Here is a 46,171-nt window from a genome sequence, read left to right on the forward strand (position 1 = left end):
TGTGTCGCTCCTTGATTCAATGGAGCCGCCACAATTCGCTACCAAACGGATGGTGACGGCTGTACGTAGGTTGGTAGACCGGGAATCAAGGAAACCGGCGCGCACGAGTGCGCCCTACGCACAGCCGCCATGACACGAGACAGCCAGGCACTAAAAAGCGCCAGCTGAAACGCAGAGCGGGCGCTTGTGCGCCTTGATTGATCGCGGGCTACCAAACCCGGCTGCTGGATTGACAGCAGCGCGCACAGGTTACCGGCCCAGGGCAGGCGATTCAAGGCGCGATTCCGGCAGGGGGCCGCTGCGCGGCCCATCGCAGGCCTCCAACGCAGTCTTGAGCACGGCGCTCAGGTGCCGCCGCTGGCTCTTCTCATGCTCGAGCAACACCACCCGGCGTACCAGCTGCGGCTCGCCGAACGGCAGGCGGATGGCCGGGGGCAGGCGTTCGAGGTCATCGTCGGCCATGGGGATGATCGCTACCCCAAGCCCCATGGCCGCCATGCGCGCGAGCGCCTCCTGGCTGTCCAGCTCCATCTGTTCGTGCACTTGCAAGTGCTGGCGGCGCAGCTCCTGTTCGATCTGCCGCCCGGCCCAGGCGCGCTTGTCAAAACGCAAGAACGGCTGGCTGGCGAGCAGCTCGGGCAGGCTTTGGCCAGCAAGCTCGGGGCTGGCGATGGCCCAGAAGCGGTCTTCGAACAGCGGGGTGTGGTTCAGGCTCTGGGGGTAGGGTGGCACTGGCTCGGTGGTGATCGCCGCATCCAGTTCGCCGTCTTCCACGCGCCGGGCCAGCTCAGCTGACATGCCGGAAAAAACGCTGATGTGCAGCTGCGGGTGATGGGCCTTGATCCACACCAGCGCCTTGGGCAGGCGCCGGGCCAGGACTGTGTGGATCGCCCCGAGGCGAAGGCGCCCCCGCAGGCTCGGGCCGCTGGCCAGGGTATCGGCCAGTTCGTCATAGGCGGCCAGGATGCTTTCGGCGCGGGCCACCGCCAACTGCCCGGCCTCGGTCAGTACCACCTGACGCCGGCTGCGGTCGAACAGCGGGACCTGCAGTTCGTCCTCGAGGGTCTTGATGTGCAGGCTCACCGCCGAGGGCGTCAGGCTGAGCAGATCGGCGGCGCGGGCGAAGGTACCGTGGCGGGCGATGGTCACCAGGGTGCGCAGGGCTTTGAGGGACACGCAGGCGGCTCCGGGCTGGAATGAGCGCACGTTACAAGTTCGCAGCCGCGCACGGCAAGGGCCGGCTCAGCCTTGGCGCAACGCGGCCACCACCTGCTCGACACTGGCCTTGAGGCCACCGACGGTGTCGTCCGGGTCGCTGTCGAGCACCAGCAACCGGGCGCCTGCGGCCTTGATCGCCTCGGCCACGGGAGGGGCGGGCTGGCGGTGGTGCAGCACCAGGGCCACGTCCTGGGCCTCGAGGGTGTCGCCCAGGGCCTTGAGGTCGGCCTCGTGCCAGGTGTCCTCGCCCGGCAACGGCAGGTCCACCACGTCCAGGTTCAGGCCGCTGGCCAGGTAACCCAGGCGGTCGGACAAACTCACTACGCTCAGGTTATCGGCCTCGGCCAACTGCGTCTGGGCCTCGGCGGCCAGGCTCAGCAACTGACGCTTGAGACTGGCGAGGTTGGCCTGGATCTTGGCTTTGTCCGCCGGTGACAGGCGCTCCAGGTCATTGGCCATCACGTCGGCCATGCGCCCGAGGTTGGTCGGGTTGAGCCATGGGTAGGCGGTGAAGGCGTCTTCACCTGTGACCGCGATGCCCGGCAGCGCACCATCGACCGGCCGCGCCGCATCGATCTCGACGATACGGATGTTGCTGCGCCGGGCCATGGGGTAGAGCGGGTCGTCGCGCCAGATCGAGCGCACGCCGATCACCGCGTCGGCCTGTTGCGCCGCCTCGTGCAGGCTGGCGCCGCCCCGGCCGCTGAAGTACGACGGCTGGCGAGTGGCAGGCAAGTTAGCCGGTGCTGCGCGCTTGAGCTGCACCGATGTGCCGTCGAGCAGAGCCTGCGCCAGGCTGTGGGTGACCGGTAATGTGGTGAGTACTTCGGTGCTGTAGGAGAGCGTGGGCACGCCGGCCAGGGCGAGGGCCAGCGTCAGGTGCTTGAGGGAGAGGGTCATGCCGGGTTTCCTTGCAGGCGGGGGACGAGGGCGCGGGCTAGGGCCGCGAGGGCGAAGCACGCGCCGGCCACCAGGATGATCGCCGCGCCCGAGGGCACAGGCAGGTCGAAGACGATCGGCAGCAGGATGCCGAGCAGGGTGCTCAGGGTGGCGATGATCACCGACAGGAAGAAAAACCCCTTGAGCGACTGGCTGACCAGCCGGGCCGCCGCCGCTGGAATCACCAACAGGGCGCCCACCAGGATCGCCCCGATCACCTTCACCGAGGCCACGGTGACCAGCGTCACCAGCACCACGAACAGGTAGTCCAGGGTCTTGACCGCCACCCCACGCACCGCCGCCAGTTGCGGGTTGAAGCTGGCCAGCATGATGCGGTTGTACAGTGGCAGGGCTAGGGCCAGCACCAGGAGCGCGACGATGCCCAGCACCACCAGGTCCTGGGCGCTGACGGTGAGCACCGAGCCGAACAGTACGTTCTCCAGAATGTGTACGTTGATCTTGCCGGCCAGCATCAGCAGCAAGCTCGCGCCCAGCGCCAGGGACACCGAGAGAAACACGCCGATCAACGTGTCCGGCGAGAGCCCGGTGCGGTTGCGCAAGAAATTGAGCAGCAGGCCAAACAGCAGGCAGTAGCCGAACAGGCTGCCGTAGGGCCCGGTGTAGGGCTCGCCCAGCAGGATGCCGATGGCCACGCCAGTGAGCGCCGCGTGGCCGACCGCCTCGGAAAAGAAGGCAAAGCGCTTGACCACCACCAGGGTGCCCAGCCCGCCCAGCACCGGGCCGATCATCAGGCCTGCGAGCAGGGCGTTGATCACGAACCCGTAGGCCAGGGCCTCGGGCAGGTAGCCAGCGGTGGCCCAGGCCTGGACCAGCTGGCGGAAGGCGTCATAGCTCATCAGGCAAGGCTCCCGCTGCGAGGGTGAACGCTGAACAGGCCAAGCAGGCGCTCGGGTGTGAGGGCCTGGGCGGGTGGGGCGTCGAACAGCACCTGGCGGTTCAGACCGGTGACCCGGTCGGCCAGGCGCAACACGGCTTCAAGGTCGTGCTCGATCCACAGCACCGTGGTGCCAGCTTGGCGCCAGGTCGTGAGCAATTGCTCGAACACTTGGATCCCGGCTTCGTCCAGGGCCGACATGGGTTCGTCGAGCACCAGCAGCTGAGGTTCGGGGATCAGCCCTTGGGCCAGCAGCACGCGCTGGCGTTCGCCCCCGGAGAGGGCGCCCATGCGCCGTTTGCGTTTATCGAGCATGCCGACCCGCGCCAGGGCCGCGTCGATGGCTGGCCGCACGCGACCGGCCAGGCCCAGGAAGGCCGGGCGACGCTGGCACAGGGCGGCCATGAAATCGTCGACGGTCATCGGCAGGCCCCGGTCGAACTCCAGGGCCTGGGGCACATAGCCGATCACTTCGCGCTCGGTCGGCCAGTGCAGGGTCAGCTGGCCCTGGTGCGGCATCTGCCCAAGCAATGTCTTGATCAACGAACTCTTGCCGCCGCCATTGGGGCCGACGATGGCATGCACGCTGCCGGCGGCGACGCTGAAGGCCACGTTTTCGAGAATGCGCGTACGCCCCAGGGTCAGGTCGATGCCGGCGAACTCGATGCGCGGCCCGCAGGCGGTGCCGAGGTGGGCGGCTGCGGTCATGTGCGGGTCTCCTGGATGGCGCGTACCACGGTGTCCAGGTTGCGCTTCATCTCCACCTCGTACTTGTCCTGGGTGTACTCGCCGTAGGAGATGTGGGTCAGCGGGTAGATGCGCACGCCCGCTTCGCGCTGGATGGTGTCGACATAGGCTGACGGGAAGTCCATCTCCGAGAAGATCACCTGCACATCCAGGGCCTTGAGCTGGTCGATGGTCTTCTTGAGCTGCGCAGGGCTCGGCTCGATGCCATGGGCCGGCTCGACCACGGCGGTGACTTCCAGACCGAAGTCGCGCACCAGGTAGTCGTAGGCGGCGTGGATGGTGGCCACGCGCAAGGTGGCGTCCGGTGCCTGGGTGACCTGGGCCAGGGCCTCGGCACGCATCGTGCGCAGGCGCTTGGCGTAGGCGCGGGCGTTCTGGGTGTAGGCCTTGGCGTTGTCCGGGTCGAGCTTGCCCAGCTCGCGGGCGATGTTGTTGACCTGGGCGATGGTCGCGCTGATCGACAGGAAGGTGTGCGGGTTGACCACCTTGCCCGCGCCCCGGGCGGCGATGCCGGTGGCGGCCAGCAGCGGCACGTTGGCGTTGGACTCGATGGTCTTGATGTCGGGCTTTTCGCTGGCGGCGATCATGCGGTCGGCAAAGTCATCGTGGCCCACACCGTTGAGCACGATCACATCCAGCGTGCCGATGCGCTTGATGTCTTCGGCCCGCGGCTCGTAGGCATGGGGGTTGAAGCCTGCCGGAATCAGCGGCACCACCTCGGCCTTGTCGCCGACGATATTGGTCACATAGCTGTAGTAGGGGTGCAGGGTGATGCCGATGCGCAGGGGCTTGCCGTTGTCGGCCTGGGCCAGGGCCGGCAAGGCGCAAGCCAACAGCAGGGTGAGGACGAAGCGGAGCATGGGGGAATCCTTCGGTTCAGTGGCGGTGTTGGCGGGTGACCCCGGCGTCGTAGTGGCTGACCACCTGTTGCCAGCCGGCGGCGATCAGCGCGGTCTGGCCCAGGTCGTCCGGGGCCAGGCCGCTGCGGTCGCGGCGTAGCCAGACTTCCGGCTGTTCGCTGTCGTTTGCAGGCAGGATCAGCAGCAAGCTGCCTGCCACCTGGGCGTCCTCGCTGCGGCCCAGATAGGCCCCGCTGGGCAGCCGCTGCCAGTGGTGAGCACCGCGGCGCTGGCTGCTGGCGTCGGTCACGAAGGGCGGCAGGCCTTCCTCGGCGAGAGCTGCCACGTCCGGGGGCTGGCCGCTTTCCTCGCGCAGCAGCGCGATCTCCTCGACCGCTACCCACAGGTCGGTGTACAGGCCTTGCTCGGCGGCGGTGAGGTCGCGGCGGGCATCGATCTGGTGGGCAGCGATGGCCACTTCGTCTTCGCGCTCACCGCGCAGCACCACCACCGTGGTGGCGAGGGCGATGGTCAGCAGGGCGGTGAGCAGCACGTACAAGGTCTCGTGCCCGGCGCCGGCCGGGCGTACCACCTGGGCCCGGCTCATGGCGCGCCTATGTCGGCATGGTCGACTTCCACCACATGGCCAGGGCCTGCGTCGAACAGCACATAGAACTCACCCTCGGGGCGCTTGAAGGTCAGGGTGGAGTCTTCGCCGAGCTTGCTGGCCAGCAGCACCTGTTCGTCATAGCCGATCACGTCCAGGGTCACCCCCGGTGCGCCGCTACCGTCGGAGAACCCGCCTTTGCAGGTGATCTGGTCGGCGGATTCGGTGCATTCGCACATGGGGTTATGGGCCTGCGCAGGCAGCGCGATACCCAGCAGCAGGGGCAGGGCGAGGGCGCCCATCCAGTGTTTCATTGCTTGCCTCCTTGTTTCTGAAGCCACGCCACGGTGGCCGGCGATGCCTTGGCCAGGGGAATCGAGGCCTGGTGCATCTGCCCGTCCCAGCCTTCGAAGGTGAGCCACAGCTCGGCGTCGGGCCGGGTCTTTTGCGGAATGTTGACCTCGCCGGTCATGCGATAAGGCGTGCCGACGAACAGCGCGCCGGCTGCCCGCAGGCTGCGCGGTTTGCCCACGCGCAGGTACACCGCCTTGATGTCGCTGCACTGCTCGCACAGGGCGATCTTGAACTGCTTGAAGTAGCCCGCCGGGCCGTCGGAGCGCGGCGCCTCGTCGAAGCGCTCGGCCAGGCGCACGCTCCACGGGCCGGCGTTCAGTTCGCCCAATTCACGTTCGCCCAGGCCGATTTCGCCACGGTCCATCGAGGCTTCATGCAAGTACTTGGGCATCAGCCCGAGGGGAATCAGCACCAGCAGGATGTTCAGGTGAAATCGCCACTTCAGCCAGAAACGTTTGACCGGCGACTGGGGTGGGGTGTGCTTGCTCATAGGCTGGCCTCCGACGCGGTCGCCGCGCGTGCCCGGGGCTGGCGCTTGAGTGCGGCGGCGGTGGCCTGGGCGGTGCGCTTGGTCCAGATCAACAGGCCGCTGAGCACCATCAAGGTCAGCATCAGGCCGAAGAAGGCCCAGATCAGCTTGACCCAGATCCCGCCGAAATCACCGGTGTGAAGCGGGCGCATGGACTCGGTGACGAACTCCAGGGCCGAGCGGTCCGAAACCATGAACGAGGCCTCGACCTTGCTGTTGTAGGGGTTGACGTTGACTGTCTCGAACATCAGCGGATACCAGCCGCGCCCGCCCATGTAGTAATGGCTGTAGGCGTTGCCCGGCAGGGTAATGAAGGTCACCTCGAAGCCTGGGAAGCGCTCGGTGGCGGCGCGCTCGGCCTCGTCCAGGCTGATCGGCGTGGGCGCCTGGCCGTCGGCGGTGCGCGGCACGTCTTCGCGGGCGATGGCCGGCACGATCGGCTCGCTGGAAATCGTCACGTGGTTATCGGCCAGCGTCGCCTGGATCAGGAACCAGGTGCCGGTGATGGAGATGGTGGCGATGAACCAGATCGACCAGACCCCGCTCAGGCGGTGCAGGTCGCCCCAGAAGATCCGCGAGCCATGGCCCAGGCGTGGCAGCTTGAAAAAGCCTTTCCAGAAGCGCTTGTACACCACCAGCCCGGTGACCAGCGAGGCGAGCAGCGGCAGCCCCAGCAAGGACACCAGGTACCAGCCCCAGCTGTAGCCGTTGGTGAACGGCACCAGCCACCAGCCGTGCAGTGCCCGGGTGAAGGCTTCGAAATCGAAGGTCGGGCTCTTGCCCTGGATCGCTCCGGTGTAGGGGTTGACGTACAGGATCGGTGACGTGCCGTCGGGGTAGGTGACGCTGGCGGTGAGGGCGAAGTGCGCCTCGCCCGGCTTGCTGATGTAGTTCACCGCGATGGCCGGGTCGGCGCGGTGGATCGCGTCGAGCACCTGCTGGTAGCTGAGCGGCTGGGCGTCATCGTGGGGCTTGCTGGCGCGCACGTCTGGGTTGGCTAGCCAGACGATTTCTTGGCTAAGCACGGCCAGGGTGCCGGTCACGCAGACGATCAACACGAAGAACCAGATGGGCAACGCCAGCCAGCTGTGCACCAGGAACCAGGTTTTGGAGCGGGACTTTTTCGACATGAGTACCGGTCTTGTTGGGCAAATGAGCCACGACATCGCGCAACGGCCCAGAGGCGGGCTTTTCGCGACTGAATCGCATTCGTTTCTATATGTGACGAATGAGCGCCAAAAACCTGCGGGGCAAAATGCAAAAAAATATTTCAAAGCCTCTGGGCCGCGGCGTTGCGCCGAGCCTAAATCCGCCGAATTGAGTTTCGTTCCTAACTGCATGCGAGTGCCCCGGCACTACGAATGAACTTTTAGGAAGACGCCCAGCATGAAACCTGAAGACGCCGAGAAGCTTGCCCGTCGCTTTATCGCCCTGCCGTTGGACAAGCGGCGCCTGTTTCTTCAGGCCTTGGCGCGAGAAGGGGTGGAGTTCTCGCTGTTGCCCATTCCTGCGCAGGTCGAGGGCATCGCCTGCGCGCAGCCGTCCTACGCCCAGCAGCGCATGGGGCTGTTGTGGCTGCTCGACCCAGAGGGCGCAGCCTACAACCTGCCCGGAGCGGTGCGCCTGCAGGGCGTGCTGGACCTGGACGCACTGAGCGCGGCCTTCGAGGCGCTGGTGGCGCGGCATGAGCCGCTGCGCACGCTGTTCCGCCTGGAGGAGGGCATCTGGTATCCCCGCGTGCAGGCGCCTGGGCCACTGGCGCTGGAGCGCCACGATCTTGCAGGTTGTGCCGAGCGCGAGCAGCGCTTGCAGGACATCGCCCAGCAGCAGGCGGGCCAGCCGTTCGACCTGCAGGAAGGGCCGTTGCTGCGGGTATGCCTGGTGCGCCTGGCCGAGGACGAGCACGTGCTGTTGCTCACCTTGCACCACATCGTCGCCGATGGCTGGTCGATGAATGTGCTGATCGACGAATTCAGCCGCCTGTACGCCCAGTGCGTGGCGGGCCAGGCACCCCAGTTGCCGCCGCTGCCGATCCAGTACGCCGACTACGCCCTGTGGCAGCGAAGCTGGCTGGAGGCGGGCGAGTTGCAGCGCCAGCTCGACTATTGGACGGCCCAGCTGGGCGATGAACAGCCGGTGTTGGAATTGCCGACCGATTTTCCCCGGCCAGCCGCACCGAGTTATCGCGGCGTGCGCCTGGAGTTCGCCATCGACCCTGCGTTGGCCACGGGCCTGCGCACACTGGCCCAGCAGCAAGGCGTGACCTTGTTCATGGTGCTGCTGGCCTCGTTCCAGGCCCTGTTGCACCGCTACACCGGCCAGCAGGACATCCGTGTTGGCGTGCCGGTCGCCGGGCGCGGCAAGGCCGAGACCGAAGGGTTGATCGGCTTGTTCGTCAACACCCAGGTGCTGCGTGCCCAGCCGCGTGGGGATCAGCCGTTCAGCGCGCTGCTGGCTGAAGTCCGTACGGCAGTGTTGGGCGCCCAGGCGCACCAGGAGCTGCCGTTCGAGCGTCTGGTCAACGCTCTTGAGCCTTCGCGCGATGCCGCCCATTCGCCGCTGTTCCAGGTGCTCTACAACCATCAGCCCGTGGTCGCCGACCTCAAGCAGTTGCACATCGCCGACGGGCTCAAGGCCTCGCGCCTGGAGCTGGGTGGGCGTACCACCCAGTTCGACCTGGCCCTGGACACGCTGGAAAAGTCTGGCGCCCTGCACGCAGCCTTGACCTACGCCTGCGACCTGTTCGAGCAGGCCAGCATCGAGCGCTTGCGCGAGCACTGGCTGAACCTGCTGCAGGGCATCGTCGAGGCGCCGGATGCACGCCTGGGCGACCTGCCGCTGCTGGGGCATGCCGAACGCGAGCGTCTGCTGCACGGCTGGAACGCCACCGCCGAGCACTACGAAGGCGGCCCCTGTGTGCAGCGCCTGATCGAGGCGCAGGCCCTGCGCACGCCGGATGCCCCGGCCTTGGTGTTCGGCAGTACGCAGTTGAGCTATGCCGAACTGAACGCCCGAGCCAACCGCCTGGCCCATCGCCTGATCGAGGCAGGCGTCGGCCCTGAGGTGCTGGTGGGCATTGCCCTTGAGCGTTCGCTGGAGATGGTGGTCGGCCTGCTGGCAATCCTCAAGGCCGGCGGTGCCTACGTGCCGCTGGACCCGGATTACCCCGCCGAACGCCTGGCCTACATGCTCGAAGACAGCGGTGTGAACCTGCTGTTGACCCAGACCGCGCTGCGGACACGCCTGCCGCTGAACGCCGATCTGCGCATCCTGTGCCTGGACGGTGCCGTCGCCGACTGCGCCGGGTATCCGCACAGCGATCCCGCCTGCCAGGTCAGTGGCCACAACCTGGCCTATGTGATCTACACCTCCGGCTCCACCGGCCGCCCCAAAGGCGCTGGCAATAGCCATCAGGCGTTGTTCAACCGCCTGGCCTGGATGCAACAAGCCTATGGGCTGCAGGCGTGCGACAGCGTGTTGCAGAAAACGCCGTTCAGCTTCGATGTGTCGGTGTGGGAGTTCTTCTGGCCGCTGATGGTCGGTGCGCGCCTGGTGGTGGCCCAGCCCGGTGCCCATCGCGACCCGGCACAACTGATCCAGATCATCACCGAGCAGGGCATCACCACCTTGCACTTCGTGCCCTCGATGCTCCAGGCCTTCATCCATGAGCCGGGCGTCCAGGCCTGCACCAGCCTGCGACGCATTGTCTGCAGCGGCGAGGCCCTGCCGGCCGAAGCCCAGACCCAGGTGTTCGCCCGTTTGCCTGGGGCGGGCCTGTACAACCTCTACGGCCCGACCGAAGCCGCCATCGACGTGACCCACTGGGCCTGCATCGAGGATGGCCGCCACAGTGTGCCGATCGGCCGGCCCATCGCCAACCTGCGCACCCACATCCTCGATGCCGAACTCAACCCGGTGCCGGTTGGCGCTGCCGGTGAGCTGTACCTGGGCGGCGTGGGCCTTGCGCGTGGTTACCACCGCCGCCCGGCGCTGACCGCCGAGCGCTTCGTGGCCGACCCATTCGGCGCCGGTGAGCGTCTGTACCGCACCGGCGATCTGGCGCGTTACCGCGAAGATGGCGTGATCGACTACCTGGGGCGCCTGGATCATCAGGTGAAGATCCGTGGCCTGCGCATCGAACTGGGCGAGATCGAGGCCGGCCTGATGGCTCACCCGGCGGTCAAGGAAGCGGTGGTGCTGGCCCAGGACAACAAGCTTTTGGTCGCCTACCTAGTGCCGTCGGCGCCGGTGGCCGACAGCGGCGCGCTCCAGGTGCAACTGCGAGCCCATCTGCAACTGAGCCTGCCGGTGTTCATGGTGCCGGAGTGCTTCATGCTCCTGGAGCGTCTGCCGGTCACTGCCAACGGCAAGCTCGACCGCAAGGCCTTGCCACGCGCCGGAGCCGCGCGCCAGCAGCACGAGGCGCCGCACAGCGATCGCCAGCGCGCCTTGGCGCAGATCTGGCAGCCGTTGCTGGGCGTCGAGGCGGTCGGGCTGGACGATAACTTCTTCGCCCTGGGCGGCGATTCGATCATCGCCATCCAGGTGGTCAGCCGCGCCCGTCAGGCCGGCCTGCGCCTGAGCCCCGCCGATGTGTTCAAGCACCAGACCCTGCGCGAGCTGGCCGAAGCCGTGGAGCGGGCGCCGCTGGTGCAGATCGAGCAAGGGCCGCTGCAGGGCGAGGTGGCGTTGACGCCCATCCAGCATTGGTTCTTCGAGCAGACGATTCCGACGCGCGAGCATTGGAACCAAGGCCTGCTGCTGACCCCGCGCGAGCCGCTGCAGCCCGAGCGTCTGGAGGCGGCCCTGGAGCGCCTGGTCCAGCAACACGACGCCTTGCGCCTGCGCTATCGCCACACATTGACCGGCTGGCAGCAAACCCACGCCGAGGCGGCGCCTGTGCAGCTGTGGCATCGTCAGGCTGCGTCGGCCCAGGCCTTGCGCGCCCTGTGCGACCAGGCCCAGGCCAGCCTGGACCTCGCCGACGGCCCACTGCTGCGTGCGCTCTTGGTGCAGATGGCCGACGGCAGCCAACGTTTGTTGCTGGTGGCCCATCACCTGGTGGTGGATGGGGTGTCCTGGCGCGTGCTGCTGGAGGACCTGCAACAGGCCTACCGTCAGCAGGCCTTGCCGGCCAAGACCAGCGGCTACCAGCACTGGGCTGCACGTTTGGGCGATTACCTGCCACGAGCTCGTCAGCAATTGCCGTTCTGGCTGGCGCAGCGCGCCAGCGCGCCACTGCCGCACGACAACCCGAATGGGCGCAGGGTCAATGCCAGCGCGGCCGTGCTGACCTGGCGCCTGAGCGCCGAGCGCACCCGCCAATTGCTGCAGCGCGCAGGCCAGGCCTACCGCACCCAGGTCAACGACCTGCTGTTGACCGCCCTGGCCCAGGCCGTGGCTGACTGGAGCGCTCAGGCGGACTGCCAGGTACTGCTCGAAGGTCACGGTCGCGAGGCGCTGTTCGACGACATCGATCTGAGCCGCACCGTGGGCTGGTTCACCAGCCTGTTCCCAGTGCGCCTGAAGGCTGCGCCGACGCCGGGCGAGGCGATCAAGGCGATCAAGGAGCAGTTGCGCGCGGTGCCGGACAAGGGCGTCGGCTATGGCGTGCTGCGCTACCTGGATGCCGAGGCCGGCGCACAGCTGGCCGCCCAGGCGCAGGCGGGCATCCTGTTCAACTACTTGGGCCAGTTCGACCAGCAGTTCGGTGACGACGCCTTGTTCGCCCCGGCCATCGAAGGCAGCGGCCAGGCCCAGGATCCTATGGCGCCGCTGGCCAGCGCCTTGAGCTTGGAAGGGCAGGTGTACCAGGGCCAGCTGGTGCTGGAGTGGCGCTACTGCCGCGAAAGCTTCGCCACCGCCACCCTCGAGCGTCTGGCCGAGGGCTTCGGCCAGGCCCTCGAAGCGTTGCTTGACCATTGCCTGGCCCCCGGCACCCTCGGCGTGACACCTTCGGACTTCCCTTTGGCGCGGCTGAACCAGGCACAACTCGATGGCCTGGCCTTGGACTGGGCTCACGTCGAGGATGTGCTGCCGCTTTCGCCCTTGCAGCAGGGCATGCTGTTCCACAGCCTCTACGCGCCCGAGACCGGCGCCTACATCAATCAGTTGCAGGTGTGCATCGACGGCCTGGACGTGGCGCGCTTCGCCGCCAGTTGGCAGGCCGTGCTCGCACGCCACGACGTGCTGCGCAGCCAGTATCACTGGGAGGCCCTCGCGCAGCCGGTGCAGTCGATCGCCCGCGAGGTGGCACTGCCACTACAGGTGCTGCCGGGCGAAGGCGCGGATATCCAGCGCATTGCCGATCAGGAGCGCACCCGCGCCTTCGCCCTGGACCGCGCTCCCTTGCTGCGCCTGGTGCTGGTGCACCTGGGCGGCGAGCGCTACCAGTTGATCTACACCAGCCACCACATCCTCATGGACGGCTGGAGCAACGCCCAACTGCTGGGCGAGGTGTTGCAACGCTATGCAGGCGGCCAACCGCCCGCCAGTGCGGGCAAGTACGCCGATTACCTGGCCTGGCTGCAACGGCGCGACCCGGCCTTGGACGAGGTCTTCTGGCGCGGCCAGCTCCAGGGGCTCGAAGCACCGACCCTGCTGGGCGAAGCGCTGCCCCGCGAGGCGGGCGAGGAGGGTTTCGGCGAGTTGGTCCACGGCTTGGACGCAGCCTTCAGCCAATGCCTGGCGGCGTTTGCCCGGGCCCAACAGGTGACCGTCAGCGTGGTGTTCCAGGCGGCCTGGGCGTTGCTGCTGCAGCGCTACTGCAACCAGCCATCGGTGGCCTTCGGCGCCACCGTGGCCGGGCGCCCGGCGCAGTTGCCGGGCATCGAGCAGCAGGTCGGGCTGTTCATCAACACCTTGCCGGTGATCTGCGCGCCGCGTGCGACCCAGCGCGTGGCTGCCTGGCTAGGCGAGGTGCAGGCGCTTAACCTGCAACTGCGCGAGCACGAGCACACTTCGCAGGTGGACATCCAGCGCTGGGCCGGCCAGCAGGGGGCCTTGTTCGACAGCCTGCTGGTGTTCGAGAACTTCCCAGTGGCCGAGGCGCTGCGCCAAGGGGCACCGGGCGGCTTGCGGCTCTCGCAGGTCAGCAACGTCGAGCAGACCAGCTATCCGCTGACCCTGGGCATCGAGCAGCACCAGGGCCTGGTACTGACCTTCAGCCACGACCGCACCCGGATCGGCAGTGCACAGGTGGCGCAGCTGCGCGATACCCTGGTGCACCTGCTTGCGCAGTTCGTGGCCGCGCCTGAACAGCCGCTGGCGAGCCTGGGCCTGCTCGATGCCGCGCGCCACGCCGAGCGCCTGGCCCAAGGCGGGCAGCCGCTGCTGACGCTGGACAGCCCGCTGTTGGCGCACCAGCGCTTCGAATGCCAGGCAGCGCTCACGCCACAGGCGCTGGCCCTGATCGCCGGCGAGCAGCGCTGGACCTACGCCCAACTCAATGCCCAGGCCAACCGCCTGGCCCATCGCCTGCGCGCATGCGGCGTGGGCCCTGGCCAGCGCGTGGGGCTGTCGGTGCGACGCGGGCCGATGATGATCGCCAGCCTCTTGGCGGTGCTCAAGGCGGGCGCCGCCTATGTGCCGCTGGACCCCGACTACCCGGCCGAACGCCTGACCTACATGATCGAGGACAGCGCCTTGAGCCTGCTGCTCATGCAACCTGGCCTGCTCCAGGCGCCGGCCGGGCTGCCTTGCCTGCTGCTGGAGGCGGGCGAAGGCTGGCTGGACGACTACAGCCCTGAAAACCCGGTCAACCTGGCCGGCGCCCAGGATCTGGCCTACCTGATCTACACCTCCGGCTCCACCGGTCAGCCCAAGGGGGTGTCGATTGCCCATGCGGCGCTGCGTGAGTTCTGTGTGATCGCCGCCGACTATTCGCAACTGATCCCCGAAGACCGGGTGCTGCAGTTCGCCACCTTCAGCTTCGACGGCTTCGTCGAGCAGTGCTACCCGCCGCTGTGTGTGGGCGCCTGCTTGGTGCTGCGCGGCGATGAGCTGTGGGACACCACGACCCTGTACGAGCAGATCATCGCCCAAGGCATCACCCTGGCCGACCTGCCGGCGGCGTACTGGTTCCTGCTGGCCCAGGAGTGGGCCGCCAGCGCGCCGCGCGATGCCGGGCGCCTGCGCCAGGTGCATGTGGGGGGCGAGGCGATGTCCGCCGAGGGGCTCAAGCTGTGGCACGCGGCCGGGCTGGGGCATGTGCGACTGGTCAACACCTACGGCCCCACCGAGGCTACGGTGGTGTCGAGTACGCACCGCTGCACCTTGGCCGACAGCGCGGGCGCCATTCCGATCGGCCGCGCGTTGCCGGGGCGGGCGCTGCACATCCTGGACGGCCACGGCAACCTAGCCCCGGCAGGTCTGGCGGGCGAGCTGTGCATCGGCGCAGGCGCGGGCCTTGCCCGTGACTACCATGGCCGTGCGGCGCTGACCGCCGAGCGCTTCGTGCCCGACCCGTTCGCCGGCACCCCGGGCCAGCGCTTGTACCGCAGCGGCGATCTGGCGCGGGTGCGCGCCGATGGCGTGGTCGAGTACATCGGCCGGGCCGACCATCAGGTGAAGATCCGTGGTTTCCGGGTCGAGCTGGGCGAGCTGGAAGCGCACCTGCAAGCGTTGCCGATGATCCGCGAAGCAGCGGTGCTGGTGCACGAGGGCGCCACCGGCAAGCAATTGATCGGCTACGCCGTGCCCACCGAGCCTGCGCATTCCAGCGCCGAACTGACCCGCGCCGTGCGCCAGGCGCTCAAGGCCCGCCTGCCGGACTACCTGTTGCCGGCCCAGGTGGTGGCGCTGGCAGCGCTGCCGCTCAACCGCAACGGCAAGCTCGACCGCACGGCCTTGCCCGCGCCCGAGGCCCTGGCGCTCGAGGGTGGCGAGCCGCTGCGCGAAGGCCTGGAGCAGCAGCTCGGGCAGATCTGGCAGCAGGTGCTGGGCCTCGATGGCCTGGGCCGCGAGGACAACTTCTTCGACCTGGGCGGCCACTCCCTGCTGGCCACCCAGATCGTCTCCCAAGTGCGCCGGCAACTGGGGCGCGCAGTGAGCCTGCGGGCGCTGTTCGAGCATCCGCGGCTGTGCGATTTTGCCGAGCAGGTGCGCGCCAGTGCCGATCAGGCCTTGCTCGCCCGCCCGGCCATGGCGCGAGACCCAGGGCCGGGCGAGCAGCCACTGTCGTTCGCCCAGCAGCGCCTGTGGTTCCTCTGGAGCCTGGAGCCGCACAGCTCGATGTACAACATGCCCGGCGCCTTGCGCCTGCGCGGCCCACTGGATCCGGACGCCCTGCGCCGTACCTTCGAAGCCTTGCTGGCGCGCCATGAAGTGCTGCGCAGCACCTACCACGAGGCGCGCGGAAGTACCTGGCAACAGGTGCGTGACGACCTGCCGCTGGCGCTGCGTTACCGCGACTTGCGTGGCCTGGCCGATGCCGAGGCCAGTGCCCAGGCGCTGGCCCGCGAGGAAGTCGCGCAGCCGTTCGATCTGGCCAATGGCCCACTGCTGCGTGTGCAGGTGCTGCAACTGGCCGATCAGGACCATGTGCTGCTCATGACCTTGCACCACATCGTCGCCGACGACGGCTCGTTCCGTGTGCTGATCGACGAGTTCGTCAGCCTCTACAGCGCATTCGCGGCAGGCGAGCAGCCGACCCTGCCAGGGCTGAACCTGCAATACGCCGACTTCGCCCGCTGGCAGCGCCAGTGGCTGGAGCAGGGCGGCGAACTGCAACGCCAACTCGCCTGGTGGCAGGCCCATCTGGGCGAGCATCACCCGGTGCTGGAGCTGCCGCCGGACCCGACTGCCGAACCCGGCGAAGTTGGGCAGGGCGCGACCTGCCACTTCACCTTCGACCGCGCCCAGAGCGCGGCCTTGCGCCGGTTCGCACGGCAACGCCAGCAGTCGCTGTTCAGCGTGCTGCTGGCCGCGTTCAACGTGGTGCTGCAACAGCGCACTGGGCAGGCCCGCCTGCGCATCGGCACCGACATCGCCAACCGCAACCATGCCGAGCTCGAGCGCATGGTTGGCTTCTTCGTCAACCAGTTGGTGTTGCAGGTGGAGCTTGTGCCGGTGATGACTGCCGATCAGCTGCTGACCCTGTGCAGCCGAACGCTGATCGAGGCATCCGAGCACCAAGACCTGCCGTTCGAGCGCCTGGTCGAGGCCCTGCGCCTGCCCCGGCGCAACGGCCGCTCGCCGCTGTTCTCGATCAAGCTGATCCACCAGGAAGGCGTGGGGCGCCTGCCGTCGATGGGGGCGCTGCAGGTCAGTGATTTCCCGTCCGGGCGCCAGGCGGCCGAGCTGGACCTGGTGGCGGCGTTCTACAACGACGACGAGCACCTACACCTGAGCTTCGAGTATCCGGCCGGGCGTTTCGCTCCGGCCACGCTGGAGGCGATGTTCGAGCAGGTCCGGGCGGTGCTCGCGGCGCTGGTCGAGGGCGCTGCCACCCTGGGCGAGCTGTCGGCCCGGGCCGAGCAGGTCTGGCGTGAACACCAGCAGCGCCAGAGCAGCGAACGCGCCGCCCGCCTCAAAGGGCTGCACCCGATCCGCCGGCGTCGCTCCAGTGCCGTCGAATGACCTGATTGTTCAACGACTTTTGCGGCGGCTCGCGACGAGCCGCCATGGTCCAGTTCCAGGAGGCGTCATGTCTGTCACTTCATTGTCCTCTCGCCCCATGCGCGGTGCGCGCAAGCGCATTTCCAGCGACACGTCGAGCCTGGTCAGCTTCCGCCCGTTGTTCGAGGCGGGCTTTCCGCTGCTGTGTACGCCCACCGTGCCAGGGGTCGATCTGGTCGCCTGGGCGGCGCAGAACCGCGCGCTGATCCAGCAGCAATTGCACCAGGGGGCGGCGATCCTGTTCCGCGGCTTCGACGTGGCAGGTATCGATCAATTCAACCAATGTATCGACGCGATTTCCGGCGGCGCCCTGCAGTACCTGTTCCGCGCCTCGCCACGCACCCAGATCACGGGCCAGTTCAACATTTACAGCTCCACCGACTACCCGGCCGGTGAGCGGATCTTCCCGCACAACGAGCACTCCTATTCGCCGGTGTTCCCGCTGCACTTGTACTTCTACTGCGACACCCCCTCCGAGACCGGAGGCCAGACGCCGCTGGGCGATACCCGGCTGATCCTCGACCGCGTCGATCCGCAGGTGCGCGAAGCCTTCGCCCGCAAGGGCATTCTCTATGTGCGCAACTATGGCGACGGCATGGGCTTGCCGTGGCAGACCGTGTTCCAGAGCGAGGTGCGCAGCGAAGTGGAAGCCTACTGCGCGCAAATCGGGGTAGAGGCCGAGTGGAAACCAGGCAACCGCCTGCGCACCCGTCAGCGCGGCCCGGCCATCGTCCGCCACCCGCAGACCGGCGAGCGCATCTGGTTCAACCACGCCACCTTCTTCAATGCCCTGACCCTGCCTGACAGCATCCGCGACAACCTGCTGCGCGAGTTCGGCCCGCTGGACTTGCCGCAGAACACGTTCTTTGGCGATGGCACGCCGATCGGCGATGACGTGGTGCGCCACCTGCAACAGATCTACCGCGACGTGATGGTCGAGTTCGACTGGCAGAAGGGCGACGTGGTGCTGCTGGACAACATCCTCACCGTGCATGCGCGCAACGCCTTCACGGGCCGTCGAAAAATTCTCACCGCCATGGCGATCGCGCAGAAAAGCGCCGATCTGGCCCACGATTAAGGAGCTCCACACATGACCCTCTCCCTCCAGCCAGGCCATGACGACGTAGGCGGTGAACTGTTCCAGGCCTCTGCCCAGCAGGCGCTGGCTTTGGCCAACCAGGGCGAGCACCCAGGGCACGCCTGGGTGGTGCTCAGCGCCGCACGCCTGCCCGATGCCGGCACGCTGTCCGCGCACCTGGCTACCCTGGGTGCGCGCCACGAAATACTGCGCACCCTTTACCGCCGCCTGCCGGGCATGGCCTGGCCGCTGCAGGCCGTGCAGACGCAAGTGCCTGGCGCCGTACATGCCGAGGCCGACCGCGACCTGGACCAGGCGCTGGCCTGGGCCAGGGCCCAGGTGGGCGCAGCCGGTGCCTGCAGCGTGGCGGTGAGCGCCCTGGCCGGTGCCCAGCCACGCCTGTTGCTGCTGGGCAGCGCGGCCAGCTTCGACCGCGCGAGCCTGCTGATGGTGGCGGGCGAGTTGGCCGCCTTGTGTGAGGGCCGGGTGCTCGCCGACAACGACGAGGCGTTGCAGTACGTCGATTTCGCCGCCTGGCAGCAGGAACTGCGCGAAGATGAGCTGGGCCGCCAGGGCGCGGCGTTCTGGCAGGCGCTGGTGCGCAGCCATCAGGTCAACCACCGCCTGGCCTTCGAAACCCCAGGCCACGCCAACGCTCGCCACCAGGCCAGCCGTGCCGATCGGGCGCTCGAGGCGCTGCTGTCGAGCGACGGCGGCGAGGCGCGGGTGCTGGCGCTGTGGGGCGCTTTCCTGGCCCGTATCAGCCAGCAAGAGCGTCTGCTGATCGGCCTGCACGTGGAGGGTCGTAACGAGGACCTGGCCGATGCCTGCGGCGTGTTCGCCCGGGCCCTGCCGGTGGCCTTCGACCAACGCCAGGGCGCCAGCCTCGATGGGTTGACCGACGAGATGACGACCCGCCTCGAACAGTCGCGCTCCTGGCTGGACTGCCTGAACGAGTTCGAGTTGGGGCTGTGCCGCTACGGCTTCGTCCATCGCCCGAGCGCCGCTGAACAAAGCGTTTTGGCGCTGGACGCCGAAGGGCCGGCCGAGCGCCTGCGCCTGGCGCTAGGCGAAGGCCAGGTGTGCCTGGATGCCGATGCCGGCGCCTTCAGCGTCGAAGCCTTGCAGACGCTGCTGGGGCAGTTCCTGCATTTTGCCGGGCAGGCCCTGGCCGCGCCGGCGCAGGACCTGGCAGCGGCCAGCCTGCTCGATGAGGCCGGCCGTCAGCAGGTGCTGCTGGGCTTCAATCCCCAAGCCGCGTCCCTGCGTCAAGCGCGGCAGCTGCAATCGTTGTTCGCCGAGCAGGCCGAGCGCCAACCTCAGGCCATCGCCTTGAGCGTGGGCGGTGAGCGGCTCACCTATGGCGAACTGGAGCGCCTGTCGAACCAGGTGGCCAATACCCTGCGCGCCCAAGGCACAGGCCCGGACCAGGTGGTGGCGGTCTATGGTCAGCGCAGCCGCGAGCTGGTGGTGGCGCTGCTGGGCATCCTCAAGGCCGGTGGCGCCTACCTGCCGCTGGACCCGAACTACCCGGCCGAGCGCCTTGCCTTCATGCTCGCCGATGCCGGTGCCGAGCAAGTGCTGGCCTGCCTGCCGCTGCCTGCGGCCTGGCAGCAGGACCCGCGTTTGACGGTCACCTCCCTGGCCGCCGATGCGCCCCTGTGGTCGGCCAGCGAGCAGGCCCCGGCGCCACTGGGCGATGCCGACAACCTGGCCTACGTGATCTACACCTCCGGCTCCACCGGCAAGCCCAAGGGGGTCATGGTCAGCCACGCCAACGCCGTGGCCTCGACCTTGGCCCGTGGGCACTTCTACCGCGAAGCGCTGGGCAATTTCCTGATGTTGTCGTCGTTCTCCTTCGACAGCTCCGTGGCCGGTGTCTTCTGGGCGTTGAGCCAGGGCGCGACACTGACCCTGCCGGACGAGCACAGCTACAAGGATCCGCAACAGCTGGCCGCGCTGATCGCCCGGGAGGGCGTGACCCATTACCTGACGCTGCCCTCGTTCCACGGGCAGATCCTCGAATACCTCGATGCACCCAGCCTGCGCTGCGTGATCGTTGCCGGCGAGGCCTGCACCCAGGAGCTTGCGCGGCGCCACGGCGAGCGCCTGGCAGGGGTTTCGCTGGTCAACGAGTACGGACCGAGCGAAGCCACCGTGTGGTCCACCGCCACCTATTTGGACCCGGCCGATGGCCATGGCATCGCCATCGGCAAGCCGGTCCAGGGGCTGCGGGTGCATGTGCTGGATGCCCAGTTCGAGCCGGTCGCGCCGGGTGTCGAGGGCGAGCTGCACGTGGCCGGCGATGGCCTGTGCCGTGGCTACCTGGCGCGGCCGTCATTGACCGCCGAGCGCTTTTTGCCGGACCCGTTCGCCCAGGAACCGGGGCAGCGCCTGTACCGCACAGGCGATGTGGCGCGCTACCGGGTCGACGGCACCCTGGACTGCCTCGGACGCCTGGACCACCAGGTCAAGCTGCGCGGTTTTCGCATCGAGCTGGGCGAAATCGAAAGCGCCCTGCGCGCCGGGCGCGGCGTGGACGATGCCCTGGTGATCGCCCATGACACCGCGGCGGGTAAACAATTGCTGGCCTTCGTCGTTTCTACTCAGGAAGGTCACGAGCAACTGGGCCTGGACCTGCACAGCCACCTCTCCCAGGTGCTGCCCGAGCACATGCTGCCGGCGCGCATCCGGGTGCTGGAACGCTTCCCGCAGACCCCCAATGGCAAGCTCGACCGCAATGCCTTGCTGGCCCTGGACAGCCGACGCAGCCAGTACATCGCCCCGCGCACGGACCTTGAGCGCACCCTGGCCGGTATCTGGGCCGAGGCCCTGCAGGTGGACAAGGTCGGTGTGCAGGACAGCTTCTTCGAGCTCGGCGGCCATTCACTGCTGGCCACCGCGATCCGTACCCGGATCCAGGAAGCCTTGGGCCTGACGATCCCGCTGCGGGTGTTCTTCGAGGGCGAGACCCTCGAGCGCCTGGCGCAGGAGATCGATGCATTGCGCGAGCAAGCCGGTAATCAGCAAAACACAGTGGACTCCCTGGAGGCGCTGTTCGACGAGGTTGAAGCTCTATGAATGCGGTACCGGACAGAATGCTGGCGCTGGCGCAACGGTTTGCAGGGATGTCGGCCGAAGCCCGGCAGGCGCTGCAAGGCAAGATGCGCGAGCAGGGCCTGACCCTGGAAGCCCTGCCGATCCCGCCGCGTGCGGCGGGTTTGCAGGTGGTGCCGGCGTCCTACGCCCAGCAGCGGCTGTGGTTCATCTGGCAACTGGAGCCGCAGGCCAGCGCTTACAACCTGACCGGTGCCTTCCGCCTGCGCGGCCCGCTGGACCGTGCGGCCCTGGAGCAGACCCTGGCCGCGCTGCTGGCGCGCCATGAAGTGCTGCGCACCACCTTCCGCCTGGAGGCGGGGGCTGTGCAGCAAGTGATCCACCCTGCGATGGCCTGCCCGCTGGAGCAGGTCGAGGCGCACGAGGCAGGCCTTCAGGCTGCTATCGCCAGCGCTGCCCGGGCACCGTTCGACCTGGCCCACGGCCCGCTGATGCGGGCCCGGTTGGTCCGGCTCGGCGCCCAGGACCATGTGCTGGTGCTCACGCTGCACCATATCGTCACCGATGGCGCCTCGTTGCCCATCCTGATCGAGGAATTCACCCGCCACTACGCGGCGTTCGCCAGCGGCCAGGCGCCGCAGGTAGGGGCCCTGCCGATCCAGTACGCCGACTTTGCCCTGTGGCAGCGGCTGTGGCTGGAGGCGGGCGAGGGCGAGCGGCAATTGCAGTATTGGCGCGAGCAGTTGGGCGATGAACACCCGCTTTTGAGCCTGCCGCTGGACCGCAAGCGCCCGAGCGTGCCCAGCCAGCAGGGCGATTGCGTCAGTGTCCAGGTGCCTGCCGCGACCCTGGAAGGCCTGCGCCAGTTGGCCCGCGAGCAGGGCTGTACGCTGTTCGTGGTGCTGCTGGCGTCGCTCCATGCGTTGCTGCACCGCTACAGCGGCGAGCACGACATCCGTGTCGGCGTGCCGGTGGCCAACCGCACACGCCAGGACGTGCAGACGCTGCTGGGCTTTTTCGTCAACACCCAGGTGCTGCGCAGCCAGCCGCAGCCCGAGCAACCCTTCCTGGACCTGCTGCAGGCCCTCAAGGCTGCGGCCGTGCAAGCTCAGAGCCATCAGGACGTGCCGTTCGAACAACTGGTGGACGCGCTGCAGCCAGAACGCAGCCTGAACCAGAGCCCGCTGTTCCAGGTGATGCTCAATCATCAGCAGGCCGCCGAGGGCAGTGCCCGCTGGTCGTTGCAGGGGTTGGAGGTCGAAGTGCTGGCGGTCGATGAACGCAGCACCAAGTTCGACCTGATGCTCGATACCGTCGAAGAGCCCGAGGGCCTGAGCGCGGCGTTCACCTATGCCACCGACCTGTTCGAGGCCTCCACCCTCGAGCGCATGGCGCGCCACTGGCTGAACTTGCTGCAAGCGATCGTGCGCAATCCGGCCATGGCCTTGGGCGAGCTGCCGATGCTCGATGCCGCTGAGCGCGCTGCCACCCTGGCCGAGTGGAACCCCAATCCGGCCCGGCATGAGGTGCGCGAGTGCCTGCACCAGCGCATCGAGCGCCAGGCGGCGTTGCACCCAGCGGCCACTGCGGTGGTGTGCGAGGGCGAGCGCCTGAGCTATGGCGAGCTCAACCGCCGGGCCAACCGCCTGGCCTGGCACCTGCGTGCCCAGGGCGTAGGCCCGGATGTGCGCGTGGGCATCGCCTTGCCGCGCTCGCTGGAGATGCTGGTGGGGCTGCTGGCGATCCTCAAGGCCGGCGGTGCCTATGTGCCGCTGGACCCTGAGTACCCCGAGGAGCGCCTGGCCTATCTGCTCGAAGACAGCGGCACACGCCTGCTGATCAGCCAGGCGCCGCTTGCCGCGCGCCTGCCGCAGGTCGAGGGCCTTCAGACGCTGTTGCTCGATCAGGCCGGTGACTGGCTGAGCGAGGCGCCCGAGCACGACCTGCCCAACCTGACCGACCCCGACAACCTGGCCTACGTCATCTACACCTCAGGCTCCACCGGCAAGCCCAAGGGCACCTTGTTGCCCCATGCCAATGTGTTGCGCCTGTTCCAGGCCACCCAGCAGTGGTTCGGCTTCGACGAGCACGATGTGTGGACGCTGTTCCATTCCTATGCGTTCGATTTTTCGGTGTGGGAGATCTTCGGCGCATTGCTGCATGGCGGCACGCTGGTGGTGGTGCCCTATGCCACCAGCCGTTCGCCCCAGGACTTCCACCGCCTGTTGCGCGAGGAGGGCGTGACGGTGCTCAACCAGACGCCGTCGGCCTTCCGCCCGCTGATCGAGGTGGCGTGCGCGACCCGCGACCAGGGGCCGCTGGCCCTGCGCACGGTGATCTTCGGCGGCGAGGCCCTGGAGGTGGCCGACCTGCGGCCTTGGTTCGAAGCCTTCGGCGATCGCCAGCCGCAACTGGTGAACATGTACGGCATCACCGAGACCACGGTGCACGTGAGTTACCGGCCACTGGGCTGGGCCGACCTTGAATCGAGTAACAGCAGCCCGCTGGGCGAGCCGATCGGCGATTTGTCGTGGTACGTGCTCGACAGCCGTTTGAATCCAGTGGCCAAGGGCTGCGTGGGCGAGCTGTACGTGGGCGGGGCGGGCCTGGCACGGGGCTACCATCAACGTGCGGATCTCACCGCCACGCGCTTTGTGGCCGACCCCTTCGCCGAGCGCCCTGGTGCGCGCCTGTACCGCACGGGCGATTTGGCCCGCTACAGCGCCGACGGCAGCCTCGAGTACATCGGCCGGATCGACCATCAGGTGAAGATCCGCGGTTTTCGCATCGAACTGGGCGAGATCCAGCGCTGCCTGCAACAGCATCCGCAGGTCGCCCAGGCCCTGGTGCTGGTGCACGAGGCCGGTGCCAGCAAGCAACTGGTCGGCTACCTGGTGGCCAAGGCTGGTGTCGAGGCCGGCAGCAGCACCTTCGGCCAGGGCCTGCGTGACTACCTGCGCGGCGAGCTGCCCGACTACATGGTGCCCACACACTTGATGGTGCTGGACGCCTGGCCGCTGACCAGCAACGGCAAGCTCGACCGCAAGGCGCTGCCCGCGCCGGGCCTGGCGCCGTCGCGAAGGGCCTGGCAAGCGCCGCAGGATGCGCTGCAGACTGACCTGGTCACGCTCTGGGAAGAGGTGCTCAAGCGTGCGCCAGTCAGCATCGATGACAACTTCTTCGAGCTCGGTGGCGACTCGATCATCGCCATCCAGCTGGTCAGCCGTGCCCGTCAGAGCGGCATCCGCTTCAGCCCCAAGGACCTGTTCCAATACCAGACCGTGCAGAGCTTGGCGCGGGTCGCGGTGCGCAGCGAGGTTGCGGCGCACAGCGATGCGCCGGTGGTTGGGGACGCGCCGCTGACGCCGATCCAGCAGTGGTTCTTCGAGCAGCCCGTGGCCCATCGCGCCCACTGGAACCAGTCGGTGTTGCTGGACCTGCGCCAGCCGGTCGATGCGCAGCACCTGCGTAGGGCGCTGGCCTGCGTGATGCGCCAGCACGACGCCCTGCGCCTGCGCTTTGCGCAGCAGGCCGGCCAGTGGCGTCAATGGCATGCCGAGGCGGGCGCCGAGCAGCCGGTGCTGCAACACGCCCACGCCTGTGACGAGCAGGCGTTGCTGGCGCTGTGCAACCAGGCTCAGGCTAGCCTGGATCTGGCCGAGGGACCGCTGCTGCGCGCCCTGCTGGTGGACATGGCAGAGGGCGGGCAGCGCTTGCTGTTGGTGGTCCATCACCTGGTGGTGGACGGGGTGTCCTGGCGGGTGCTGCTGGAGGACCTGCAGCAGGCCCTCCAGCAACTGGTCGCCGGCGAGCAGCCGCGCCTGCCGGGCAAGACCAGCGCCTACCAGCAGTGGGCCCGGCGCCTGGTACAGCATGCGCAGAGCCCGTCATTGTTGGCCGAGGCCGCGTACTGGCACGCCCAGTACCAAGACGTGACGCCAGGCCTGCCGAGCCAGGCTGTGTCCCACCCGGTGGCGCAGGAGATCTGCGCCGTGCAGACCTGCCTAGACCCGAACCTCACCCGCCAATTGCTGCAGCAGGCCCCGGCAGCCTACCGCACCCAGGTCAACGACCTGTTGCTGACCGCTCTGGCCCAGGTGATCTGTGCCTGGACCGGCCAGGCCTCGACCCTGGTACAGCTCGAAGGCCATGGCCGCGAAGACCTGTTCGAGGACATCGACCTGAGCCGCACGGTGGGGTGGTTCACCTCGATCTTCCCGGTCAAGCTGACCCCGGCGCAGGATGCCGGCGCCAGCATCAAGGCCGTCAAGGAGCAACTGCGTGCGGTGCCGAACAAAGGTATCGGTTTCGCCATCTTGCGCTATTTGGCCGACGTGGGACTGGGCGCGCTGCCGGCACCGGCCATCACCTTCAACTACATGGGCCAGTTCGATGCCAGCTTCGATGCGCAGGCGGCCTGGCAACCGGCACGTGAGCGCGGCGGTGACGAGCAGGCGCCGGGCAACACGGTGCTTGAAGGCCTGAGCATCAATGGGCAGGTGTATGGCGGCGAGCTGTGCCTGAGCTGGTCGTTCGACCCGCGCCGCTTCGCCCAGGCCCAGGTGCAGGCCCTGGCCGACGCCTATGGCCAGGCCTTGCGTGGGCTGGTCGAGCACTGCCTGGCCAGCGATGGCGGGCTGACACCGGCCGATGTACCGCTGGCGCAACTGCACCAGGCGCAGCTCGATGCCCTGAACCTTGTGGCGCGAGACGTCGAAGACCTTTACCCGCTGTCGCCGATGCAGCAGGGCATGCTGTTCCACAGTCTCTACGACGATGAGCCAGGCGCCTACGTTCACCAACTGCGCCTGGACGTCGAAGGCCTGGACGTCGAAGCCTTGCGGGCGGCCTGGCAGGGGGCGCTGGACGCCCATGACACCCTGCGTGCGCGCATTCTGTGGGGCGATGAGCTGCGCCAGCCGTTGCAGGCGATCGGGCGCCAGGTGCGCCTGCCGTTGGAACGGCTGGACTACCGCGGCCAGCCACGCAGTGCCTTGGAGGCCTTCGCCGAGGCCGACCGTCAGCGCGGTTTCGATCTGGCCCAGGCACCGCTGCTGCGGGTCAGCGTGCTGGACACCGACGAAGGCCGGCAGCACCTGATCGTCACGCACCACCACATCCTGCTCGATGGCTGGAGCACCTCGCAGTTGCTTGGCGAAGTGATGCAGCGTTATGCCGGCCAGACCCCGGCCAGCAGCGCCAGTCGCTACCGTGACTACATGGCTTGGCTCGCCGCCCAGGATGCCCAGGCCGCCCAGGACTTCTGGAACGCCCAGCTGGCGCCGCTCGAAGAGCCGACCTTGCTGGCCAACGCTGCTCAGGCCGAGCCTGGCGCAACGGGCTTCGGAGAATATTTCCAGGTGCTCGACCCGGCGGCCAGCGAGCGCCTGGGCGCGTTTGCCCGGCAGCACAAGGTCACCCTCAACAGCCTGGTGCAGGCGGCCTGGCTGCTGCTGTTGCAGCGCTACAGCGGGCAAGCCTGCGTGGCCTTCGGCGCCACCGTGGCTGGCCGTCCGGTAGACCTGCCGGGCATCGAGCAGCAGTTGGGCCTGTTCATCAACACCTTGCCGGTGATCGCCCGCCCTGAACCCGGGCAATCGGTGGCGCAGTGGGTACAGGCGATCCAGGCGCTGAACCTGGACCTGCGCGAGTACGAGCACAGTCCGCTGGCCGAGGTGCAGCGCCTGGCAGGGCTGGGCAATCTGTTCGACACCTTGCTGGTGTTCGAGAACTACCCGCTGGCCGAGGCGCTGCAGCAGGGACCGGACACGGGCTTGCGCATCCTCGACGTGCAAGGTCGCGAACAGACCCATTTCCCGCTGACGGTTTCGGCCGACTTCGGCGCGCGCCTGTCGCTGCGCTACAACTATGCCCGCAGCGCCTTTGGCGACGCCTTCATCGCCAGCCTGCACGAGCACCTGTGCAACCTGTTGCAGGCCATGGCCGCAGCGCCTGAGCAGGCCTTGGGCCGATTGACGCTGCTGGGGGATTCGGAGCGCGATTTGCAACTGCTGGCCTGGAACGACACCCAGGTGGCTTTCGCGCCGATGCAGCCGGTGCATCGGCTGTTCGAGTCGCAGGCCGAGCGTGCGGGGCAGGCGCCGGCACTGGTGTTTGGCGATCAGCAACTGGACTACGCCGAGCTCAACCGCCAGGCCAACCGCCTGGCGCACCGATTGCGCGCGCACGGGGTGGGCCCGGAGGTGCTGGTCGGCATCGCCGCCGAGCGCTCCCTGGAACTGGTGATTGGCCTGTTGGCCGTCCTCAAGGCCGGTGGCGCCTACGTGCCGATGGACCCGGACTACCCGACCGAGCGCCTGCAGTACATGCTCGAGGACAGCGGCGTGGGCTTGTTGCTCAGCCACAGCACCCTGCTAGCGCGCCTGCCGCTGGCCGATGGCGTGCAGGTGCTGTGCCTGGATCAACTGGACCTCACCCAAGGCCCGGACCACAACCTGGACCTGGCCCTGGACGGCGCTTCGCTGGCGTACATGATCTACACCTCAGGCTCCACTGGCCGGCCCAAGGGTGCGGGCAACCGTCACGACGCCTTGTACAACCGCCTGGCCTGGATGCAGGCGGCCTACCCGCTGGGCGCGGGGGACACGGTGTTGCAGAAGACGCCGTTCAGCTTCGACGTGTCGGTGTGGGAGTTCTTCTGGCCGCTGATGGTCGGCGCCCGCCTGGCCATCGCCGAGCCTGGGGCGCATCGTGACCCGGCGCAACTGGTGGCGCTGATCAACCGTCACCAGGTCGATACGCTGCATTTCGTGCCGTCGATGTTGCAGGCGTTCGTGCGCGACGAGGGCGCGGCCTCCTGCCACAGCCTGCGCCAGGTGATCTGCAGTGGCGAGGCGTTGCCCGCCGAATTGCAACGCCAGGTGCTGCGCGTGTTGCCCAAGGCCGGGCTGTACAACCTGTACGGCCCCACCGAGGCGGCCATCGACGTGACTCACTGGACCTGCCGCGACGACGGTGGGCACAGCGTGCCGATCGGCCGTCCCATCGCCAACCTGCGTACCTATATCCTCGATGACAGCCTGCAACCCCAGGCCGTCGGCCGGGTCGGTGAGCTGTATTTGGGCGGCGTGGGCCTGGCGCGCGGTTACCACCAGCGCCCTGGGCTGACCGCCGAGCGTTTCGTCGCCTCGCCATTCGAGGTCGGCCAGCGGCTGTACCGCACCGGTGACCTGGCCCGCTACCGCGCCGACGGGGTGATCGAATACATCGGTCGGACCGACCATCAGGTGAAGATCCGCGGCCTGCGCATCGAGCTGGGCGAAATCGAGGCCGCCCTGGTCGAGCAGCCCGGCGTCGCCGAAGCCGTGGTGCTGGCGCTGGAGGTGGGCAAGAGCACGCAATTGGTGGCGTATCTGGTACCCAGTGCCGGCGCGCTCGACCCGGCGGCGCTCAGGGCTGCCCTGGCCGCACGGCTGCCCGAGCACATGCAACCGGCTCAATTGATCGAGCTCGAACGCATGCCGGTGACGGCCAACGGCAAACTCGACCGGCGCCGTCTGCCGGCACCTGAGGCCCGCACGCGCCAGGGACGCGCACCGGCCACGCTTGAGGAAGCGAGCTTGCTGGCGGTTTGGCAGGCGCTGTTCGAGCGCGACGACATCAGCGTCGAAGATGACTTCTTCGAACTCGGTGGCGACTCGATCGTGTCGATCCAGGCCGTGGCCCTGGCGCGCAAGGCGGGGCTGTCGATCACGCCCAAGGATGTGTTCAGCCACCCGACCCTGGAGGCTTTGGCCCAGGTCGCCACCGCCCTGGCACCGGTGCTCGAGACGCCGGTGGCACGGGTGTCGGTGGGGCTTTCGCAGGCCCAACTGACGCGCCTTGGGCTCACTGCCGCGCAAGTGGAGGACGCCTACCCGCTGTCGCCCATGCAGCAGGGCATGCTGTTCCACGCGCTGCAGGACAGCGACGATGGCCTGTACGTCAACCAGATTGAAGTGGGCGTGGTGGGCGTTGATCCGCAGCGCATGCTCGCGGCGTGGGAGGCGGTAGCCCGCCGCCACGCGATCCTGCGCACCGCGTTCCTCTGGGAGGGCGAGCAGGAACCGCTGCAGGTGGTGCTGCGCGAAGTGCCGCCGCTGCTGACCGTGCTCGACTGGCGCAACCGCGCCGACGCCCGGCAGACCGTGCGCGTGCTGGCCGATGCCGAGCGCGAGCAGGGCTTTGCCCTGGGTAGCGCGCCGTTGCTGCGTGTGCTGTTGGTACGCATCGATGAGCAGCGGTACCGGCTGATCTGGACCTACCACCACATCCTCATGGATGGCTGGAGCGTCTCGCGGCTGATCGGTGACGTGCTGCGCCACTACAGTGGCCAGGCGCTGTCTCCGGTGGCCGAGTACCGTCATTACATCGGCTGGCTGCAGCGCCAGGATCCGCTCACCAGCGAAGCATTCTGGAAGACGGCGTTGGCAGCGCTGGAAGGGCCGACGCACCTTGCCCGTGCCGTACCGGTCAAGCAGCCGCAGGCGGGCTATCACGCGCTCTACACCCAGCTGGATGCAACGCAGACCACGCGCCTGCAGCAGTTCGTCCAAGGGCAAAGGGTGACCCTCAACACCTTGGTCCAGGCGGCCTGGCTGCTGCTGTTGCAGCGTTACAGCGGCCAGCGCACGGTGACCTTCGGCGCCACTGTGTCGGGGCGTCCGGAAACCCTGGAAGGCGCCGAGCAGATGCTTGGGCTGTTCATCAACACCTTGCCGGTGGTCAGCAGCGTGCCGACCACCCAGGCCGTGGGCGACTGGCTGCGTGAGCTGCAGGCCTACAACCTGCGCATCCGCGACCACCAGCACACGCCTCTGGGCGACATCCAGCGCTGGGCCGGGCAGGGCGGCCAGGCGCTGTTCGACAGCATCATCGTGTTCGAGAACCAGCCGGTCGACCGCACGCTGCGCGAGTGGGACGGCGATTCACTGCGCTTTGAGGAGGTATCGGACTTCGGCCTGACCAGCTTTGCCATGGACCTGATGGTCAGCGTGGAGGAGGGCGGTCTGTGCATCGAGTACATGCACCAGCGTTCGCACTTTGATCTTGCGACGGTCGAGCAGATACGCGCGCACATGGAAAGCCTGCTTTGCAGGCTGTGCGACGATGCCCTCCAGCCGGTCGGCTGTCTGGGCCTGGTCGAGGGCGCGCCACGCCAGTTGCAGGCGGCCGCGCCAACTGTGGTCAACACCCCGGTGCATGAGCTGATTGCCCGTCGCGCCCGGGAGCTGCCACAACACCCAGCGTTGGTGCTGGGCGAGCAAGTGCTCGACTACGCCACCCTCGAGCGCCGCGCCACGGCCTTGGCCGTGCGTCTGCAAGCGCTGGGTGTTGGGCCGGAAACCGTGGTGGGCGTGTTCATGGAGCGCTCGCTGGAGCTGGTGGTGTCGCTGCTGGCGGTGCTCAAGAGCGGCGGTGCCTATGTGCCGCTGGACCCGGAGTACCCAGCCGAGCGCCTGCGCTACATGATGGCCGACGCTGGCATGGCGGTGCTGCTGACCCAGCACCGCCTGCAGGATCGGGTGACCCTGGCGCCATCGGTGACCTGCCTTGCGGTCGATACGCTGGCACTCGATGAAACGGTCGATGCCTCGGGCTTGCCGGCGGTTCAGGACCTGGGCCTGGCCTACCTGATCTACACCTCGGGCTCTACCGGCAAGCCCAAGAGCGTCGCCGTGGCCCATGGGGCGATCAGCATGCATGTGCAGGCCATCGCCCAGCTCTACGAGATGGACCATGACAGCCGCGAGCTGCACTTCATGTCGTTCGCCTTCGATGGTGCCCATGAGCGTTGGATCACCACGCTGATCAGCGGCGGCACCCTGGTGATCCGTGACAACAACCTGTGGACCGCCGAGCAGACCTTGCAGGTACTCAAGGCGCAACGCATCAGCATCGCCTGCTTCCCGCCGGCGTATTTGCTGGAGCTGGCCGAGCAGGCCGAACGCCAAGGCGAGGCGCCGGCCGTGCGCATCTACTGCTTTGGCGGTGACGCAGTGCCGGACGCCAGCTTCGAGCGAGTCAAGCGCAGCCTGGCGCCACAGTACCTGGTCAACGGCTATGGCCCGACCGAGACCGTGGTCACGCCGCTGCTGTGGAAGACCCCGGCGAGCGGGCATTGCCAGGCAATGTATGCGCCGATCGGTCTGGCGGTGGGGGCGCGGACCCTGTACGTGCTCGATGGCGACCTCAATCCCTTGCCGCCGGGCCTGGTCGGTGAGCTGTTCATCGGAGGCGAGGGCGTTGCCCGCGGCTACCACCACCACCGCGGCCAGACTGCCGAGCGCTTCGTCGCCGACCCGTTCGGCGCGCCGGGAGCGCGGCTGTACCGCACGGGCGATTTGGTGCGCATGCGCGCCGATGGCGTAGTCGATTACGTGGGGCGCGTCGACCATCAGGTCAAGGTTCGGGGCTTCCGGATCGAGCTGGGCGAGATCGAGGCGCGGCTGCGCGAACAGGCCGGGGTCAAGGATGCCTTGGTGGTGGTGCGCGACACCCCGCAAGGCCGCCAGCTGATCGGTTATGTGGTCGCCGCTGCCGAACAGGGGTTGAGCCAGCGCCTGCTGGCGGCCCTGCGCGAGCGCCTGCCGGACTACATGGTGCCGGCCCAGGTGGTGGTGCTGGCGCAGTTCCCGCTCACGCCCAATGGCAAGCTCGACCGCAAGGCGCTGCCGGATCCTGACTTCGGTGCCCGCGAATTCGTTGCACCGCGCACGCCCCTGCAGGCGGCGCTGGCGCAGGTCTGGCAACAGGTGCTGGGTGTCGATCAGGTGGGCATCACCGACAACTTCTTCGAGCTGGGCGGCGATTCGCTGCGCACCTTGAAGGTGATTTCCCGGGTACGGGCGATGCCGGGGCTGGGCTTCGAACTCAAGCTGCGCGACATGATGGCCAACCCGACCATCGCCGGCCTGACCGCCGCCCAGGGCCAGGCGCCGGAGCCGTTGCTGCTGCTCAACCACCCGGTGACGGATGCAGCGCCGCTGTTCTGCCTGCACGCAGGATTCGGCACGGTATTCGACTACGAGCCCCTGGCCCGGCGCCTGGACGGGCAGCGCACGGTGTACGGCGTGCAGTGCCGGATGCTGCTGGACCGCCAGTGGCAGGACCTGTCGCTGGCGCAGATGGCCAGTGACTACGCCGCTGCCATTCGCGCACGCCAGCCCCAGGGGCCGTATCACCTGCTGGGCTGGTCGCTCGGCGGCAGCCTGGCACTGCTGGTGGCCCAGGTCCTGGAGGGGCAAGGGCAGAGCGTACGCTGGCTGGGCCTGGTGGACAGCTACGTGCCGCTGGACACCGGTGAGCAGGTCGAAGCGCTGTGCGAAGACCTGCAGGCCTTCCTCTGCGCCACCCTGGGGATGGACCCGGACGCGGTGCAACCAGTACTCGACGGGCACAGGGCGATCGAGGCCCAGGAGGTGGGTGGGTTGATTGCCGAGGTGATCCAGCGTCAGCCACAACAAGGCGCGGGTTATGCCTTGCTTGGGTCCGATGAGCTGGCGCATACCTTCATGGTCAGCCAGCGGCTCAAGCAACTGTCGCGCGAGCTGCCGGCGTTGCCGGTGGTCAAGGCCGAGCTGCGTTGCTGGTGGGCCAGTGCCAACCCGACCGGTGAGCGAGCGGCGCTCGAAGCGCAGCAACCGCGTATTGCCCACACCGAGGTGGTGCGCGCCAGCCACTACGACATCCTGCATAGCCCCGGCTGCCTTGATGGGGTGTTGGCGACCCTGGAGCCGGTGCGGCTGACTCAAGCCTGACCGGCCAGTCTGGCGGTTCGCAGTAAATAGCCACGCCCGGCTTACGTTAGTGAGTCGAGCGTGGTTTTTTTTGGAGACCGATCGATGCCGCTGCACCCTGATATTGAAGGATTTCTCGAACTGGTGGAGTTCGGTCGCCTGACCGGCAAGAGCCAGCCCATGCATGAACTGTCGCCGCAACAGGCACGCGAGCAGTTCGCCCAAGCTTCACGGCTGCTGGACAGCGCCCCGGCCGGCAATCTGGAAATCACCCAGCTGATGATCCCCAGCCGCGACGGCCAGCCCCTGGCGGCGCGGGCCTATCAGCGTGCCCAGGGTGCGGAGCGACTGCGTCCGGTATTGGTGTATTTCCATGGGGGTGGCTATGTGGTGGGGAGCCTGGATTCCCACGACACCCTCTGTCGTCGCCTGGCCTTGGCGGGGGACTTCGTGGTGCTGTCGGCGGACTACCGGCTGGCGCCGGAGCACAAGTTCCCCACCGCATTCAACGATGCCGAGGACGTGGCGCTGTGGCTGCTCAATGAAGGCGCCCGTCATGGCCTGGATGCCGGGCGGGTGGCGTTGGCAGGCGACAGCGTCGGCGGCAGCCTGGTGGCCGCGCTGGCGATCCGCGCCGCTTCGGCCCCGGAGCAACTGGCGTTGCGGCCGAAGGTCCAGGTGCTGCTGTACCCGGTGCTGGACGCGGCAGTGGAGCGACCCTCGCTGGAACGCTTCGCCGAGGGCTACCTGCTGGAGAAGCAGTCGCTGCGCTGGTTCTACCGGCAGTACGAACGCGACACCGCAGACCGGCTGGACTGGCGCTTCTCGCCGATCCATGCCCAGCTGCCAGCGCAACTGGCGCCGACGATCCTGTGGCTGGCCGAGTTCGATCCACTGCTCGATGAAGGCCTGGCTTATGCCGAACGGGTGCGCGGGGCTGGGCTTGAGATCGACTGCGAGGTCAAGGCAGGCATGACCCACGACTTTGCACGCATGGGCGAGGTGGTAGGCGAAGTGCCCCAGATGCTGACGACGCTGGCGCAGGAAATCCAGCGGCGGCTCTGAGCGCTTGGGGGCCGCTGCGTGGCCCATCAGGGGCGCAGCGGTTTTGCTTGCTTTTTCCAAGAAAAAAGTAAGCCGCCGTAAGGGCGCAAGGGTGAATCAGCGTCACCCAGCTCAATGGATAAGCCCACAAACCTCAGAACCGACACAGCCCCAACGAAAAAGCCGGAGCCCACACACGTGGCTCCGGCCTCCTGGTCCTGCCTGGCGCCGATCAGTAGCGGGCGCGCAAGGTCAAGGTCAGATTCCGCGGTTCGCCATAGAAGTTCGAGCCCCAGGCACTATCAACCCTGTCGTAGTACTTGCGATCGAACAGGTTGTTGGCGGTCAGGGTCGAGCTCAGGTGCTCGCTGAACTTGTAGCCCACCTGCGCGGTGGTCACCGCGTAGCCACCCTGAACGAAGTCGACATCACCGCGTCTGTAGGAGGTTTCGCTGACCACACGGGTACCGCCTGCCACGTGGAAGCCTTTGAGCGCGCCGTCGAGGAACTCGTATTTGGTCCACAGATTGAAGTTGTGCTTGGGCGTGATGGTGCTGAACTGGCTGCCTTTGCTCACGCCGTTGGTGGTGTCGTCCTCCAGCAGCTTGGTCATGGTAAAGGCATAGCCGGTGGCGATGCTCCAGTTGTCGGTCAGGTTGCCGGTCAGCTCGGTTTCCCAGCCTTGGCTGCGCACCTTGCCGCTGGCTTCGTAGCCATTGACGCCGTTCCACTGGGCACGGTTCTCGTCGAAGATCTGGAACATCGCCAGGGATGCGTTCAGGCGGCCATCGAGCAGTTCTTGCTTCAGGCCCACTTCATACTGCTTGCCCTTGTGCGGGCCGACCATCTGCTTGCCGGTGGCGTCGGTTTCGCTCTGGGGCTTGAACACGCTGGTGTAACTGGCGTAGGCCGAAAGCTCGGGGGTCAGCTTGTAGACGATGGCGCCATAGGGAATGGCCTTGGCGTTGGTCTCGGTGGACGGGTTGCCGAAGTTGTTGAAGAAGGTGTTGGCGTTCTTCGCGTCAGCTTCGAACCAGGTCACGCGGCTGCCCAGGATCACGTCCAGCTCGTCGGTGACACTGAGCTTGGTGCGGCCATAGATCCCGTACTGCTCACTCTTGGAGTAGTTGAAGTTGGTGTGCGGCATGTCCAGGTGCGGCAGGTCGTTGGCGCCGCCGATGCCGATCGGAAAGCCGTCCGCCCAGCCGTCGCCGTCAAGGTCCGCTGTGCCGTAGGTGAAGGCTTTGTCCAGGTGCTGGTATTCGCCACCGAGGGTGAACTCGTGGGTACGACCGGCGAAGGTGAATGGCGAGGTGACGAAGCTGTCCAGACCCATGGTCTTGATGCGGGTGTAGTAGGAGTACATCGACGCGATGGCGGTATTGGTCGCCGGGTCCACGCCGTCGGTGGTCCAGGTGAACTCGCGGGTGGGGGTGCGGGCATCGCGGTAGGTCAGCGAGGTCTTCCACTGGCCGCCATTGTCCAGGGCGTGGTCGAGTTCGGTGAAGGCTTCCCAGGTCTCTTCCTTGAGCGTGTTCCACTTGGCATCGATGTAGGTGTGACGGCCCACATCCAGCAGCTTGCCGTTGGCATAGGCCGGCAGGCCGAAAGCCGGGGTGGAGTCGTTCTTCTGGTAGGCGCCACCGAACGACAGGGTGGTGCTCGGGTCCAGGTCCATTTCCAGGCGACCATAGAACATCGGGCGCTCGTTCTCGACATAGTCGACGAACGATTTGTTGTTCTCGTAGGCGGTGACCGCACGACCGCGGATCGTACCTTCGGCATTCAGCGGGCCGGTGACGTCGACCATGGTGCGGTAGCGGTCCCAGGAACCTGCGGCCACCTCGCCGTTCAGGGCGAAGGTGTCCAGGGCGCGCTTGCGCACCACGTTGATGGTACCGGCCGGCTCGCCGGACCCTGCGTACAGGCCGCTCGGGCCGCGCAGCACTTCGACGCGGTCATACATGGCCAGGTCGAAGCTGGTGGCCATGTCGCCTTGGCCGGTGATCTGCGAGACGCCGTCGACCTGCACCTGGTCCACCAAAAAGCCGCGCATGTACACGTCGTTCAGGCTTGAGCCGGTGTTGTAGGTCTTGATGGTGGCGCCGGTGACCTGGCGCATCGCGTCCTGCAGGTTGTTCATGTTCTGGTCATCCATGCGCTGGCGGGTGACCACGGTCACCGACTGCGGGATGTCCTTCAGGCGCTCGGTGCCTTTGCCGATGGTGACCGCCTGGGCCGCGTAGGAGTGCGTGCCTTCGGAGGTGGCGCTCAGGGCCTGGCCGTCGATCTGGATGTTCCCCAACTCCAGAGCGTCGCCAGCCGAGGGCCCCTGCAAGGTGACCTGGGAGCCGTCGATGCTGTAGCGCACCCCGGTGCCTTGCAGCATCTGGCGCAGCGCTTGCTGCGGCTCAAGGCGACCGTTCACCGCGGTGGAGCGCTTGCCGCCGACGGTGTCAGGGCTGAACAGGATTTGCAGGTTGGTCTGCTGGCCGAGGGCTTGCAGTGCCGAGCCCAGCGGTTGCGACGGGATGTTCAACTGGATTTCCTGGGCCTGGACCAGCGCTGCGCAGGGCAGCATGAGGGCCAGGGCCAACGGTGACAGTGCGTGTTTGACAGACATCGTGCTTCCTTTGAAGGAACTTGTAATTTTTTGGGTGAATGAGAGTTGTTCGTATTCAAGGAGAAGACGCATAGCCTTCTGGAAACCGGAAAAAATTCTTGCAGGTAGGGGTAAAAAAGACGCGCCTGGGGTCAGGCGCGCTCGGTCAAGGGATGCAATTGGCCGCCACGTACTTCGATGAGCTGGTCGGCCAGGTCGAAGTAGCGATCGTCGTGGGAGATCACGATCACGGTCTTGCCCTGGCGTTTGAGGTCCGGCAACAGCTCGGTGTAGAAGACCTTGCGAAACGCCGGATCCTGATCGGCGGCCCACTCGTCGAACACCAGCACCGGCCGCTCGTCGAGCCAGGCGTGCAGCAGGGCCAGGCGTTTGCGCTGACCGGTGGAGAGGTCGGTGGTCGAGAACGCGCCGTCGCGGATGGTCACCTTGTGCGCCAGCTCCAGGCGCTCAAGGTAGGCCTGGGTGTGCTCGGGGAGCACGCCCTTGCGTTCGAGCAGTTCCTGGAAGAGGAAGAAGTCGGCGAACACGGTGGTGAACAGCTGGCGATAGTCGTCACGCTGGGCAGGGCCGACGGCCTGGCCGTTGAGCAGTACCTGGCCGCTGTCGGGTTCGTACAGGCCCAGCAACAGCTTGATCAGGGTGGTCTTGCCGCTGCCATTCTGGCCGACGATGAACAGCAGTTCACCTGGCGTGACCGTCAGATCGAATGGCCCCATGCGAAACGGTGGCAAGCCGTCGACGCTGGGGAAGGCATAGGTCAGTCCACGCAGCTCCAGGCTTTTGAGCACAGGGCGTGCGCCGGTCTCTTTGGCGGGTAGCAGGAACGGCTCGGGCGTGGAGAACGCGGCGTTCATGTCGGCGATGCGCTTGAGGGCGACGGCGTTGCGGCTGATCAGCGGCAGCAGGCTGAGCACCGATTCCATCGGGCCTTTCATGAACAGCAAGGTCATGATGAAGCCGCTGAGCACGCTGTTTTCGACCGGCACCCCCCAGGTCTGCTGGGCCAGGCACAAGCCAATGACCATGAAGAACAGCAGCGAGCCGAAGGTGCTGGCACTCAGGAAGATGTTCACCGAGCGGATTTGCAGTGCGGCGATGCGCTGCACGGTGGGAATCACCTGCTCGCGGTACAGCGTGTGCCGGCGCTGGCGATGCATGCGCAGTTCCTTGGCGCCCTCGGCCATGCTGCGGTAGTACTTCTGCAACTGGTCTTCTTCTTCGCGGGCGGCTTCGAAGCCGCCCATGCCATGGCTGCGCGCCACGTACTGGGCGATACAGCCAAGCACCACGGCGCTGGCGGTGATCAGGAACAGTGTCCCATCGAGCATGGCCAGGTAGCCCAGGCAACCCAAGGTCACGGTCAGCGAGACGATCAGCTGCGGCAGGCCGAAGGTGAAGTCGCTCACGGTGTCGATGTCGTGGGTCAGCACCGGGATCAGGCGATGGCTGCGGTAGCGTTCCAACTGCTCGATCGGGGCGCAGAGTACCTTGCCGCCCAACGAGATGCGCAGGCGCGCAATCACCTGCTGGCCAACGTAATTGGTGCCGATGTTCGCGGCGATGGCGCAGCCCAGGGCCAGCGCGCACAGCCCGGCAAAGCCGAGCATGACCGCGCTGGCGATAGCCTGCTCGCTGTGCATCAGGGCGTTGATCCGCGCCAGCAGTGCGGTCACGCTCAGGCCGCCGACGATCCCCAGCACGATGGAGACGGCCAGGGTGGGCAGCAGCGGGCGCAGGATCGACAGCAGTTCGCGGGATGTAGCCTTTGTCGAGCTCATGAAGCGTCCTCAGGAAACGGCCGCGCGTTACGCGCGGCTCAGGGCGACGGCTTCACGCAGCGCGGCACGCTGGCCGGCCAGGGTCTGGTACAGCGACTGGCCGATTTCGCTGGCGCGCATCGGCAGCACCGAGAGCAAGGTGTCGGACAGGCCGTGCGAGCTTTCGCAGAACCCTTGCAGGTACACCGCCGCCTGCAGGTCGTCGCTGGCTAGGGCCCGGTAGTCGCGATCGACCACGAAGTCCTTCAGGTGCTGCTGCAGGGGCGCCAGAAGCTCGCGGTGCGAGCGGCGTTCGTAGCCGGTGGCGAGGATCACCGCGTCGTAGCGATGGGTCTGCTGCTGGTGTGTGGCCAGGTCCTGCAGGGTCAGCTCGATGCCCTCGGCAGTGGCGGTGGCCGCTTCGACCTGACGGCGGCAGAGCACGGCGTGACGGAACTGGTGGGCGACTTTCTGGCGATAGAGGATGCCGTAGATGCGCTCGAGCAGGTCGATGTCCACCACCGAGTAGTTGGTGTTGTGGTACTCATCGATCAGTTTCTTGCGCTCAGGCTGGCTCTGGTTGAACACCAGGTCGGTGTACTGCGGCGCGAAGATTTCGTTGACGAAGGGGCTGTCGTCGGCGGGTTTGAGCGCCGAGGCGCGTACGATCATGTCGACCTTCACCGATGGGTAGCTGTCGTTCAGGTCGATGAACGCCTCGGCCGCGCTCTGGCCAGAGCCGATGATGGCGATGCGCATCGGCTTGCCGTCGCTGCAGGGCAGGGCCGCCAGGCTCTTGAGGTAGGTGGAGTGGTGGAAGACCCGCGGATCATGCTTGAACGCGGCGAAGGTCGCCGGCACTTTCGGCGTGCCGCCGGTGCCGACCACCACCGAGCGGGCCAGGCGGCGGCGCTCCTGGCCGTCCGCCTCGCGGGAGATCACTTGCAGGTGCTGGATGCGCCCGGCTTCCAGTACCGGCTCGATGCGCACCACTTCCTCACCATAGGCCGCCTGGGTGGCGAAGTGTTCGGCAGCCCAGCGCAGGTAGTCGTTGTACTCCAGGCGGCAGGGGTAGAAGGTGCCCAGGTTGACGAAGTCCACCAAGCGCTGCTTCTGGTGCAGGTAGTTGACGAAGCTGTAGGGGCTGGTGGGGTTGCGCAGGGACACCAAGTCCTTGAGGAAGGAGATCTGCAGTTCGCTCTGGGTGGCCAGGGTGTCGCCGTGCCAGCGGTAGTTGCGCTGCTTGTCGATGAACAGGGCATCGAGGGCGTAGCCGTGGGTGTCGGCGAGTTCTTCCAGGGCGATGGCCAAGGCCAGGTTGGAAGGGCCGAAGCCTACGCCAATCAGGTCGTGAAGGGGCTCGGAGGTTGGGTGCTGGCTCATGGTGACGATTCCTCGGGGTCTGTCGGAGGTGGGTGCCTTGAAAGCACCCGGGTCCTGCGCATGTACACCGATAGAACGAGCCGTCAGCCGTGCAATTTAGAACTCTTCTCGTTCTCGAGTTCCCGGACGACGCGAAAGCCGATCCAGTCGCCGCGATCGTCCGGATAGGTCTGGTTGCGGTTGCCCGAGCGGGAGAAGATCGGTGCTTCGCCCCAGTCGTTGCCGCGCAGCTGCACCAGCTCGCAGTTGGGTTCCTTCCAGGCGCTGCCATCGCTGGGCGCGCCGACGTAGCTGTCGTGATAGCAGTCGGCAGTCCATTCGTAGACGTTACCGTGCATGTCGGACACGCCGAAGGCGTTGGGCGGGTAGCTGCCCACGGGAGCGGTATAGCTGAAGCCGTCCTTGGGGCCGTAGACGTTGGCGTGGCGGGTGATTTCGTAGTCGGCATCCGGGTCCAGAGGGAAGGGGAACGGCCCAGTGCTGCCGGCACGGGCCGCGTATTCGCGTTCTGCCTCGCTGATCATGCGATAGGTATGGCCGGTCTTTTTCGACAGCCAGGCGACATAGGCCTCGACGTCCTTGTAGCTCATGCACACGGCAGGGTGGCGGTCGGCGGTTTTGGGGTCGAGCTTGTAGCTGGGGACGCTGTTGGTGCAGCGCCGGCCTGGGCGATCGTCACCGTCGGCGATCACCGTACCGGTCTGTTTGAGGTAGGCCTGCCACTCGCCTGCGGTAACGTGGAAGCGGCTGATGGCGAAGGGTTTGTCGAAGGTCACCAGGTGCAACGGGCCCTCGTCAGGCTGACGGCCGACCTCATCGTCCGGGGTGCCCATCTGGAAGCTGCCGGCGGGCAGTACCACCATCTGCGGGCAGTCCTTGCAGTCCTGGAACACTTCACCGGGTTTGTGGTCGTGCGCGCCTCGGGCCGGGCCTGCGAGCAGGCAGCCGAGCAGGCCGAGTAGGGATAGCGGGCGTAGCAGGTTCGTGGGCATCGTGGGTTCCTTGCTGTGGCGGTCATAGCGTGCGCTTGAGCAGCGCGAGGGTACGGTCGATTTCCTGTTCGTCGTTGAGCAGGCCTGGTGCGGTGCGGATCACCGGGCCTGCGTCGCGGTACACGGCGTCGACCATCACCCGGTGTTCGATCAGGTAGTTGGCGAATCGGTCCTGGTCGTCCTCGGCCTTGACGCGAAAGAAGGTGAACCCGGCCGAATGGGTGCTGCCTTGGGGGGTGACCAGTTGGAGTTGGTCGATTTCCGCCAGGCGCTGTTTGAAGTAGTCGTTGAGCTGGTGGATACGCGCCTGCACATCGGCCTTGCCCAATTGCAGGTGCAGCTCGAAGGCTTTGCCGACTGACCAGCGGTGCTCGAAGCTGTGATAGCCCCCGGGGGTCATGATGGTGGCGAAGTCCTCGTCCTCGGAGAACGTGGCGAAGGTGGGTACCAGGTGGTCTTGCAGTTTTTCGCTGGCGGCGCAGATCAGGCCGGTGCCCCGAGGGCCGAACATCCACTTGTGGGTGCCGGCGATGAAGTAGTCGCAGTTGAAGTCGGAAAACTGCGCATTTTCCACGCCGAACCCATGCACGCCATCGACCACGTAGACGATGCGGTCCTGCTCGTCGCGGTCGCGATTGTGCCGACGCACCAGCTCGCCGATCTGGCCAATGGGCAGTTTCACGCCGCTGCCCGAATGCACCCAGGTCATGCCCAGGACGCGGGTATTGGGCCTGATGGCGCGGTCGATGGTCTCCAGGATGCGCTCGGTGCTGACCTTCCAGGCCTCGTCGAACAGGCGAAGCTTGCGCACCTGGGTCCCTTGCCGGCGTTGGCGAAGGTCGAAGCTGGTGTTGGCCGAGTAGTGTTCGTGCTCGGTGGTGAGGATCTCCTGGTGCGGCGCCACCTTCAGGCCCGCGTAGATCATCCCCAGGCCTTCAGTGGTGCTGCCGGTCAGGGCAATCTGGCGGGGTTTGACGCCCAGATAGCGTGCGGCCCACTCGCGGACCTCGGCCTCGCGCTTCCACACTGCCTGGCTGTGCCAGTCCATCCACTGCGCCGGGTTGCGGTCGAGTTCGGCGCGGTAGCGGTCGATGCTCTCCTGCACTGGCCGAGGGTGGGTGGTCACCAGGAAGTTGGACAGGTGGATCACATCCGGCGCCTGGGGGAACAATGTGCGCAGCTGGCGCCATTTGTCCTGGCCGGTCAGCGACGCGGGCGCGGCGACGGCCAGGGCGTGGGGCATCATGGGAAGGCTTGCGGCCAGCAGGCCGGCTTGCTTGAGGAAGGTACGGCGATTGCTCATGAGCGGTCAGGCCTTGATCAGCGGTGGGCGACAGGGTGGGCGGATTTCTGGACCTGCTCCCACACGCGCAGGAAATTGCCGGCCCACAGCTTGGCGATGTCGGTTTCGCTGTAGCCGCGGGTGAGCAGTTCGGCGGTGACATTGCGGATTTCGCTGACGTCCTTCCAGCCCTCCAGGCCGCCGCCGTCATTGAAGTCCGAGCTGATGCCGACATGGTCGATGCCGACCTTCTTGACCGTGTAGTCGATGGCATCGACGTACTGCTTGAGGGTGGCCTTGGGTTCTTCCTCGAGGATGCCGTAGAGCGAGCTTGCGTATTCGCCAAAGCGCGCCTCGGGCCAGATGGCGATCACCGCATCGCCTGGCATCAGGGCGTTGGCCAGGCCCTGCAAGGGCGGCAGGTCGAAACGCGTGCGCAGGGCCTGGAGCTTGTCGAGTACTGGCTTGCCCAGCGGTTTGAGGTACTGGCCGAAGCCGACCACCTGGATCACGCCGCCGCTGTCCTTGATCAGTTGCATCTCCTTGTCGGACAGGTTGCGTGGAATGTCCACCAGTGCGCGGGGCGCGGAGTGGGAGGCGACGATCGGCGCGCGGGAAAGACGGGCGACATCTTCCAGGGCCAGCGTGGACATCTGCGACACATCGATGATCACGCCCAGGTCGTTCAGCCGCTTGACCGCCTGCTCACCCAGCGGCGACAGCCCGCCCAGGGCATCGGCGGTGTCGTTGAAGAACGGCAGCGGGCGCGAGGAGTCGGCCCAGTCGTTGTTGCCGGTGTAGCTGAAGCCGAACATGCGCATGCCACGCGCCGCCCACAGGTCGAGCTGGGACAGGTCGTGGCCGAGTGGGTAGGCATTGAGCATGCTGATGAAGATGGCGAACTTGCCTTCGCCGTTCAGGCGTCGGAAGTCTTCGGGGGTGTAGGCGATCCCCACTTGATTGGGGAAATCGCGGGCCATGCCGGTGATGATCTTGTAACGCACTTCCTGCTGGTGGCGGGCCTCGTCGACGAAGCCCGGGGTGGGACGGTGCGGGGCGTTGGGCCCGTTCCAGATCTCCGGCCAGCCGAAAATCGTCAGCGCCGCGCCGGAGAGCCGTCCACGGCCGGCCTTGACCAGGTCGAACTGGCCCGGACCGTCCTTGTCGAGCTCGTTGCCTGCTGTACCCAGGTCCAGTGGCACGGTCACATGGCTGTCGAAAGAGAGCATGTGCTCGTGCAGGGCATTGGCCTGCTCGACGATGGGGCGCGGGTATCCAGGATCCTGGCCGAACCAGTGGAAGTAACCGGCAGCGCCAAGGGCGGCTACCAAGGCCAGGGGCAGGCCGATGTACAGGGCTTTGCGGGAGCGGGTCGTGGTCATTGCCATCTCGTTGCTGGGCTGATCGGGGTGAGGTGCCGGGCAGGTGTGGGCCAGGGCAGGGCTCGGGTATCAGGTGGACGAATGGCGGGACGGCAAATTTATTGGCGGGCGCTGGCGCTCAAGAAGTGCGCCGGTCGGCCGATAGTTACTGCGTCTAAATGGCCCTGATGGGCAGGGAGAAACACATGGTAGGTATCACAGGGATCAACATCGCCAGCCCATCGCTGGCCACGGCCACCCAGGCGGGCGAGGCGGACAAGACCGAACAGGGCAAGGCGATGGGCGTGCAGGTCGATCTTTCCGGGCTGCGTGATACCACGCAGGCCAAACAGGCCAAGCAAGCGGAAAGTGCCGAGGACAGCGGTGAGCCGCCGCACATCAAGCAATTGCGGGAGATGATCAAGAAGCTGCAGAAGCAGCTGGCCGAGGAGCAAAAGCAACTGGCTCAGCTGGCGGCCCAGAACATGGACGAAACCAGCAAGCTGGCAGCGATCACCGCCAAGCAGGCGAGCATCGCCACGATCAGCGGTGAAATCCAGGCGGCCACCGCGCAACTGCTGGAAGCCCTGAGCAAAACCGGCGGCAGCAGCGCCGGTGGCATGGTCAGTACCCAGGCTTGAAACCTGGGATGCGCATTCGCGCGTAAATCCGCTCCCACAGGTTTTGCGGTGCTCTCACGAACCCCGCCATACCTGTGGGAGCCGATTTACCCGCGAAGCAGGCGCCGCGCAGCAAGGTTGTCACTCCCTCGCAGCCTTGCCTGGTCGCTCAGCCCCATCCAGGGGCGCCTTGAGCATCGCGGATCAGTCGTTGGCCAGGCGCGGACGGCTCTGGCGCTCGGCCTTGTACTGCATCGCCACCGCCGGTGCCGGCTTGGCGCTGCCGGTCTCCAGCCACTGGCGCATGCGACTGGCATCGGCGAAGTGGGTGTACTTGCCAAAGGCATCGAGGATCACCATGGCCACTGGGCGATTGTCCATCTTGGTCAGCAGCACCAGGCAGTGGCCGGCCTCGTTGGTAAAACCGGTCTTGGTCAGCTTGATGTCCCAGTTGCTCTTGTTCACCAAATGGTCGGTGTTACGGAAGCCCAGCGTGTAGTTGGGCTTGCGGAACGCCACGGTCTTTTCGCGGGTTGTGGAAAGCTCGCTGAGCATCGGGTACTTGCGCGAAGCCATCAGCAGCTTGGCCAGGTCACGGGCGGTGGAGACGTTCTGGGTCGAAAGGCCGGTGGGCTCGACATAGCGCGTATGCGCCATGCCCAGGCTGCGCGCCTTGGCATTCATTGCCTTGATGAACGCGCTGTAGCCACCCGGATAGGCGTTGGCCAGGCTGTTAGCGGCGCGGTTCTCCGAAGACATCAGGGTGATCAACAGGGTCTCGCGACGGTTGAGCTGGCTGCCGAGCCGCACACGGGAATAGACACCCTTCATCTCCGGGTTGTTGGCGATGGTCATGGTGAGCATCTCATCCATGGGCAGCTTGGCGTCCAGCACCACCATGGCGGTCATCAGCTTGGTGACCGAAGCGATGGGCACTACGCGGTCGGCATGGCTGGAATACAACTCCTGGTTGGTGTTCAGGTCGATCAGCAGGGCGCTGCCGGAGGCCAGGTGCAGCTTGGCGGGGTCGCGTTTTACCTGGGCCGGGGGTTGTGCAGCAGCGGTCGACGGAAGGGTCGCGGTTCCTGTGAGCAACAGCAGCAGGCTGAGGATGGACAGGGAAGTTTTCACGTTGAGGCTCACTAAAAGTTGGTATGTCGTTGGCTGTGCAAGGGTTTCCCCCAAAAAACCGATGCATTCTGGAGTATGGCCGAACGGCTGTCGAATGCCTTATATCCAAAGGGCGCAAGGTGAAGGAAATTTAATCCTGTACCCGTTCAGCGACATAGCCAGTACGGCTGGGTTCAGCGATCCCCAACGTGGTCAATACGAAGTCGGCACGCTCAGCCACGCTGATCTTGGGCAGCAGCGATACCGCATAGCCTAGCGCTGGATAAGTCTTCTGGAGCTGCTCGAACTCACATCGAGCGGCAGCCATGTCATGGCGGCGCTCTGCGTCCTGCACATAAATCTCTTCCCATGGCGGTGCCAGGAAAACATGAGGGTTATAGGGATGCTGCTGGCTGAGCTTTTCCAGTATGAGGTCGCCGGTCAAGGTCTGAAGCGCAGCCGCCGCGTCGATCAGGCCACGGTCGAAGAACACCCATTGCGAACTACTGCATGGCGCATTGGCATAGTCCTTCAACGCTACGTCGATGGCCCGACGCAAGAAGGCTTCCATATCAAGCCAAGGCAATGCCTTCCCGCCTGCGCGTTCCTCTGCCTGCACGACACGCCGCCCGGGCTCTTCGACCACTGCATAGCCGCGCCGCTTAAGCTCGGACAAGAGGGTTGATTTACCTGCGCCTGAGCAGCCGGAAATAACGACGAAATGGTTCATGTGTACTCGGTCCGAAAGCCTTTCTTTTGACTGAGCTACGCAGTTTTGCATAAGCGATACTAGATTGCGCTCATCAACAAGCAGAGCACGCCTGAAACGTGTGGCCCTGGGGATATTCGGCGAGGTCGTCCCGGCCGGCTGAGGGAAGCGCGACAGCCATCACTGAATCGGCTTGATCAGCTCCGGGCCCTGGTTTCTGACGTTGCCCACGGCCGCGCTCACCCGGAACCACTCGAATTCCTCAGCGGGCTCGCCCAGGTTCAGGGCCAGCTGCTCGGCATGCTCTGGCTGGAATGCAGGGTCTACCCAGGCTCTGGCTGGCCCTGGGGCCAGAACCACCGGTCGCCGATCATGCACATCGACCATGCCGCCTTGGGCGTCGGCGGTGATGATCACGAAGCCGTCGTGCTCACTGCCGGTGAACTGGCCGATGCTGGCACATAGGGCGGGTTGCCCGTCCCGCCGCCGGATGTAGTAGGGCTGCTTCTTCGGCCCGCCTTCATCGACCCACTCGAACCACCCGTCCACTGGCGTGATGGCCCGATGTGGCCAGATCGCCCGGAAGAATGGTCCGTGGGCGACCTTCTCGATTCTGGCGTTGATCGGCGGCGCTCGATCGGTCGCCCAGTGCGGCCGCCATCCCCACCTCAC

General features: G+C 66.7%; 24 protein-coding genes. 6 read left to right on the forward strand and 18 right to left on the reverse strand.

Going from position 1 to position 46,171, the window contains the following annotated elements:
* Positions 1 to 249 precede the first annotated feature (249 nt).
* The 9 genes from HMPREF3173_RS01880 to HMPREF3173_RS01920 form a co-directional block, all read right to left on the reverse strand.
* Positions 250 to 1,176: a LysR family transcriptional regulator gene (locus HMPREF3173_RS01880; protein WP_232095179.1), complete on the reverse strand. Its 927-nt coding sequence runs from the start codon at positions 1,174 to 1,176 to the stop codon at positions 250 to 252.
* 66 nt (positions 1,177 to 1,242) lie between these two features.
* Positions 1,243 to 2,118: a metal ABC transporter substrate-binding protein gene (locus HMPREF3173_RS01885; protein ID WP_070571310.1), complete on the reverse strand. Its 876-nt coding sequence runs from the start codon at positions 2,116 to 2,118 to the stop codon at positions 1,243 to 1,245.
* Entirely contained in the window at positions 2,115 to 3,014 is a 900-nt protein-coding gene (locus tag HMPREF3173_RS01890) for a metal ABC transporter permease (protein WP_070571313.1), read from the reverse strand. Before HMPREF3173_RS01890 ends, HMPREF3173_RS01885 begins: the two co-directional genes overlap by 4 nt.
* Positions 3,014 to 3,760 carry a metal ABC transporter ATP-binding protein gene (locus tag HMPREF3173_RS01895; protein WP_070571314.1) on the reverse strand — a complete coding sequence of 249 codons (747 nt, stop codon included), beginning with the start codon at positions 3,758 to 3,760 and terminating at the stop codon, positions 3,014 to 3,016. Before HMPREF3173_RS01895 ends, HMPREF3173_RS01890 begins: the two co-directional genes overlap by 1 nt.
* Positions 3,757 to 4,659: a metal ABC transporter substrate-binding protein gene (locus HMPREF3173_RS01900; protein ID WP_070571315.1), complete on the reverse strand. Its 903-nt coding sequence runs from the start codon at positions 4,657 to 4,659 to the stop codon at positions 3,757 to 3,759. Before HMPREF3173_RS01900 ends, HMPREF3173_RS01895 begins: the two co-directional genes overlap by 4 nt.
* Positions 4,660 to 4,675: 16 nt before the next feature.
* Positions 4,676 to 5,245 carry a DUF6162 family protein gene (locus HMPREF3173_RS01905; RefSeq protein WP_070571316.1) on the reverse strand — a complete coding sequence of 190 codons (570 nt, stop codon included), beginning with the start codon at positions 5,243 to 5,245 and terminating at the stop codon, positions 4,676 to 4,678.
* On the reverse strand, positions 5,242 to 5,559 hold the full coding sequence (locus HMPREF3173_RS01910; RefSeq protein ID WP_070571317.1) for a hypothetical protein: 318 nt from the start codon (positions 5,557 to 5,559) through the stop codon (positions 5,242 to 5,244). The genes HMPREF3173_RS01905 and HMPREF3173_RS01910 overlap by 4 nt, the downstream gene beginning before the upstream one ends.
* A complete protein-coding gene (locus HMPREF3173_RS01915; protein ID WP_070571318.1) occupies positions 5,556 to 6,089 on the reverse strand; it encodes a thiamine pyrophosphate-binding protein in 534 nt (177 codons plus the stop codon). Before HMPREF3173_RS01915 ends, HMPREF3173_RS01910 begins: the two co-directional genes overlap by 4 nt.
* Positions 6,086 to 7,258 carry a PepSY-associated TM helix domain-containing protein gene (locus HMPREF3173_RS01920; protein WP_043214078.1) on the reverse strand — a complete coding sequence of 391 codons (1,173 nt, stop codon included), beginning with the start codon at positions 7,256 to 7,258 and terminating at the stop codon, positions 6,086 to 6,088. The genes HMPREF3173_RS01915 and HMPREF3173_RS01920 overlap by 4 nt, the downstream gene beginning before the upstream one ends.
* A gap of 256 nt (positions 7,259 to 7,514) precedes the next feature.
* Here HMPREF3173_RS01920 and HMPREF3173_RS01925 point away from each other — a divergent pair, with 256 nt between their 5' ends.
* The 5 genes from HMPREF3173_RS01925 to HMPREF3173_RS01945 all read left to right on the forward strand — a co-directional run bounded on the left by HMPREF3173_RS01925 (position 7,515) and on the right by HMPREF3173_RS01945 (position 33,683).
* Positions 7,515 to 16,706 carry a non-ribosomal peptide synthetase gene (locus tag HMPREF3173_RS01925; RefSeq protein ID WP_070571319.1) on the forward strand — a complete coding sequence of 3,064 codons (9,192 nt, stop codon included), beginning with the start codon at positions 7,515 to 7,517 and terminating at the stop codon, positions 16,704 to 16,706.
* 67 nt (positions 16,707 to 16,773) lie between these two features.
* Positions 16,774 to 17,823: a TauD/TfdA family dioxygenase gene (locus tag HMPREF3173_RS01930; RefSeq protein WP_070571320.1), complete on the forward strand. Its 1,050-nt coding sequence runs from the start codon at positions 16,774 to 16,776 to the stop codon at positions 17,821 to 17,823.
* Positions 17,824 to 17,835: 12 nt separating this feature from the next.
* The gene (locus HMPREF3173_RS01935; RefSeq protein WP_070571321.1) at positions 17,836 to 20,904 is read left to right on the forward strand and encodes a non-ribosomal peptide synthetase; all 3,069 of its coding nucleotides are present in this window, start codon (positions 17,836 to 17,838) and stop codon (positions 20,902 to 20,904) included.
* Complete coding sequence (locus tag HMPREF3173_RS01940; RefSeq protein WP_070571322.1) at positions 20,901 to 32,639, forward strand: amino acid adenylation domain-containing protein; 11,739 nt, start codon at positions 20,901 to 20,903, stop codon at positions 32,637 to 32,639. The genes HMPREF3173_RS01935 and HMPREF3173_RS01940 overlap by 4 nt, the downstream gene beginning before the upstream one ends.
* An 84-nt stretch (positions 32,640 to 32,723) precedes the next feature.
* Complete coding sequence (locus HMPREF3173_RS01945) at positions 32,724 to 33,683, forward strand: alpha/beta hydrolase (protein WP_070571323.1); 960 nt, start codon at positions 32,724 to 32,726, stop codon at positions 33,681 to 33,683.
* Positions 33,684 to 33,894: 211 nt separating this feature from the next.
* Here the strand turns inward: HMPREF3173_RS01945 and HMPREF3173_RS01950 are convergent, their stop codons facing one another.
* From HMPREF3173_RS01950 to pvdM, 6 genes are all read right to left on the reverse strand, one after another.
* On the reverse strand, positions 33,895 to 36,285 hold the full coding sequence (locus HMPREF3173_RS01950; RefSeq protein WP_070571324.1) for a TonB-dependent siderophore receptor: 2,391 nt from the start codon (positions 36,283 to 36,285) through the stop codon (positions 33,895 to 33,897).
* A 131-nt stretch (positions 36,286 to 36,416) separates the two neighbouring features.
* On the reverse strand, positions 36,417 to 38,063 hold the full coding sequence (locus HMPREF3173_RS01955) for a cyclic peptide export ABC transporter (protein WP_070571325.1): 1,647 nt from the start codon (positions 38,061 to 38,063) through the stop codon (positions 36,417 to 36,419).
* 27 nt (positions 38,064 to 38,090) lie between these two features.
* Positions 38,091 to 39,425: a lysine N(6)-hydroxylase/L-ornithine N(5)-oxygenase family protein gene (locus HMPREF3173_RS01960; RefSeq protein ID WP_070571326.1), complete on the reverse strand. Its 1,335-nt coding sequence runs from the start codon at positions 39,423 to 39,425 to the stop codon at positions 38,091 to 38,093.
* Between the two features lie 83 nt (positions 39,426 to 39,508).
* The gene (locus tag HMPREF3173_RS01965) at positions 39,509 to 40,417 is read right to left on the reverse strand and encodes a dihydropyoverdine dehydrogenase (RefSeq protein ID WP_070571327.1); all 909 of its coding nucleotides are present in this window, start codon (positions 40,415 to 40,417) and stop codon (positions 39,509 to 39,511) included.
* A gap of 22 nt (positions 40,418 to 40,439) precedes the next feature.
* Complete coding sequence (locus tag HMPREF3173_RS01970) at positions 40,440 to 41,720, reverse strand: pyoverdine-tailoring periplasmic protein PvdN (protein WP_070571328.1); 1,281 nt, start codon at positions 41,718 to 41,720, stop codon at positions 40,440 to 40,442.
* Between the two features lie 17 nt (positions 41,721 to 41,737).
* On the reverse strand, positions 41,738 to 43,081 hold the full coding sequence (pvdM, locus tag HMPREF3173_RS01975) for a pyoverdine-tailoring dipeptidase-like protein PvdM (RefSeq protein WP_070571329.1): 1,344 nt from the start codon (positions 43,079 to 43,081) through the stop codon (positions 41,738 to 41,740).
* A 185-nt stretch (positions 43,082 to 43,266) separates the two neighbouring features.
* Here pvdM and HMPREF3173_RS01980 point away from each other — a divergent pair, with 185 nt between their 5' ends.
* The gene (locus HMPREF3173_RS01980; RefSeq protein ID WP_070571330.1) at positions 43,267 to 43,701 is read left to right on the forward strand and encodes a hypothetical protein; all 435 of its coding nucleotides are present in this window, start codon (positions 43,267 to 43,269) and stop codon (positions 43,699 to 43,701) included.
* Positions 43,702 to 43,884: 183 nt separating this feature from the next.
* Here HMPREF3173_RS01980 and pbpG read toward each other — a convergent pair whose 3' ends face one another.
* From pbpG to HMPREF3173_RS01995, 3 genes are all read right to left on the reverse strand, one after another.
* Complete coding sequence (pbpG, locus tag HMPREF3173_RS01985) at positions 43,885 to 44,811, reverse strand: D-alanyl-D-alanine endopeptidase (protein WP_070571402.1); 927 nt, start codon at positions 44,809 to 44,811, stop codon at positions 43,885 to 43,887.
* Positions 44,812 to 44,941: 130 nt separating this feature from the next.
* The gene (locus tag HMPREF3173_RS01990; protein WP_070571331.1) at positions 44,942 to 45,520 is read right to left on the reverse strand and encodes an AAA family ATPase; all 579 of its coding nucleotides are present in this window, start codon (positions 45,518 to 45,520) and stop codon (positions 44,942 to 44,944) included.
* Between the two features lie 159 nt (positions 45,521 to 45,679).
* Positions 45,680 to 46,171, reverse strand: a 492-nt coding sequence (locus HMPREF3173_RS01995; protein ID WP_256543753.1) for an SOS response-associated peptidase, incomplete at its 5' end; no start/stop codon positions are given.

The organism is Pseudomonas sp. HMSC08G10 (genome assembly GCF_001808425.1).
GTDB classification, from domain to species: Bacteria; Pseudomonadota; Gammaproteobacteria; order Pseudomonadales; family Pseudomonadaceae; genus Aquipseudomonas; species Aquipseudomonas guariconensis.

Bases quoted from the DNA above. Each gene is read 5' to 3' on its own strand.
- HMPREF3173_RS01915 (WP_070571318.1), bottom strand. From the start codon at position 6,089: ATGAGCAAGCACACCCCACCCCAGTCGCCGGTCAAACGTTTCTGGCTG.
- HMPREF3173_RS01925 (WP_070571319.1), top strand. From the start codon at position 7,515: ATGAAACCTGAAGACGCCGAGAAGCTTGCCCGTCGCTTTATCGCCCTG.
- HMPREF3173_RS01980 (WP_070571330.1), top strand. From the start codon at position 43,267: ATGGTAGGTATCACAGGGATCAACATCGCCAGCCCATCGCTGGCCACG.
- HMPREF3173_RS01920 (WP_043214078.1), bottom strand. From the start codon at position 7,258: ATGTCGAAAAAGTCCCGCTCCAAAACCTGGTTCCTGGTGCACAGCTGG.
- HMPREF3173_RS01955 (WP_070571325.1), bottom strand. From the start codon at position 38,063: ATGAGCTCGACAAAGGCTACATCCCGCGAACTGCTGTCGATCCTGCGC.
- HMPREF3173_RS01905 (WP_070571316.1), bottom strand. From the start codon at position 5,245: ATGAGCCGGGCCCAGGTGGTACGCCCGGCCGGCGCCGGGCACGAGACC.
- HMPREF3173_RS01940 (WP_070571322.1), top strand. From the start codon at position 20,901: ATGAATGCGGTACCGGACAGAATGCTGGCGCTGGCGCAACGGTTTGCA.
- HMPREF3173_RS01945 (WP_070571323.1), top strand. From the start codon at position 32,724: ATGCCGCTGCACCCTGATATTGAAGGATTTCTCGAACTGGTGGAGTTC.
- HMPREF3173_RS01990 (WP_070571331.1), bottom strand. From the start codon at position 45,520: ATGAACCATTTCGTCGTTATTTCCGGCTGCTCAGGCGCAGGTAAATCA.
- HMPREF3173_RS01885 (WP_070571310.1), bottom strand. From the start codon at position 2,118: ATGACCCTCTCCCTCAAGCACCTGACGCTGGCCCTCGCCCTGGCCGGC.
- HMPREF3173_RS01900 (WP_070571315.1), bottom strand. From the start codon at position 4,659: ATGCTCCGCTTCGTCCTCACCCTGCTGTTGGCTTGCGCCTTGCCGGCC.
- HMPREF3173_RS01960 (WP_070571326.1), bottom strand. From the start codon at position 39,425: ATGAGCCAGCACCCAACCTCCGAGCCCCTTCACGACCTGATTGGCGTA.
- HMPREF3173_RS01935 (WP_070571321.1), top strand. From the start codon at position 17,836: ATGACCCTCTCCCTCCAGCCAGGCCATGACGACGTAGGCGGTGAACTG.
- HMPREF3173_RS01890 (WP_070571313.1), bottom strand. From the start codon at position 3,014: ATGAGCTATGACGCCTTCCGCCAGCTGGTCCAGGCCTGGGCCACCGCT.
- pvdM (WP_070571329.1), bottom strand. From the start codon at position 43,081: ATGACCACGACCCGCTCCCGCAAAGCCCTGTACATCGGCCTGCCCCTG.
- HMPREF3173_RS01895 (WP_070571314.1), bottom strand. From the start codon at position 3,760: ATGACCGCAGCCGCCCACCTCGGCACCGCCTGCGGGCCGCGCATCGAG.
- HMPREF3173_RS01965 (WP_070571327.1), bottom strand. From the start codon at position 40,417: ATGCCCACGAACCTGCTACGCCCGCTATCCCTACTCGGCCTGCTCGGC.
- HMPREF3173_RS01970 (WP_070571328.1), bottom strand. From the start codon at position 41,720: ATGAGCAATCGCCGTACCTTCCTCAAGCAAGCCGGCCTGCTGGCCGCA.
- HMPREF3173_RS01950 (WP_070571324.1), bottom strand. From the start codon at position 36,285: ATGTCTGTCAAACACGCACTGTCACCGTTGGCCCTGGCCCTCATGCTG.
- HMPREF3173_RS01930 (WP_070571320.1), top strand. From the start codon at position 16,774: ATGTCTGTCACTTCATTGTCCTCTCGCCCCATGCGCGGTGCGCGCAAG.
- HMPREF3173_RS01910 (WP_070571317.1), bottom strand. From the start codon at position 5,559: ATGAAACACTGGATGGGCGCCCTCGCCCTGCCCCTGCTGCTGGGTATC.